The 56494-nt window shown below is 67.9% G+C and carries 54 protein-coding genes (2 of these 54 running past the window's edge); 33 read left to right on the forward strand and 21 right to left on the reverse strand.

Features of this window, described 5'->3' with window-relative positions:
* The 3 genes in view from HWX36_RS06000 to HWX36_RS06010 are tightly spaced (each overlapping or abutting the next) and all read left to right on the forward strand, a layout consistent with a single transcriptional unit that may run on beyond the window.
* Positions 1–941, forward strand: partial view of an ABC transporter ATP-binding protein gene (locus HWX36_RS06000; RefSeq protein WP_175951294.1) — the 3' portion only. 55 nt of this gene lie to the left of the window's left edge; the window shows 941 of its 996 coding nt (coding positions 56–996); its start codon lies beyond the left edge, outside the window; it ends in the stop codon at positions 939–941.
* A complete protein-coding gene (locus HWX36_RS06005; protein WP_175951295.1) occupies positions 938–1954 on the forward strand; it encodes a peptide ABC transporter ATP-binding protein in 1017 nt (338 codons plus the stop codon). The genes HWX36_RS06000 and HWX36_RS06005 overlap by 4 nt, the downstream gene beginning before the upstream one ends.
* The gene (locus HWX36_RS06010; RefSeq protein ID WP_175951296.1) at positions 1947–3092 is read left to right on the forward strand and encodes a TraB/GumN family protein; all 1146 of its coding nucleotides are present in this window, start codon (positions 1947–1949) and stop codon (positions 3090–3092) included. The genes HWX36_RS06005 and HWX36_RS06010 overlap by 8 nt, the downstream gene beginning before the upstream one ends.
* A gap of 560 nt (positions 3093–3652) precedes the next feature.
* Here HWX36_RS06010 and pxpA read toward each other — a convergent pair.
* From pxpA to pxpB, 3 genes are all read right to left on the reverse strand, one after another.
* Positions 3653–4417: a 5-oxoprolinase subunit PxpA gene (gene pxpA, locus HWX36_RS06015; protein WP_175951297.1), complete on the reverse strand. Its 765-nt coding sequence runs from the start codon at positions 4415–4417 to the stop codon at positions 3653–3655.
* Positions 4418–4490: 73 nt separating this feature from the next.
* Positions 4491–5564: a biotin-dependent carboxyltransferase family protein gene (locus HWX36_RS06020; RefSeq protein WP_175951298.1), complete on the reverse strand. Its 1074-nt coding sequence runs from the start codon at positions 5562–5564 to the stop codon at positions 4491–4493.
* Positions 5561–6217, reverse strand: coding sequence for a 5-oxoprolinase subunit PxpB (pxpB, locus tag HWX36_RS06025; RefSeq protein WP_175951299.1), 657 nt, complete (start codon positions 6215–6217; stop codon positions 5561–5563). The genes HWX36_RS06020 and pxpB overlap by 4 nt, the downstream gene beginning before the upstream one ends.
* 148 nt (positions 6218–6365) lie before the next feature.
* Here pxpB and HWX36_RS06030 point away from each other — a divergent pair, with 148 nt between their 5' ends.
* Positions 6366–6878, forward strand: a complete 513-nt coding sequence (locus HWX36_RS06030; protein ID WP_006483173.1) for a winged helix DNA-binding protein — start codon at positions 6366–6368, stop codon at positions 6876–6878.
* A gap of 75 nt (positions 6879–6953) precedes the next feature.
* Here the strand turns inward: HWX36_RS06030 and HWX36_RS06035 are convergent, their stop codons facing one another.
* Entirely contained in the window at positions 6954–7562 is a 609-nt protein-coding gene (locus HWX36_RS06035) for a 5-formyltetrahydrofolate cyclo-ligase (protein ID WP_175951300.1), read from the reverse strand.
* Positions 7563–7570: 8 nt separating this feature from the next.
* On the opposite strand from HWX36_RS06035, the gene HWX36_RS06040 reads away from it, so the two are divergent.
* From HWX36_RS06040 to HWX36_RS06055, 4 genes are read left to right on the forward strand one after another with little or no spacing between them, the layout of a single operon-like run.
* Positions 7571–9523 carry a lytic transglycosylase domain-containing protein gene (locus HWX36_RS06040; RefSeq protein ID WP_175951301.1) on the forward strand — a complete coding sequence of 651 codons (1953 nt, stop codon included), beginning with the start codon at positions 7571–7573 and terminating at the stop codon, positions 9521–9523.
* Between the two features lie 56 nt (positions 9524–9579).
* Positions 9580–10539, forward strand: coding sequence for a complex I NDUFA9 subunit family protein (locus HWX36_RS06045; RefSeq protein WP_175951302.1), 960 nt, complete (start codon positions 9580–9582; stop codon positions 10537–10539).
* A gap of 47 nt (positions 10540–10586) precedes the next feature.
* On the forward strand, positions 10587–11234 hold the full coding sequence (locus HWX36_RS06050; RefSeq protein WP_175951303.1) for a glutathione S-transferase family protein: 648 nt from the start codon (positions 10587–10589) through the stop codon (positions 11232–11234).
* Positions 11231–12472 carry a multifunctional CCA addition/repair protein gene (locus tag HWX36_RS06055; RefSeq protein WP_175951304.1) on the forward strand — a complete coding sequence of 414 codons (1242 nt, stop codon included), beginning with the start codon at positions 11231–11233 and terminating at the stop codon, positions 12470–12472. The genes HWX36_RS06050 and HWX36_RS06055 overlap by 4 nt, the downstream gene beginning before the upstream one ends.
* 34 nt (positions 12473–12506) lie before the next feature.
* Here HWX36_RS06055 and HWX36_RS06060 read toward each other — a convergent pair whose 3' ends face one another.
* The gene (locus tag HWX36_RS06060) at positions 12507–13304 is read right to left on the reverse strand and encodes an XRE family transcriptional regulator (protein WP_175951305.1); all 798 of its coding nucleotides are present in this window, start codon (positions 13302–13304) and stop codon (positions 12507–12509) included.
* A 426-nt stretch (positions 13305–13730) separates the two neighbouring features.
* Here HWX36_RS06060 and HWX36_RS06065 point away from each other — a divergent pair, with 426 nt between their 5' ends.
* Positions 13731–15581, forward strand: a complete 1851-nt coding sequence (locus tag HWX36_RS06065; protein ID WP_175951306.1) for a M24 family metallopeptidase — start codon at positions 13731–13733, stop codon at positions 15579–15581.
* 19 nt (positions 15582–15600) lie between these two features.
* On the opposite strand, the gene HWX36_RS06070 is transcribed toward HWX36_RS06065, so the two are convergent.
* The 4 genes from HWX36_RS06070 to flgA all read right to left on the reverse strand — a co-directional run bounded on the left by HWX36_RS06070 (position 15601) and on the right by flgA (position 19341).
* A complete protein-coding gene (locus tag HWX36_RS06070) occupies positions 15601–16956 on the reverse strand; it encodes an SGNH/GDSL hydrolase family protein (RefSeq protein ID WP_175951307.1) in 1356 nt (451 codons plus the stop codon).
* A 171-nt stretch (positions 16957–17127) separates the two neighbouring features.
* Entirely contained in the window at positions 17128–17568 is a 441-nt protein-coding gene (locus tag HWX36_RS06075; RefSeq protein WP_175951308.1) for a flagellar protein FlgN, read from the reverse strand.
* A gap of 68 nt (positions 17569–17636) precedes the next feature.
* On the reverse strand, positions 17637–17966 hold the full coding sequence (gene flgM, locus HWX36_RS06080; RefSeq protein WP_175951309.1) for a flagellar biosynthesis anti-sigma factor FlgM: 330 nt from the start codon (positions 17964–17966) through the stop codon (positions 17637–17639).
* A 118-nt stretch (positions 17967–18084) separates the two neighbouring features.
* Positions 18085–19341: a flagellar basal body P-ring formation chaperone FlgA gene (gene flgA, locus HWX36_RS06085; RefSeq protein ID WP_175951310.1), complete on the reverse strand. Its 1257-nt coding sequence runs from the start codon at positions 19339–19341 to the stop codon at positions 18085–18087.
* A gap of 204 nt (positions 19342–19545) precedes the next feature.
* Between flgA and HWX36_RS06090 the strand changes: the two genes are divergently transcribed.
* From HWX36_RS06090 to HWX36_RS06150, 13 genes are all read left to right on the forward strand, one after another.
* A complete protein-coding gene (locus tag HWX36_RS06090; protein ID WP_175951311.1) occupies positions 19546–20034 on the forward strand; it encodes a flagellar basal body rod protein FlgB in 489 nt (162 codons plus the stop codon).
* 40 nt (positions 20035–20074) lie between these two features.
* Positions 20075–20500, forward strand: a complete 426-nt coding sequence (gene flgC, locus HWX36_RS06095; protein WP_021164156.1) for a flagellar basal body rod protein FlgC — start codon at positions 20075–20077, stop codon at positions 20498–20500.
* A 55-nt stretch (positions 20501–20555) separates the two neighbouring features.
* Complete coding sequence (locus HWX36_RS06100) at positions 20556–21314, forward strand: flagellar hook assembly protein FlgD (RefSeq protein WP_175951312.1); 759 nt, start codon at positions 20556–20558, stop codon at positions 21312–21314.
* Between the two features lie 33 nt (positions 21315–21347).
* Positions 21348–22595, forward strand: coding sequence for a flagellar hook protein FlgE (gene flgE / locus HWX36_RS06105; RefSeq protein ID WP_175951313.1), 1248 nt, complete (start codon positions 21348–21350; stop codon positions 22593–22595).
* A 19-nt stretch (positions 22596–22614) separates the two neighbouring features.
* Entirely contained in the window at positions 22615–23373 is a 759-nt protein-coding gene (gene flgF / locus HWX36_RS06110) for a flagellar basal-body rod protein FlgF (protein WP_175951314.1), read from the forward strand.
* A gap of 34 nt (positions 23374–23407) precedes the next feature.
* Positions 23408–24196 (forward strand): flagellar basal-body rod protein FlgG, encoded by a 789-nt coding sequence (gene flgG / locus HWX36_RS06115; protein ID WP_175951315.1) that lies wholly within the window; start codon positions 23408–23410, stop codon positions 24194–24196.
* Positions 24197–24216: 20 nt separating this feature from the next.
* Entirely contained in the window at positions 24217–24909 is a 693-nt protein-coding gene (gene flgH / locus HWX36_RS06120) for a flagellar basal body L-ring protein FlgH (protein ID WP_175951316.1), read from the forward strand.
* Positions 24909–26093 (forward strand): flagellar basal body P-ring protein FlgI, encoded by a 1185-nt coding sequence (locus HWX36_RS06125; RefSeq protein ID WP_175951317.1) that lies wholly within the window; start codon positions 24909–24911, stop codon positions 26091–26093. The genes flgH and HWX36_RS06125 overlap by 1 nt, the downstream gene beginning before the upstream one ends.
* The gene (gene flgJ, locus HWX36_RS06130; RefSeq protein WP_175951318.1) at positions 26094–27077 is read left to right on the forward strand and encodes a flagellar assembly peptidoglycan hydrolase FlgJ; all 984 of its coding nucleotides are present in this window, start codon (positions 26094–26096) and stop codon (positions 27075–27077) included.
* A gap of 217 nt (positions 27078–27294) precedes the next feature.
* Positions 27295–28050 carry a flagellar brake protein gene (locus HWX36_RS06135; RefSeq protein ID WP_175951319.1) on the forward strand — a complete coding sequence of 252 codons (756 nt, stop codon included), beginning with the start codon at positions 27295–27297 and terminating at the stop codon, positions 28048–28050.
* Positions 28051–28246: 196 nt separating this feature from the next.
* On the forward strand, positions 28247–30178 hold the full coding sequence (gene flgK / locus HWX36_RS06140) for a flagellar hook-associated protein FlgK (RefSeq protein WP_175951320.1): 1932 nt from the start codon (positions 28247–28249) through the stop codon (positions 30176–30178).
* A 17-nt stretch (positions 30179–30195) separates the two neighbouring features.
* A complete protein-coding gene (gene flgL, locus HWX36_RS06145; RefSeq protein WP_175951321.1) occupies positions 30196–31431 on the forward strand; it encodes a flagellar hook-associated protein FlgL in 1236 nt (411 codons plus the stop codon).
* A 305-nt stretch (positions 31432–31736) separates the two neighbouring features.
* A complete protein-coding gene (locus HWX36_RS06150; protein WP_175951322.1) occupies positions 31737–33044 on the forward strand; it encodes a solute carrier family 23 protein in 1308 nt (435 codons plus the stop codon).
* A 58-nt stretch (positions 33045–33102) separates the two neighbouring features.
* Here the strand turns inward: HWX36_RS06150 and HWX36_RS06155 are convergent, their stop codons facing one another.
* A complete protein-coding gene (locus HWX36_RS06155) occupies positions 33103–33987 on the reverse strand; it encodes a transcriptional regulator GcvA (protein WP_089457063.1) in 885 nt (294 codons plus the stop codon).
* 96 nt (positions 33988–34083) lie between these two features.
* On the opposite strand from HWX36_RS06155, the gene HWX36_RS06160 reads away from it, so the two are divergent.
* The 9 genes from HWX36_RS06160 (at position 34084) to HWX36_RS06200 (ending at position 42148) form a co-directional block, all read left to right on the forward strand.
* A complete protein-coding gene (locus HWX36_RS06160) occupies positions 34084–34722 on the forward strand; it encodes a chromate transporter (RefSeq protein ID WP_175951323.1) in 639 nt (212 codons plus the stop codon).
* Complete coding sequence (locus HWX36_RS06165) at positions 34719–35246, forward strand: chromate transporter (RefSeq protein WP_059863543.1); 528 nt, start codon at positions 34719–34721, stop codon at positions 35244–35246. The genes HWX36_RS06160 and HWX36_RS06165 overlap by 4 nt, the downstream gene beginning before the upstream one ends.
* A 57-nt stretch (positions 35247–35303) precedes the next feature.
* A complete protein-coding gene (locus tag HWX36_RS06170) occupies positions 35304–36002 on the forward strand; it encodes a YoaK family protein (protein ID WP_175951324.1) in 699 nt (232 codons plus the stop codon).
* 330 nt (positions 36003–36332) lie between these two features.
* Entirely contained in the window at positions 36333–37454 is a 1122-nt protein-coding gene (locus tag HWX36_RS06175) for a porin (RefSeq protein ID WP_175951325.1), read from the forward strand.
* A 374-nt stretch (positions 37455–37828) separates the two neighbouring features.
* On the forward strand, positions 37829–38053 hold the full coding sequence (locus HWX36_RS06180; protein ID WP_175951326.1) for a hypothetical protein: 225 nt from the start codon (positions 37829–37831) through the stop codon (positions 38051–38053).
* 242 nt (positions 38054–38295) lie between these two features.
* The gene (gene gor, locus HWX36_RS06185) at positions 38296–39654 is read left to right on the forward strand and encodes a glutathione-disulfide reductase (protein WP_175951327.1); all 1359 of its coding nucleotides are present in this window, start codon (positions 38296–38298) and stop codon (positions 39652–39654) included.
* 642 nt (positions 39655–40296) lie between these two features.
* Positions 40297–40974: a CsgG/HfaB family protein gene (locus HWX36_RS06190; RefSeq protein WP_175951328.1), complete on the forward strand. Its 678-nt coding sequence runs from the start codon at positions 40297–40299 to the stop codon at positions 40972–40974.
* A 57-nt stretch (positions 40975–41031) separates the two neighbouring features.
* Positions 41032–41463 carry a DUF4810 domain-containing protein gene (locus tag HWX36_RS06195; protein ID WP_175951329.1) on the forward strand — a complete coding sequence of 144 codons (432 nt, stop codon included), beginning with the start codon at positions 41032–41034 and terminating at the stop codon, positions 41461–41463.
* Between the two features lie 10 nt (positions 41464–41473).
* Positions 41474–42148 carry a DUF799 domain-containing protein gene (locus HWX36_RS06200; protein WP_175951330.1) on the forward strand — a complete coding sequence of 225 codons (675 nt, stop codon included), beginning with the start codon at positions 41474–41476 and terminating at the stop codon, positions 42146–42148.
* Positions 42149–42249: 101 nt separating this feature from the next.
* Here HWX36_RS06200 and HWX36_RS06205 read toward each other — a convergent pair whose 3' ends face one another.
* The 11 genes from HWX36_RS06205 to HWX36_RS37025 form a co-directional block, all read right to left on the reverse strand.
* Positions 42250–43551 carry an FAD-binding oxidoreductase gene (locus HWX36_RS06205; protein ID WP_175951331.1) on the reverse strand — a complete coding sequence of 434 codons (1302 nt, stop codon included), beginning with the start codon at positions 43549–43551 and terminating at the stop codon, positions 42250–42252.
* 25 nt (positions 43552–43576) lie between these two features.
* On the reverse strand, positions 43577–44881 hold the full coding sequence (locus tag HWX36_RS06210; RefSeq protein WP_175951332.1) for an FAD-binding oxidoreductase: 1305 nt from the start codon (positions 44879–44881) through the stop codon (positions 43577–43579).
* 111 nt (positions 44882–44992) lie between these two features.
* Positions 44993–46594 (reverse strand): DUF3138 family protein, encoded by a 1602-nt coding sequence (locus HWX36_RS06215; RefSeq protein ID WP_175951333.1) that lies wholly within the window; start codon positions 46592–46594, stop codon positions 44993–44995.
* A gap of 115 nt (positions 46595–46709) precedes the next feature.
* On the reverse strand, positions 46710–47549 hold the full coding sequence (locus tag HWX36_RS06220) for an ABC transporter permease subunit (protein ID WP_175951334.1): 840 nt from the start codon (positions 47547–47549) through the stop codon (positions 46710–46712).
* Positions 47546–48532: an ABC transporter permease subunit gene (locus tag HWX36_RS06225; RefSeq protein ID WP_175951497.1), complete on the reverse strand. Its 987-nt coding sequence runs from the start codon at positions 48530–48532 to the stop codon at positions 47546–47548. Before HWX36_RS06225 ends, HWX36_RS06220 begins: the two co-directional genes overlap by 4 nt.
* A gap of 10 nt (positions 48533–48542) precedes the next feature.
* Positions 48543–49697, reverse strand: coding sequence for a polyamine ABC transporter ATP-binding protein (gene potA, locus HWX36_RS06230; protein WP_175951335.1), 1155 nt, complete (start codon positions 49695–49697; stop codon positions 48543–48545).
* Positions 49698–49884: 187 nt separating this feature from the next.
* Complete coding sequence (locus HWX36_RS06235; protein WP_175951336.1) at positions 49885–51000, reverse strand: polyamine ABC transporter substrate-binding protein; 1116 nt, start codon at positions 50998–51000, stop codon at positions 49885–49887.
* 61 nt (positions 51001–51061) lie between these two features.
* A complete protein-coding gene (locus tag HWX36_RS06240; RefSeq protein WP_175951337.1) occupies positions 51062–52504 on the reverse strand; it encodes an aspartate aminotransferase family protein in 1443 nt (480 codons plus the stop codon).
* Between the two features lie 37 nt (positions 52505–52541).
* Complete coding sequence (locus HWX36_RS06245; RefSeq protein WP_175951338.1) at positions 52542–53879, reverse strand: glutamine synthetase family protein; 1338 nt, start codon at positions 53877–53879, stop codon at positions 52542–52544.
* A 29-nt stretch (positions 53880–53908) separates the two neighbouring features.
* Positions 53909–54697 carry a gamma-glutamyl-gamma-aminobutyrate hydrolase family protein gene (locus HWX36_RS06250; RefSeq protein ID WP_175951339.1) on the reverse strand — a complete coding sequence of 263 codons (789 nt, stop codon included), beginning with the start codon at positions 54695–54697 and terminating at the stop codon, positions 53909–53911.
* Between the two features lie 283 nt (positions 54698–54980).
* Positions 54981–55166: a hypothetical protein gene (locus tag HWX36_RS37025; RefSeq protein WP_039355339.1), complete on the reverse strand. Its 186-nt coding sequence runs from the start codon at positions 55164–55166 to the stop codon at positions 54981–54983.
* A 455-nt stretch (positions 55167–55621) separates the two neighbouring features.
* Between HWX36_RS37025 and HWX36_RS06255 the strand changes: the two genes are divergently transcribed.
* Both HWX36_RS06255 and HWX36_RS06260 read left to right on the forward strand, forming a co-directional pair.
* Complete coding sequence (locus tag HWX36_RS06255) at positions 55622–56173, forward strand: cupin domain-containing protein (protein ID WP_175951340.1); 552 nt, start codon at positions 55622–55624, stop codon at positions 56171–56173.
* A 97-nt stretch (positions 56174–56270) separates the two neighbouring features.
* On the forward strand, positions 56271–56494 hold the 5' end (the start) of the coding sequence (locus tag HWX36_RS06260; protein WP_175951341.1) for an aldehyde dehydrogenase. The gene runs 1267 nt beyond the window's last position; only the first 224 of its 1491 coding nucleotides appear in the window; its start codon is at positions 56271–56273; its stop codon lies off the right edge, out of view.

Genomic DNA, 56494 nt, shown 5'->3' on the forward strand with positions numbered 1-56494 from the left:
CGGTCGACCGGATCAACCTGTCGATCGCGCCGGGCGAGGTGGTGGGCGTCGTCGGCGAATCGGGCTCGGGCAAGAGCGTGACGATGATGGCGCTGATGGGCCTGATCGACGCGCCGGGCAAGGTGACGGCCGACGAGGTCACGTTCAACGGTGTCGACCTGCTGAAGGCGTCGCCGAAAGCGCGCCGCAAGATCGTCGGCAAGGACATCGCGATGGTGTTCCAGGACGCGCTGACGAGCCTGAACCCGAGCTATACGGTCGGCTACCAGATCAAGGAAGTGCTGAAGCTGCACGAGGGCCTGCGCGGCGACGCGCTGCACCGGCGCGCGCTCGAGCTGCTCGACCAGGTCGGCATTCCCGATGCGAAGAACCGCATCGCGTCGTTCCCGCACCAGATGTCGGGCGGGATGAACCAGCGCGTGATGATCGCGATGGCGGTGGCGTGCAACCCGAAGCTCCTGATCGCCGACGAGCCGACCACCGCGCTCGACGTGACGATCCAGGCGCAGATCATGGACCTGCTCGTGAAGCTGCAGAAGGAGCGCGGGATGGCGCTCGTGCTGATCTCGCACGACCTGGCCGTGGTGTCGGAGGTCGCGCAGCGCGTGGCGGTAATGTACGCGGGCGAGGTGATCGAAACCAACCGCGTGCCCGACATCTTCCGCGCGCCGCATCATCCGTACACCGAAGCGCTGCTCGCGGCGATTCCCGAGCACAATAAGGGGGCGCGTCGCCTTGCCGCATTGCCCGGCATGGTGCCGGGCCGCGATGATCGCCCGTCCGGGTGCCTGTTCGCGCCGCGCTGCAAGTACGTCGTCGACGACTGCCGCAAGGCGCGGCCGGCGCTCGACACGCTGGTGTCCGGCAACGATGCGATGCGCGTACGCTGCATCAAGCCGCTCAACGTTTCCAACCTCGACCTGACGGGAGGCGCACGATGAATGCAGTCAATCAAACGCGTGCCACGCCGCACGACGAGGAAGCCGTGCTGGTGGCCGACGGACTCGCGAAACACTATTCGGTGAAGCGCGGGATGTTCGGGCAGGGCACGGTGAAGGCGCTGAACGGCGTGTCGTTCTCGCTCAAGCGCGGCAAGACGCTCGCCGTCGTCGGCGAATCGGGCTGCGGGAAGTCGACGCTCGCCCGCCAGCTGACGATGATCGAAACGCCGACGTCGGGCAGCCTGACGATCGACGGCAAGAACGTGGCCGGCGCAAGCCGCGAGACGGTCGCCGACCTGCGCCGCCGCGTGCAGATGGTGTTCCAGAACCCGTTCGCGTCGCTCAACCCGCGCAAGACCGTCGAACAGACGCTTTCCGAGCCGCTCGAGATCAACGCGAACCTGACGGCCGCCGAACGCGCGCAGCGCATCGCGCAGATCATGCGCACGGTCGGCCTGCGGCCCGAGCACGCGAAGCGTTATCCGCACATGTTCTCGGGCGGCCAGCGCCAGCGTGTCGCGATCGCGCGCGCGATGATCCTCGATCCGCGCATCGTCGTCGCCGACGAGCCGGTGTCCGCGCTCGACGTATCGATCCAGGCGCAGATCCTGAACCTGTTCATGGATCTGCAGGAGCAGTTCAAGACGAGCTACGTGTTCATCTCGCACAACCTGTCGGTGGTCGAGCACGTTGCGGACGACGTGATGGTGATGTACTTCGGCAGCGTCGCGGAGCTGGGCGACAAGGCAACGATCTACGCCCGGCCGCGTCATCCGTACACGCGCGCGCTGATGTCGGCGACGCCGGCGATCTTCGAGGAAGACCGCCGCGTGCAGATCAAGCTGCAGGGCGAACTGCCGTCGCCGCTCAATCCGCCGTCAGGCTGCGCGTTCCACCAGCGCTGCCCGTATGCGGTCGAGCGCTGCCGTGCGGAGGAGCCGCAGTTGCGCGAGGTCGACGGCCGGTGCGTAGCCTGCCATCGGGCCGAGGAGGTAGGGGAGGCGAATGCCTGAAGCGTTGGCGGCGCGCGCGTCCGGCGTGCGCCGTGCGGGGGCAAGCAGCGCACGCGTGATGCGCGCGTACCGCTACGCGCGGCGCTGGAGCGTGCGTACCGTCACGGGCGCGGCGCTGGCCGGCGCGTGCGTGGCGGCCAGCGTCGTGGTTCCCGTCGAATCCGCGCGCGCCGAAGGGCGCGCGCCGGCCACTTCACCGATCCATCCGTCGCAAGTCCCGCCGCCCGGCATGAGCCTGCCGGGCTTCCACGCGCCCGCCGTGTCGGACGGCACGGTGTCGCGCGGCACCGTGCGCGTGCAGCCCGCGCGCATGCCGTTTTACGTGGCGACCAAGGGCAAGGTCACGCTCTACGTGCTCGGCACGCTGCACACGGGCGACCCGTCCGATTACCCGAGCGCGCAGCCGTTCCGGCCGCGCATCCTCGCCGCGCTCGCCGCGTCGCCGACGCTCGCGCTCGAGCTGTCGCCCGACGACCTGCTCGAATCGCAGGACGACGTGTCGAAGTACGGCGTATGCCGCTACCCGTGCCTGCAGCGCCTGCTGCCCGAGCCGCTGTGGCAGCGGCTCGCGGCGCGCCTGCGCGGCAATCCGGCCGCGCTCGCCGAGATCCGCAAGATGCGGCCATGGCTCGCGGCGCTCGTCGTCGAGACCTACGATTCGCTGTCGGCCGGCCTGCAGACCGAGTACGGCACCGAGTCGCAGTTGCAGAACGTGTTCCTGAAGAAGAAGGGCGGCCGCGTGATCGGGCTCGAGACGCTCGCCGAACAGATGCGCGCGTTCACCGGCCTGACGCTTGCCGAGCAGCGCGAGATGCTCGCGCAGGACATGGTGCAGACGCCCGCGCAGAACGCCGACGACATCAAGGCGCTGCACCGACTGTGGCGAATTGGCGACGCCGACGCGATCTCGGCGTGGGCGGTCGCGAAGAGCGAACGGCTCGCGCGTTCGAAGGCGTTGTCGGCGTCGATCGACAACAAGATCGTGTACGAGCGCAACCGCCGCTTCGTTGCACGCATGACGGCAATCGCCGCACCGAACCGGCCGCTGTTCGTCGCGATCGGCGCGCTGCACCTGGGCGGCCCGCGCGGCGTGCTCGAATTGTTGCGTCAACAAGGTTACAGCGTCGACGCGAACTGAGCGCCGCCGCCGCGCCCGAACCGATCCTCCCCTGTTTGATCGACATCGTGCGCACGGCTTAAACGCCTGTATGGGCACGCCGTTCGATAAGGAAAACCCTCAAATCATCAGAAAATAGCGTTTCAAACGATTGACATCCCGATCTGCCAATATCTATCCTTCGATCCACAAGTTGAAAAAATGAAAAGAATAGAAAAAGTTCTACGGGGTAGCAGAAAATAAAGCGCGGGGTTAGCGCGTTGCCGGCACGTGATGCACGTGCCGGCCGCGGAAGTGTCTGCATGTACGGCGGGGCCAATCATCGTCGGACAACAACAAGGCATGCAGGCCGACTTGCGGGATAATCGACGTTCCGTCGTCCCACCGGGGAAAGGCAGTAATCGGGCGGCGGCGGACGTTTTCCGATCCGGAATATTTATCCGGTCACCGTCGCAAGACGGTTTCGGGGGGCGAATCGACAGACGGCGAAGCCGCAGCGATTGCGCCAACGGAAAAGCGCCACGAGGGCGCTTTTTTCTTTTGTACGACGGATGGTGCGCCCGCTTGCGCGACCGGCCGGATCACGCGCGTTCGTCGGCCTGCAGCATGCTGGGCGCGACCACGTCGACACCCATTGCCTCGAGTGCGGCGCGAATCCGTTTCGCAAATGCCAGCGCATGCGGCCCGTCGCCGTGCAGGCAGACGGTCTGCGCATTGAGCATCACCCATTCGCCGCCGATCGCACGCACCTGCCGGCTGCGCACCATGTCCAGCGTGCGCGCGATCATCGTGTCCTCGTCGTCGATCAGTGCGCCGGGCTGGCTGCGCGGCACGAGCGAGCCGTCCGCGCGGTAGCCGCGATCGGCGAACACTTCCTCCACCGCGGCAAGCCCAGCGTGCCGCGCGGCCGCGATGAACACGCTGTTCGCGAGCCCGAACACCGCGAGCGACGGATCGAAATCGCGGATCGCGGACACCACCGCGTCGGCGATCATCGGGTCGCGCGCGGCCTGGTTGTACAGCGCGCCGTGCGGTTTCACGTGCGCGATGCGCCCGCCTTCGGCCTGCGCGATCGCCGACAGCGCGCCGAGCTGGTACAGCACGCCCGCGTAGATGTCGCTGGCCGGCAGCTGCATTTCCTTGCGGCCGAAATTCTCCGGATCGTGAAAGCTCGGGTGCGCGCCGATCGCCACGCCTTTCTGCACGGCCCAGCGCACGCAATCGCGCATCGCGTTCGCACCGCCCGCATGCCACCCGCATGCGATGTTCGCGGACGTCACGAGGTCGAGCAGCGCCTCGTCCGAACCGCATCCTTCGCCGAGATCGGCATTCAGATCGATTTCCATGATGTTCCTCGTCCACGGATTGCGTGGCCCGTCCTCTCTACTGCTACTGCGTTCGGTATTGCTACCGCTATTGTCACGCCGCACGCGACTGGGCGCGGCGGCGCGCTTCCTCGCGCATGTCGATCGCGACGTCGATCTGCCGCAGATAGGCACGTTCCGCGACCAGCGCGGCGCGCGCGGCGTCGGGTGTCGTGCGCACGAAGCGGATCGGCAGGTTGAGCCGCGCCTGCGCGAGTTTCCACAGGTCCGCACGGATCACCGTGCCGATCTTCGGGTAGCCGCCGGTGGTCTGCGCATCGTGCATCAGCACGATCGGCTGGCCGTTCGGCGGCACCTGGATCGTGCCGGGCAGCACCGCGTGCGACAGCAGCTCGGCCGGCCGCTCGCGTGCGAGTTCGACGCCGGCAAGCCGATAGCCCATGCGGTTGCTGTTGGCCGTGACAAGCCATTCCTCGTCCCAGAACGCCTGCTGCGAATCGGCGTCGAACGACGCGTAGTCGGGGCCCGGCAACACGCGCACCGGCATCGCCCACGGCGCATGCGCATGCGCAGGGCGGTGGCGGCGCGGCGGCTCGTCGACGCGCACGAACGCGCACCACGCCGGCGCCTTGACGCCGAATTCGGGTGCGTCGGCCGCGAGGCAACCCATCCCGGCCGGAAGCACGCCGACCGGGAGGCGATCGCCGTCGCGCAGCGCGCGGCCGCCGAGGCCCCCGAAGCGCGATGCGAGATCGGTGCTGCGCGAGCCGAGCATCGGCAGCACGTCGATGCCGCCGGCGATGCACAGGTAGCCGCGCATCCCGCGTTTCGCGGCGGGCAGCACGAGCGTCTGCCCGGCCTCGACCGGCAGGCTCCACCATGAATATACGCGTCGGCCGTCGAGCGTTGCACCGAACTCGGTGCCGGTGATCGCGACGCGGGTCGCGCGCGTGAAGCGGAAGGCGGCCGGACCGATCGTGATCTCGATGGCCGCCGCGTCGGGGCGGTTGCCGACCAGCCGGTTGCCGACTTCGAGCGCGAGGCCGTCGAGCGCGCCGCCCTGCGCGACGCCGAGATGGCGCGCGCCGCGGCGCCCGAGATCCTGCACGGTGCTCAGCGGGCCGGCTCGCACCACCTCGATGGTGCCCGGTGCGTTGCTCTGGGTCATCGTGCGTCGACTCCCGCAATGGTGAAGCGGACCCGGTCGCCGGGCAGCAGCAGCGTCGGCTGCGGCCGAGCCGGATCGAACAGCACGTGCGACGTGCGGCCGATCAGTTGCCAGCCGCCGGGCGACGTGGCCGGGTAGATGCCCGTCTGCGCACCGCCGATGCCGACCGAGCCGGCCGGCACCTCGAGGCGCGGCGCCGCGCGGCGCGGCGTGTGCAGCGCGGCGTCGAGCCCGCCGAGATACGCGAAGCCCGGCTGGAAGCCGACGAAGAACACGACGTAGGCGCCGGCTGCGTGGCGCGCGACGACCTCGTCGGCCGACAGGCCGGTATGGGCGGCGACGACCGGCAGATCGGGGCCGGCGGCGCCGCCGTACTCGACCGGGATCTCGATCTCGCGGCCGTCCGCGTGTTCGACGTCGGCGGTCTCCCACGCGTCGCGCAGCGCCGGCGTGAGCGACCCGGCCGTCGTGGCGAGCGGGTCGAATACGATCGTCAGGTTGTTCATGCCGGGCACGACGTCGATCACGTCGGGCCACGCGCGCGCGGCCTCCGCAACGGCCCAGACGCGGCGCTGGCAATCGAGTGTGGCGGGCGGCGGCACCTCGCAGACGAGGGCGGCATCGCCGAGCGGATAAATGCGGGGTTGCGTCATCGGACTGGCACGGTTCGGACGGCAATGTTAGCGCACATTGTCAATAAAATATCGACAACTTCCCAATAAGCGTTTTCGCCTAGCCCGTATGCCGGGGCTTCTGGCGTACACTCGGCACACCCTGTCAACCGGCTTGCTCCGCCTTTCCATGAAGCGTCCTGCGACCAAGATCGTGTCATCCGAACACCTCGTTTCCGATTCGAGCGCGGAGCTGTCGGAGCTCGAATACGGGCTCATCATGGCAGGCAACGCGTTCAACCGGTGGATGGTGCGCTGCATGTCGGCGGCCGGCGCGAAGGACATGACGGCGGTCGAGGTGTCGCTGCTGCATCACGTCAGCCATCGCGAACGCAAGAAGAAGCTCGCCGACATTTGCTTCGTGCTCAACATCGAGGATACGCACGTCGCGACCTATGCGCTGAAAAAACTGATCGCCCGCGGCTATGTGAAGAGCGAGAAGAACGGCAAGGAAGTGTTCTTCTTCGCGACCGACGCGGGCCGCGACCTGTGCCTGAAGTACCGCGAGGTGCGCGAGCACTGCCTGATCGAGACGCTGAAGGACAGCGGGCTCACCAACGAGCAGATCGGCGACGCGGCGCAGTTGCTGCGCCACGCGTCGGGCCTGTACGACACGGCCGCGCGCGCGGCGGCGTCGCTGTAAACGGTTGCGCCGGGGGCGGCGCGCGGCGGTGCGCTGACGGGCGGGGCGACGACCGATGCGGCGCCGCCCGCCGTATCATCCGGCGGCCGGGTACAGCGCGCCGTCGGTCACGATCCAGCGCAGCGCGAGATCGTGCGCTTCGGCCGGCAGCGCATCGACCCGGCACGCTTCATAGGCGATGCCGACCGTCACGGGCGGCTCGCTGCCCGGCCATGCGGCGAGCGTGCGGTCGTAGTAGCCGCCGCCATAGCCGAGCCGGTAGCGCTGCAGATCGAATCCCACGCAGGGAATCAGCAAAAGGTCGGGCACGACGACGATTCCCGACGCCGGTTCCGGAATCCGGTGATGACCTTCGCGCATCGGCGTGTGCGCGTCCCACGCATGGAACTCGAGCGGCGTGTGCCGCCCATCGATCACGGGCAGCGCGGCCAGCCTGCCGGCACCGGCCGCGCACCAGGCGAGCACCGCATCGCGCGCATCGAATTCGCCCGGCAGCGGCCAGTAGAACCCGACCGTGCGCGGCGCGAGCCGTTCGAGCAGCGTGCGCAGCCGCCCGTCGAGCGCGGCGTTCGCGGCGGGTTGCGATGCGGCGTCGCGCCGCGCGCCGGACAGCGTTTTGCGTAGCGCAACCTTCGGGTTTGGCACAGGGTTGCGTGCTATGCTTTCGCTCACTTCGTGCTCCATTCAAATCGATGTCGAACAGCCTTTTCCGAGTATATCGCGCGGTCGCGCTGACGCTTTCGGCCGCCGCGCTCGTCGCGGGCACGGCCGCGTGCGCCGCGCCGAACGACGATACGGTCGCCGGGGACGACCAGACCTTTGTGCAGCTTCGTGAAGCCGCGCGTCGCAACGACGCTGCGAAAGCCGCGCAGCTCGCGTCGATGATCCCGAACTATCCGGTACCGTCCTACGTCGAGTATTTCCAGATCAAGCCGCAGCTGTTCGATTCGACGGGCCGCGCGCGCGTGGACGCGCCGGACGCGCCCGTGCAGTCGTTCCTGCAGCGCTACGACGGCCAGGCGATCGCCGACCGCCTGCGCAACGACTACCTGCTCGTGCTCGGCGCGCGCCACGACTGGCGCAACTTCGACGAGCAATACAAGCGCTTCGTGCTCGACGACGACACGCAGGTCAAGTGCTATGCGCTCGAATCGCGCGCGGCGCGCGGCGAGAACGTCGCCGATGCGGCACGCGCGCTGCTCGTCGAGCCGAAGAATTACGGCGACGCGTGCGTCGACCTGATCACCGCGCTGACGGTCAACCAGCAGTTCACGAGCGACGACGTGTGGCAGCAGGCGCGCCTCGCGTACGAGCAGAACTACACGACGCTCGGCGGCAAGATCGTCGATGCGCTCGGCCCGCGCCCGGTCGGCTTCGACCAGGCGACGAGCGCGCCGCCGCTGTACCTCGCGCGCGGCGTCGGCCCCGACGCGGCCTCGCACCAGCTCGCGCTGATCGCGCTCGGCCGCATGGCGCGCAACGATCCGGACGCGGCAGCCGGGATGCTGACGTCGGTCGCCGCGTCGCTGACCAAGCAGGAGCAGGCGATCGCGTGGGGCGCGATCGGCTACCAGGGCGCGATCAAGCGCTCGCCGCTCGCATCGGTCTGGTATGCGAAATCCGCGAATGCGCCGCTGTCGAACCCGGGCTACGAATGGCGCACGCGCGCCGCGCTGCTCGCCGGCAACTGGCCGATGGTGCGCTGGTCGATCGAGCAGATGCCGCCGTCGCTGCGCGACGATCCGGCCTGGATCTACTGGCATGCGCGCGCGCTCAAGCAGAGCGGCGACACGCTGCAGGCGAACCAGGAATTCGAGCAGGTGGCGGGCCAGTTCAACTTCTACGGGCAGCTCGCCGGCGAAGAGCTCGGCCAGCGCACGACGATCCCGCCGCGCACGAAGGTGAGCGACGCCGAGATCGACGCGATGAGCAAGATTCCGGGCTTCGCGCTTGCGCAGCGTTTCTATGCGCTGAACCTGCGCCTCGAAGGCAACCGCGAATGGAACTGGCCGCTGCGCGGGATGACCGATCGCCAGCTGCTGGCCGCGGCCGAATACGGCAAGCGCGTCGACCTGCTCGACCGCACGGTCAACACGGCCGACCGCACGAAAGCCGAGCACGACTTCACGCTGCGCTACCCGTCGCCGTACCGCAATATCGTCGAACGCTACGCGCAGTCGACGGGCCTCGACACCGAATGGGCGTACGGGCTGATCCGCCAGGAGTCGCGCTTCATCACGAGCGCGCGTTCGTCGGTGGGCGCGGGCGGCCTGATGCAGCTGATGCCGGCCACCGCGCAGATGGTCGCGAAAAAGCTCGGCCTGGGCACGATCTCGCGCACGCAGATGCACGACATCGATACCAACATCCAGCTCGGCACCTGGTATCTGGCGGACATCTACAACAACTTCGACAGCTCGCCGGTGCTCGCCACGGCCGGCTACAACGCGGGCCCGGGCCGGCCGCGCCAGTGGCGCCAGGTGTTGACGCAGCCGGTCGAAGGCGCGATCTTCGCAGAAACGATTCCGTTCAACGAGACGCGCGACTACGTGAAGAACGTGCTGTCGAACACCGTCTACTACGCGGCGCTCTTCGAGGGCAAGCCGCAGTCGTTGAAGAAACGTCTAGGCATGATCTCGCCCTGATACGCAACTTCACACTGCCGCGCGAGACGCGGCAGTGTTCTTTCGAGGCCTCGAACATGGATCGCCAGACCGTCGCGCTGCTGGGCGGCACCGGCTTCATCGGCAGCCGGCTCGTCAATGCGCTGATCGAATCCGGCAAGCAGGTACGGATCGGCACGCGCCGGCGGGACCACGCGCGCCACCTGCAGATGCTGCCGGTCGAAATCGTCGAACTCGAAGCGCTCGACACGCGCACGCTCGCGCGCTTCGTCGCCGGTGCGCACGCGGCGATCAACCTGGTCGGCGTGCTGCACGGCGGCCGCGGCACGCCGTACGGTCCCGGCTTCGAGCGCGCGCACGTCACGCTGCCGGCCGCGCTCGCGACCGCCTGCACCGAGGTAGGCGTGCAGCGCGTGCTGCACATGAGCGCGCTCGGCGCCGATTCGTGCGGCGCGAGCATGTACCAGCGCTCGAAGGGCGACGGCGAGGCCGCGCTGCATGCGATCGCGGCGACCGATTCGCTCGCGCTGACGATCTTCCGCCCGTCGGTCGTGTTCGGCCCCGGCGATGCGTTCCTCAACACGTTCGCGAACCTGCAGCGCACCGTGCCCGTGCTGCCGCTCGCGATGCCCGACGCGCGCTTCCAGCCCGTCTTCGTCGGCGATGTCGTGCGCGCGTTCGTCAACACGCTCGATCTCGCGGCCGCATACGGCAAGACCTACGAACTCGGCGGCCCGACCGTCTACACGCTCGAGCAACTGGTGCGCTATTGCGGCACGCTGGTCGGCCGGCAGGCACGCATCGTACGGCTGCCCGACGCGCTCGCGCGGCTGCAGGCGAGCGTGTTCGAATGCCTGCCCGGCGAGCCGGTGCTCACGCGCGACAATCTCGCGACGATGTCGGTGCCGAACGTGCTGTCGGGGCCGCTCGCGCCGGAGCTCGGGATCTCGCCCGCGAGTCTCGAAAGCATCGCGCCCGCGTATCTCGGGCAGGCCGCACAGCGCTCCCGGTTCGACTGGTTCCGCTCGCGCCGCTAGGCCGGCAGCGTCTTCCTTTCCACCTTCGCGTTTTCCGGAACACCGTCATGAAACTCGTCATTGGAGACAAGAACTATTCGTCGTGGTCGATGCGCCCGTGGCTGCTGCTTGCGCATTTCGGCATCCCGTTCGACGAGATCGCGATCGAGCTGCGCCGCGATGACACGGCCGCACGCATCCGCGAGTATTCGCCGTCCGGCAAGGTGCCGTGCCTGGTCGACGACCACGGCGTCGCGATCTGGGATTCGCTCGCGATCGCCGAGACGCTCGCCGAACGCTATCCGCAGTTTCCGATGTGGCCGGCCGACCCGCTCGAGCGCGCGCATGCGCGCTGCGTCGCGGCCGAGATGCATTCGGGTTTCGCGGCGCTGCGCACGCAGATGGGCATGAACGTGCGCGCGTCGATGCCGGGGCGCGGTGCGACGCCCGAGGCGCTCGCCGATGTCGCACGCATCGATGCGCTGTGGAGCGCGTGTCTCGAGGCGTCGGGCGGGCCGTTCCTGTTCGGCGAATTCGGGATCGCCGATGCCATGTACGCGCCCGTCGTGATGCGCTTCAATACGTATGCGCCGGGCCTGTCGCCGGAAGCGGCCGGTTATGCGGCCCGCGTGACGGCGCTGCCGGCCGTCCAGCGCTGGATCGACGCCGCGCGCCGCGAAACGAACGTGATTGCCGAGTACGAGCCGACGCCATGAATATCTACGCTGTAGGCGGCGCCATCCGCGACGCATTGCTCGGCATGCCCGTGCAGGACCGCGACTACGTGGTGGTGGGCGCGACCCCCGAGCAGATGGCCGCGCAGGGTTTCCGGCCGGTCGGCAAGGATTTCCCGGTATTCCTGCATCCGCGGACGCAGGAGGAGTACGCGCTCGCGCGTACCGAGCGCAAGACGGCGGCCGGCTATCACGGCTTCCAGTTTCACTACGCGCCGGACGTGACGCTCGACGAGGATCTCGCGCGGCGCGACCTGACGATCAACGCGATGGCGCGCGAGGTGAGCCCGGAGGGCGAACTGGTCGGGCCGGTGATCGATCCGTTCGACGGGCAGGCCGACCTGCGCGCGCGCGTGTTCCGGCATGTGAGCGATGCGTTCGTCGAGGATCCGGTGCGGATCCTGCGCATCGCGCGCTTCGCCGCGCGGTTCGCGGATTTCACGGTCGCGGATGAAACGCTCGCGCTGATGCGGCGGATGGTCGAAGCGGGCGAGGTCGACGCGCTCGTGCCCGAGCGCGTGTGGCAGGAAATCGCGCGCGGGCTGATGGAGGCGAAGCCGTCGCGGATGTTCGCGGTGCTGCGCGCATGCGGCGCGCTCGCGCGCGTGCTGCCCGAAGTCGATGCGTTGTGGGGCGTGCCGCAGCGCGCCGACTACCACCCGGAGGTCGACACCGGCGTGCACGTGATGATGGTGGTGGACCATGCGGCGAAGCAGGGTTATTCGCTGCCGGTGCGCTTCGCGGCGCTCACGCACGATCTCGGCAAGGCGACGACGCCCGCCGACGTGCTGCCGCGCCACATCGGCCACGAGGGCCGCAGCGTCGACCTGCTCAAGCCGTTGTGCGAGCGGCTGCGCGTGCCGAACGAATGCCGCGATCTCGCGCTCGTGGTCGCGCGCGAGCACGGCAACCTGCATCGCGTGATGGAGATGGGCGCGGCCGCGCTGGTGCGGCTGTTCGAGCGCAGCGACGCACTGCGCAAGCCGGCGCGTTTCGCCGAGATGCTGCAGGCATGCGAATCGGATGCGCGCGGGCGGCTCGGGCTCGAAGCCCAGCCGTATCCGCAGGCCGAGCGGCTGCGCGTCGCGCTCGCGGCCGCGCGCAGCGTCGATGCCGGCGCAATCGCGCGCGGCATCGGCAATGACACGGAGAAGATCCGGGACGCCGTGCATCGCGCGCGGATCGAGGCCGTCGCGCAGGCGCTCGAGATCGGCGAATAGGGGTGACGGGAAGGGGGCGCATCGCGCGCCTTCCTCACGCCGACCGTTTCGACTTCTTCTTGCTCGCCGGCTTGGCGGCCGCCGGACGTTTGCCGGCGGATGCGCGCGGCTTGGCCGCCGCCTTCTTGTCTTTTCCTGCCGCGCCGGCGTCACGATCGCGCTCCGCCCGCTTGGGCGCCGGCACGCGGCGGCTCGCGCGCGGCTCGCCCGGCGTCGCGCGCGCGACGGGCGCCGGTTTCCCGAGGTCCATCGTCGCGGACACGAACCCGGCGCCACGGTCGTCGAACAGCGGCAGCGTGCCGACCGCGATCACCTCGGCCGGCCCGTCGCCCACGTTGGCGACCCGGTGCCGCTTGCGCGCGTCGAAGTGCAGCGAGTCGCCGGGCGACAGCGGGTAATCCTTCTTTCCGACCGTGTAGCAGATCCGGCCGGCCAGCACGTACACGAATTCGTCGCCGGCGTGCGCGACCCATTCCGATCGGTAGCCTTCCATCATCTGCACCTTGAGCGCGTTGATCTGGCTGCCGTCGAACGTGGTGGAGAGGCGTTCGTACCACTGCGACGAGGCGTCGAGCGCGTACGGCCTGCGGCGGCCTTCGTGCGAATCGGGCTGGGCCTGGCGCGGCTGGTCGATCAGCGCGCCGAGCGGCACGTCAAGTGCCTTCGCGACGTTGACGAGCGACGTCAGCGAGATGCCCGTAAGGTGGCGCTCGACCTGGGACAGGAACCCGACCGAGAGTTTCGCTTCGGTCGCGACTTCCAGCAGCGTCTTCTTCGCTTCCCGGCGCAGGCGGCGAATGCGCTGGCCGATACGCATGATGTCTGAATCCATGAATCTCTTTCGTGACAACGAGTCGGGAGGCGGGCGGACGGGCGGTGCAGTCGCCGGACGGTGATTTCCGCGCATCGCACGAAGCACGGCCGTCGGGACGGCGATGCCGACGAATTGTACCGCGCAGTGTCGCCGGAAGAAGGCTCGTTGTGCCGGGATGCGCAGGCGCCGCGCCGATTTTAGCCCTACGAAAATTTTAGCTTGACCTCAATTTCGGCGTGCTCTAGATTCTGTCGCGAATGTCAAAAAAAGTTAAGTGAGACGAAATTTTTTTCAGGGGCCTGCTGCCGGAACGGCACGGCGGCACGGCACCGTGCCGGGCCGAGCGTCCATCCGCAGCGGCGCCGTGCCGCGTCAGGCCTGCCTCGGGCCTGCTCCCCGCCGCGTCACCGCCGGCCGCCGACAACAATGCATAACGGGCTTCCGATGATCGATCGACTGAAATACAGCTTCTCCGGCCTGCCACCGTACGACGCATCCGTCGCCGACACGCAGGCGGGCCTGTCGCGCCTGCTCGATGCCGCGCGGCTCGACGCGGTGCTGGTCACGTCGCAGGACGAATACGTGACCGAGTACCTGCCGCTCGCCAACAATCCGCGCTACGCGGTATCGGGGTTCGACGGCTCGGCCGGTTGCGGGATCTTCCTGAGCACGGCGACCGCGCAGGCGCTCGATCTGCCCCCGTTCGTGCTGTTCGTCGACGGCCGCTATCACCTGCAGGCCGAACAGCAGTGCGATCCGGCGCGGGTGCGTATCGAGAAGCTCGGGATGAACGTGACGATCTGGCAGGCGATGGCCGACTGGCTGCTCGCGCACGGCAGCCGGCTCGCCCGGGTCGGCTACGACGCGCGGCGGATCAGCGTCGCGCAGCGCGATCGCCTGTTCGAACGGACGCAGGCCGCGTCGCTCGACTGGACGAGCCTCGCCGACCGGGAAATCGATCGTGCGATCGCGTTGCCGGGCTGGGTCGTCGAGCGGCCGATCTTCGAAGTGCCGGAAGCGGCGACCGGCCTGAGCGTCGCGCAGAACCTCGACACGCTGAACCGCAAGCTCGCCGCGCATACCGGCGCGCCGGACGGCAAGACCGCGTTCTTCACCTGCGCGTCGGACGATCTTGCGTATCTGCTGAACAGCCGCGGCTATCACATCCCGAATGCGTCGTCGCACCTCGGCTTCCTGTTCGCGGTGGGCGCTCAGGTGGCGTTGTTCCTGCCGGAAGGCTGCGACCGCTGCGAGGTCACGCTCGAGTCGTATCCGGCGCTCCACGTGATCCGGCGCGATGTCGCGGCGCTCGAGCGCTTCCTTGCCCGGTTCGACGTCGAGCACGTGTGCTACGGCTTCGAATCGGTGAACTGCGCGCTCGTCGACGCGGTGAGGCGGGTGTGGCCGCAGGCGCGGCATGCCGACTTCAACCCGGTCGAGGCGATGCGGGCCGGCAAGACGCCGGCGGTGCTCGACCGGTTCCGCGACGCGTTCGCGCGCAGTTCCGCGGCGATCGCCGAGACGATGCGCTGGGCGAAGACCGGCGAGCCGGGCACGCGCCACACCGAATACGATCTGGCGCGCACGATCAACGATGCGTACGGCGCGCGTTCGGCGGTTGCGCTGACGTTTCCGTCGATCGCGGCGAACGGCGCGAACAGCGCGTTCGCGCATTACACGGCGGCGAGCGCCGACGTCGAGCTGACGGAAGGCGAACTCGTGCTGCTCGACAGCGGCGCCTACTACGAAGCCGGCTTCGCGACGGACTGCACGCGCGTGGTGCTGCGCCGGACCCGGCCGGATACGGTCGCGCAGCCGTGGCAGCGCGAGATCTACACGGTCGCGCTGAAGGCCTGCATCAAGGGGCTCGTCACGCGCTTCCCGAGCACCGCCAAGGGCGGCGACGTCGATGCGCTCGTGCGGCAGGTATGCCGCGACCACGGCCACGACTTCGGCCACGGCACCGGGCACGGCGTCGGGATTCACGTGCACGAGGGCGGCGTGCGGTTCGCGCCGGGTGCGAAGTACGGGCTCGTGCCGAATGCGGTGATTTCGATCGAGCCGGGCATCTACGTGCCGGGCAAGGGCGGCGTGCGGATCGAGAACATCGTGATCATCCGCCAGGACGACGCGCAGCCGGATACCGTCACGTTCGAGAACATCGTGACGGTCGGCTACGACTGGGACCTGATCGATCTCGACCTGCTCGACGACGACGAGCGCGCGTACCTGCGCGACTACGAGCGGCTGTGCGTGGCGCGCGGCACGCAGGTCACCGCGTGTCCGCTGCTGTAAGCGCCGCCGCCCGCGCCGGTCAGTTCAGCAGGCGTGCACGCACGAACGGCGCGATCCGCTCGGCGAGCCACGCGTGCGTGCGCGTGGTCGGGTGCAGCGTGTCCCAGAACACGAAGCGCGCCGGATCGCGGCAGTCCGCACGCGGTGTCTGGGCGCTCAGGTAGGTGAGCGACGACGGCTTCGGGATGTCGAGGCACGAACGCTTCGCGTCGTCGAAGCCGTACTGGGCCGGATGGCTCAGCAGGTCGTCGAACAGCGCGGACGCATCGAAGACCTCGAGCCGCAGCGTCGCGCCGTAGCGGGCGCGCAGCGCGGCGGCCGCGTCGGCGAGGCGCCGGTTGTAGTCCTTGACCTGCGCGGCGACGCTCGCGGTGTCGGTGCGGGTCGCGAACACCGGCGCGCGCGACACGTCCGGCAGCGTGACGAGCATGATCCGCGTCGCGCCGGCCGCGGCGAGCCGCTCGAGGCTGTCGCGCACCGCATTCGCCGCCTGCTCGGGGGAGCGCCCGTAGTTCACCAGGTCGTTGCCGCCCGCGAACACCGCGAACAGCGTGTTGGCGGGCCGGTAGTCCGGCGCGCGATCCATGTATTCGCGCCACGAATCGACCTGCTGCACGAGGCCCGGCACGACGAGGTACTGGTCGGTCGCCGCGCCGCCGATCGCCCAGTTGTAGAACGGCAGCCGCAGCGCGTTCGCGAGATATTCGGCCCACACCGGGCCGTTGCTGAAGCGTCCCGCCTGCCAGCTCGTGCCGTTCGGCAGCTTCCACTGGCTCGCGTTGAACATGTTCTGCGTGTCGGACAGGCTGTCGCCGAACACGATCAGCTTGTTGACGCGCGGGTCCTGCTGCGCGGCGTCGATGGTCCACACCGTGTAGTTGAACGACAGCGCGTTGTTGGCCGCGACCGCCTGCACGAGGTCGGTCCTGATGCCTTTCGCGGTGAGCGTCTTGCGGCACACGTCGGCGAGCGTGTCCTGCGTCGTCGTGCTGTAGAACATGTTCTTCCACTGCGTGATGCCGTCCGCCCACCAGTAGCCGGACACGCGATACCAGTCGCCGCCGGCGGGGTTGCGCGCCCATTCGTAGGTCGCGGCCGGCTTCAGCGGATCGGCGTCGATCCGGTACCAGCAGCGCAAGTACGTGTAGGTGTCGGAGCCGCGGCGCGAGGCGCGCGGCGCGGCGTCCGGCGGGGTCGATGCGGCCGGCGGCACGATGTCGGGGCCGGCCGGCGACAGCGACATGTCGCCCGTCGGCGTGGGCAGCGGCGCGGGGCCGGCGGCCTGCGCGACGGGGAGCGTCAATGCGGCGCCGAGCGCCGCGGCAGCGGCAGCGGCGGTGACGCGGGATGAAAACGGAATGCGGAAAACTGGCATGCGGCCCTCTTCTGATTGTCGTGACGGGACGGCGGCGCGGCTGCGCGGCCGTGTATCGGAAGGGACCGTGAGTGCCGGGTTCGGGCCCGGTCTGTCGAAACGTGAGGTGCCGCGCATGGCGGCGAGAGGCGGAACGTACGGTGGCGGCGCTGCCGCCGGTCAGTCAGTGCTTCAGCGCGTGAGTGCCGACACGCGCCCGTCGGGGCCGTAGACGCCGGCCGGTGCGGGGGCCGAGCGCAGTACCGCGAGCGCGCGCTCGTTGTAGTCCATCCGGATCCGGATCAGCATCCCGTTGTTCGCATTGGCCTGGCGCGCGCGTTCGGCGGACTGCTGCAGCAACTGCCAGCGGCCGGCGAGGCGGGCATCGCGCTCGGCGGCCTGGTCCATCCCCTTCTTGCCGGCCGGAAAGCCGAGTGCGGAAAGCTGCGTGTCGCGCGTGCGTTCGAGCTGCGCGAGCCGGTCGATCAGCTCGCTTTTCCTTTCGACGATCCCGGGCAGCATCTCGAGCGGCTGGGCCATCGTGAGCGCCTTTTCCTCGTAGGCGAGCAGGGACGCGAACGCCTCGACCGTCGCGTGTTCGTCGTTGACCGTGGCCAGCAGCTCTTCTCTCATCGCGTCATGCTCGTCGCGCCGGCGCGGGTGGACGCGCCGGCAAACCGGGGGACCGGCCTGGGCCGGCTTCAGCTGCCCGGGCGCTGCTGCTGCAGCAGCTCGCGGGCGGTATTCAGTACGCCGTCGGCGATCTTGTTCGCATCGATCGTCAGCGTGCCGTTGTTCAGCGCGTCCTTGATCGACTGGACCAGGCCCGTGTCGATATCGCCGTTGGCGGACGCGGAGACCGAACGCAACTGGCCGGACAGACCCGACAGGTTCACGGTCGTGTCGCCGCCGGTCGACCCCGCGTCGGCCGCCTGCGCGGACGAGGACGAGGCCGCGCCGGATTGCGCACGGGTCGCGCCGTTGCCGGTCGGCGCCAGGGGGCTCGGGTTCGGAGTGGAATCGATCTTCACGATGGGTTTCCTGTTCGGTTTGACCCAGATAACGGCCGGGTCGGCCCGAACTTTAGCATCGCGAGCCCGAAATGCTCCGAATAAACAATTCTTTACATTCTTGCCGAGAGAGCCGGCCCTACAGCGGAATCTCCACGGTCCCGGCGTCCTTGACGATCGCCGTGACGATCTGGCCCGCCGCCATCCGCACCCGCACCGACTGGCCGGGCGCCGCATTCGCCAGCGCGCTGCCCTCGGCCGAAATCGTGAAGCCGGCCCCGGCCGCGACCACCCGCACCGTCTGGCCGGCCGACACCGATGCCGCGCTCTTCAGCATGTCCTGCCGCAGCGGCAGCCCGGCCGAGATGCGCGCGAGCGCGGTCGCGCCGATCGCCTGCGCCGGATCGGTGACCGCCGCGAGCGGCAGCACCGTCAGGTCGCCGTCGCGGGCGACCAGGTCGGCCGCGGAGAGCGGCTCGCCGGGCGCGATCTGGCGCGCGGCGACGTAATAGGTGGCCTGCACGGTGACTTTCGCCTGCAGGTAGACGGTCCACGGGCGCTCGCCTGCGCAGCGCACGCCGACCGTCGTGCGGCCCCACAGGCGCGCGCCCGTCGGCAGGAACGGTTCGAGCGTCGTGCACGCGGCGAGCCCGCGCGGAAACGCGGTCGTGACCGTGGCGGTGGTCTTGCCGGGGAGCCCCGCGATCTGCTGCTGCAGGAACGCGAGGGCCGTGCGGCGGATCGACTCGGGATCCTGCTGGCCGGGCGGCGTCACGGGCTGGGCCGCGTTGGCGGCATTGACCGCGGCCGGGTTCGCGGAAACCGGTGCGGCGCGCGGCGCCGGCGCGGCGGACGCGGCGCGGGCCGCCGCCAGGCGCGCGGCCATGGCCGGCTGCGGGCTCGGCCTTACGGGATTTGACGCGGGTTCGGCCGTGCCGGCGACGACCGTTGCGATCGCGTTCGGATCGGCCGCGCGCGGCGCGCCATATCCGGTTCCGGCGTTCGTGCGGGCGGCTGCGTAGACGGGGCGAGGCGCGGGGGCCGGGGCGGGAGCCGGCGGCGGGACGGTCGTCACGACCATCGTGCCCGCCGGTTGCGCCGCGTAGCCGGTGCCGGGCACGCCGGCGGCGGCGCCCGTGCTGCTCGCTGCGCGCCCCGTGTCCGGCGCCAGGCCCGAACCCGGCGCCATCGCCGCCTGCCCGCCGAACTGCCCGCCGCTTGCCGCATTGGCATGCGCGAGCGCGGTTTCGGCCGTCTCGCCGCGTCCCGGAATCACGATCATTCCGTCGTCCGCGTGCGCGGCCGGGGCGGCGATCCACAGCGCCGCGGCGAGCGCAAACGCACGCCGGACGTGCGTGAGCCGCCCGTTCCTTCCGCGAAGTGCGCTGCCAGTCATCGCCGTATCCCCGATCCGTTGCCCCGCTTTGCATTCTAGGGAGCCGGGCCGTCGCGCAAACGATGAATAGAGGGGGCCTTTGCCGCGTTATTCGCCCGATTGCCGGTTGCGTCCGACGCCTACCATCGCTGTCATGGAAAAAAGCCTCTCGGGTCGCCATCCGGCGCGAGGGGCGTGCAGCGCTTCATACGGAGAGACGCACACATGCTGGACAAACTCGATGCGGAATTCGCGTTCGGCCGCCAGGCGCTGGACGTGCGCGCCTACCGGCAGGAACTGCTGTCGTCGAACATCGCGAACTCCGACACGCCCGGCTACCAGGCCCGCGACGTCGATTTCGCGTCGACGCTCGCACGCTCGCTGAAGCAGGCGGGCGGCGGCCTCGCGCCGAGCAACGCGGCGCAACTGCCGATGACGCAGCCGGCCGGCGTGACGAGCGGGATGTCGATGGTGTCGACGGCGGCGGGCCACATGGCCGGCACCGCGAAGCTGATCCCGACGGGCGGCCCGTCGGACGACTACGGCCGTGCGCAATACCGGATGCCGCTGCAGCCGGCGCTCGACGGCAACACGGTCGATCTCGACGTCGAGCGCGTGCAGTTCGCGGACAACGCGCTGCACTACCAGACCGGGATGACCGTGATGACCCAGCAGATCAAGGCGATGATCGCCGCGATCACGACGAACCAGTGACGGCGCGCGCCGCCTCCGAATCCGAGCAAAAGGAGCTTCCATGCCTTCGTTGATGAACATCTTCGGCGTCGCCGGTTCGGCGCTGTCCGCGCAGTCGCAGCGCCTGAACGTCACCGCGTCGAACCTCGCGAACGCCGACAGCGCGACCGGCCCCGACGGCAAGCCGTACAAGGCCAAGCAGGTCGTGTTCGCGACCGACCCGATCGGCGGTGCGCGCACCGCGTCCGGCCAGGGCGTGGGCGGCGTGCGCGTGACGAAGGTGATGGACGATCCGTCACCGATGAAGTCGACCTACGATCCGTCGAACCCGGCCGCCGACGCGAACGGCTACGTGCAGATGCCGAACGTCGATCCGGTGCAGGAGATGGTGAACATGATCTCGGCGTCGCGCTCGTACCAGGCCAACGTCGAGACGCTGAACACCGCGAAGACGCTGATGCTCAAGACGCTGACGATCGGCTCGTGAGCCGCGCGCCGACCGACCTTACAGACCCGACAGTTCCGACAGAAGGCCACCCAGGATGACTTCCTCCAGCACGACGATCGGCAGCAACGGCACGACCGTGTCGAACCTGCCCACCGACACGATGAACACCAACAACGTGTCGAACACCAACGGCACGTCGGCGAGCGACCTGCAGGCGACGTTCCTGAAGCTGCTTGTCACGCAGTTGCAGAACCAGGATCCGACCAGCCCGGTCGACAGCTCGCAGATGACGTCGCAGCTCGCGCAGATCAACACGGTGAGCGGCATCGCGCAGCTGAACACGTCGCTCACGTCGCTGTCGACGCAGCTCACGGCCGGCCAGCAGACGCAGGCCGCGATGCTGATCGGCTCGAACGTGCTCGCGCCGGGCAACGCGGTCGCGGTGAAGGGCGGCGCGGCGTCGCCGTTCGGCGTGTCGCTGACGAGCGCGGTGTCGAACCTGACGATCACCGTGAAGAACTCGGCGGGCACCGTCGTGAACACGATCAACGCGGGCGCGCAGTCGGCCGGCACCGTGCCGTTCAACTGGACGCCGACCGACTCGGCGGGCAACACGCTGCCGGACGGCACGTACACCGTCACCGCGTCGTACACCGACAGCACCGGCACGCCGCAGCCCGCCACGACGCTCGCGGCGTCGACGGTGCAGAGCGTGATCAAGCAGGCGGACGGCACGGCAGGGCTCGTGCTGTCGAACGGCACGACGGTGGGGCTCACTCAGGTCGCGTCGATTTTCCCGAACACGACGTCGACCGCGTCGTCTTCGTCCGGCAGCGGCACCACCTCCAACTGATACTGATCGAGCAATTTCGAAACGGAGACCGAAATGGGTTATCAACAGGGTCTGAGCGGCCTCGCCGGCGCATCGAACGCGCTGGACGTGATCGGCAACAACATCGCGAACGCGAATACGGTCGGCTTCAAGTCGAGCACCGCGCAGTTCGCCGACATGTACGCGAACTCGGTCGCGACGTCGACCAACACGCAGATCGGCATCGGCACCGCGCTGAACGCGGTTGAGCAGAACTTCGGGCAGGGCATGATCAACGCGACGAGCTCGTCGCTCGACGTCGCGATCAACGGCAACGGCTTCTTCCAGATGTCGAACAACGGCGTGACGACGTATTCGCGCGACGGCACGTTCCAGCGCGACAAGAACGGCTACATCGTCGACTCGCAAGGCCGCAACCTGATGGGCTACGCAGCCAACGCGGGCGGCGTGATCAACACCGCGCAGACCGTGCCGCTGCAGGCGCCGACGACCAACATCGCGCCGAGCGCGACGACCAAGATCTCGGCCCAGTTCAACCTGAACTCGCAGGACACGGCGCCGGCCACGACGCCGTTCAGCGCGACCGACAACACGACCTACAACTACTCGACGTCGATCCAGGTGTACGACTCGCTCGGCGGTTCGCAGGCGGTCAACATGTACTTCGTGAAGTCGGCGACCGCGTCCGGCACGTGGGAAGCGTATGCGGGCGTGCAGGGCGGCGCCACGACCGATCTCGGCACGGTCACGTTCAACACGTCGGGCGGAATCCAGAGCACGACGACGGGCACGCCGGCGACACCGACCGCGTCGCTCGGCCAGTTCCAGTTCACCGTGCCGAACACCGACGGCTCGGCGACGCCGCAGACCCTCACGCTCGACCTGACCGGCACCACGCAGTACGGCGGCAAGGACGGCGTGAACAACCTCGCGCAGGACGGCTTCGCGAGCGGCACGCTGACGACCTACACGATCGGCACCGACGGCAAGCTGACCGGCAACTACTCGAACGGCCAGACCGCCGTGCTCGGCCAGATCGCGCTCGCGAACTTCAACAACCCGAACGGGCTGGTGAACCTCGGCGGCAACCAGTATGCGGAAAGCTCCGCGTCGGGCGTGCCGCAGATCTCGGCGCCGGGCAGCACGAACCACGGCACGCTGCAGGGCAGCGCGCTGGAAAACTCGAACGTCGACCTCACGTCGGAGCTCGTGAACCTGATCACCGCGCAGCGCAACTACCAGGCGAACGCGCAGACGATCAAGACGCAGCAGACCGTCGACCAGACGCTCATCAACCTGTAAGCGCGGATAACGGGCAGCCATGGACCGACTGATCTACACGGCGATGACGGGTGCGTCGCAGTCGCTCGACCAGCAGGCGATCGTCGCGAACAACCTCGCGAACGCGTCGACGACCGGCTTTCGCGCGCAACTCGCGACGTATCGCGCGGTGCCGATGAATTTCGGCGACGGCAGCACGATCGACCCGACGACGACGCGCACCTACGTGCTCGCGTCGACGCCCGGCGCCGATTACGCGCCGGGTCCGATCACGCGCACCGGCAACCCGCTCGACGTCGCCGTGCAGGGCGCCGGCTGGCTGTCCGTACAGGCGGCCGACGGCAGCGAGGCGTACACGCGCGCCGGCAACCTGCACGTCGACGAGAACGGCCAGCTCGTCAACGCGAGCAACCTGCCGGTGGTCGGCAATGGCGGCCCGATCTCGGTGCCGCCGAACGCGGAAGTGACGATCGGCAAGGACGGCACGATTTCCGCGCTGATGCCGGGCGACCCGCCGACGGCGGTCGCGATCGTCGACCAGATGAAGCTCGTCAATCCCGATCCGGCCACGCTCACGCGCGGCAACGACGGGTTGTTCCGTACCGCCGACGGCAATCCGGCCGATGCCGACCCGAACGTGGTCGTCACGCCGAATTCGCTCGAAGGCAGCAACGTCAACCCGGTGACCGCGATGGTCGCGATGATCGACAACGCGCGCGCGTTCCAGCTTCAGTCGAAGCTGATCCAGACGGCCGACCAGAACGAGCAGTCGGCGAACCAGCTGCTCAATTTCAGCTGAGCGCCCGCGCCAGCCCACGCAGGAGACCTTACAAGTGAACCGTTCGCTCTACATCGCCGCCACCGGCATGAATGCGCAGCAGGCGCAGATGGACGTGATTTCGAACAACCTCGCGAACACCAGCACGAACGGCTTCAAGGCGTCGCGCGCGGTGTTCGAGGATCTGCTGTACCAGACCATCCGCCAGCCCGGCGCGAACTCGACGCAGCAGACCGAGCTGCCGTCGGGCCTGCAGCTCGGCACCGGCGTGCAGCAGGTCGCCACCGAGCGCCTGTACACGCAGGGCGGCCTCACGCAGACCGGTAACTCGAAGGACGTCGCGATCAACGGCGCGGGCTTTTTCCAGGTGCTGATGCCGGACGGCACGAATGCCTATACGCGCGACGGCTCGTTCCAGACCAACGCGCAGGGCCAGCTCGTCACGTCGAGCGGCTACCAGGTGATCCCGGCGATCACGATCCCGGCGACCGCGACGTCGCTGACGATCGGCAAGGACGGCGTCGTCACGGTCACCCAGCCGGGTTCGTCGAATTCGGTGCAGATCGGCGCGCTGCAGGTTGCGACCTTCATCAACCCGGCCGGCCTCGAGGCGAAGGGCGAGAACCTGTTCGCGGAGACGACCTCGTCGGGCGCGCCGAACGTGTCGCAGCCGGGCCTGAACGGCGCGGGCACGCTCAGCCAGAACTACGTCGAATCGTCGAACGTGAACGTCGTGCAGGAGCTCGTCAACATGATCCAGACGCAGCGTGCCTACGAGATCAACAGCAAGGCCGTGACGACGTCCGACCAGATGCTGCAGACCGTCACGCAGATGAAGAGCTAACCGGAACACCCGTCGTCGCCATGAAGCAGGTTCGCCTCCTCCCGTCAGCCACCGTCCGCGCCGCATGCGCGGTCGCGGTGGCGGCGTTCGCCGCCGGTTGCGCGCAGATTCCGCGCGATCCGATCATCCAGCAGCCGATGACGGCGCAGCCGCCGATGCCGATGTCGATGCAGGCGCCCGGCTCGATCTACAACCCCGGCTTCGCGGGGCGGCCGCTCTTCGAGGATCAGCGGCCGCGCAACATCGGCGACATCCTGACGATCATGATCGCGGAGAACATCAACGCGACCAAGTCGTCGGGCGCGAACACGAACCGGCAGGGCAACACCGACTTCAACGTGCCGACGGCCGGCTTCCTCGGCGGGCTGTTCGCGAAGGCGAACCTGTCGGCGACCGGCGACAACAAGTTCGCCGCGACCGGCGGCGCGAGCGCGGCGAACACGTTCAACGGCACGATCACGGTGACGGTCACCAACGTGCTGCCGAACGGCAATCTCGTGGTCAGCGGCGAGAAGCAGATGCTGATCAACCAGGGCAACGAATTCGTGCGCTTCTCGGGCGTGGTCAACCCGAACACGATCTCGGGCGCGAACTCCGTCTACTCGACGCAGGTCGCCGACGCGAAGATCGAATACTCGGCGAAGGGCTACATCAACGAAGCCGAGACGATGGGCTGGCTGCAGCGCTTCTTCCTCAACATCGCGCCGTGGTGATGACGATGCAGAAGACGCTTCTCGACCGCCTGTCGGCCCGCGCGCATGCCGTCGCGCGGCTCGCCGTCACGTTCATGGCCTTGGCCTGCGTGCTCGGCGCGGCGCCCGCGCACGCGGAACGCCTGAAGGATCTCGCGCAGATCCAGGGCGTGCGCGACAACCCGCTGATCGGCTATGGCCTCGTCGTCGGCCTCGACGGCACGGGCGACCAGACGATGCAGACCCCGTTCACGACGCAGACGCTCGCGAACATGCTCGCGAACCTCGGCATCTCGATCAACAACGGCTCGGCCAACGGCGGCGCGTCGCAGCTGAGCAACATGCAGCTGAAGAACGTCGCGGCCGTGATGGTGACCGCCACGCTGCCGCCGTTCGCGCGGCCGGGCGAGGCGCTCGACGTCACCGTGTCGTCGCTCGGCAACGCGAAGAGCCTGCGCGGCGGCACGCTGCTGCTGACGCCGCTGAAAGGCGCGGACGGCCAGGTCTATGCGCTCGCGCAGGGCAACATGGCGGTCGGCGGCGCCGGCGCCAGCGCGAACGGCAGCCGCGTGCAGGTGAACCAGCTCGCGGCCGGCCGGATCGTCGGTGGTGCGATCGTCGAGCGTTCGGTGCCGAACGCGATCGCGCAGATGAACGGCGTGCTGCAGCTGCAACTGAACGACATGGACTACGGCACCGCGCAGCGGATCGTGTCCGCGGTCAATTCGAGCTTCGGCCCGGGCACCGCGACGGCGCTCGACGGCCGCACGATCCAGCTTGCCGCGCCGGCCGATTCGGCGCAGCAGGTCGCGTTCATGGCGCGCCTGCAGAACCTCGACGTCAGCCCCGACAAGGCCGCGGCGAAGGTGATCCTGAACGCGCGCACCGGCTCGATCGTGATGAACCAGATGGTGACGCTGCAGAGCTGCGCGGTCGCGCACGGCAACCTGTCGGTCGTCGTCAACACGCAGCCGGTCGTGTCGCAGCCGGGCCCGTTCTCGAACGGGCAGACGGTGGTGGCGCAGCAGTCGCAGATCCAGCTGAAGCAGGACAACGGCGCGCTGAAGATGGTGACGGCCGGCGCGAATCTCGCCGACGTCGTGAAGGCGCTGAACACGCTCGGCGCAACGCCCGCGGACCTGATGTCGATCCTGCAGGCGATGAAGGCCGCCGGCGCGCTGCGCGCCGACCTGGAGATCATCTAAATGACAGCCAGTCTCCCGAACGCGAACGACCTCACGCAGCGCTTTGCGCTCGACGTGCAGGGTTTCGACGCACTGCGCGCGCAGGCGAGGCAGTCGCCGCAGGCCGGCGCGAAGGCGGTCGCCGGCCAGTTCGACGCGATGTTCACGCAGATGATGCTCAAGAGCATGCGCGACGCGTCGCCCGACGGCGGGCTGTTCGATTCGCATACGTCGAAGATGTACACGTCGATGCTCGACCAGCAGCTCGCGCAGCAGATGTCGAAGCGCGGGATCGGCGTCGCCGACGCACTGATGAAGCAGCTGCTGCGCAACGCGGGGCAGGGCGCGGGCAGCGACACGGCGGCCGACGTCGGCGCGGCCGGGCTGGGCGCGGACGGCTTCGGCGCGTCCGGCAACGAAGGCGGCCTCGCCGCGATGAACGCGATGGCGAAGGCCTACGCGAACGCGGCGAACAACGGCGGGCTTGCCGGCACGCGCGGCTATTCGGCCGGCAGCGCGCTGACGCCGCCGCTGAAGGGCGCGAGCGGCGTGCAGGACGCCGACGCGTTCGTCGACCGGCTCGCGGGCCCCGCGCAGGCGGCCAGCGCGTCGACCGGCATCCCGGCGCGCTTCATCGTCGGCCAGGCCGCGCTCGAATCGGGCTGGGGCAAGCGCGAGATCCGCGCGGGCGACGGCTCGACGAGCTACAACGTGTTCGGCATCAAGGCGACCAAGGGCTGGACCGGCCGCACGGTGTCCGCGCTGACGACGGAATACGTGAACGGCACGCCGCGCCGCGTGGTCGCGAAGTTCCGCGCGTACGATTCGTACGAGCACGCGATGACCGATTACGCGAACCTGCTGAAGAACAATCCGCGCTACGCGGGCGTGCTGAGCGCGAGCCGCAGCGTCGAAGGCTTCGCGCACGGGATGCAGAAGGCCGGCTACGCGACCGACCCGAACTACGCGAAGAAGCTGATTTCGATCATGCAGCAGATCGGCTGACCGACCCGTCGGCTACCGCTGTCGTACCCTCTGGACCGCGCCCGGCAGCCCGCCGCGCGCGGTTTCAACGTTTGCGCGAAAAAAATCCCCGATTCGATCTAAACTTTCGGTCAGCACTGCCGCTAAGTGTGAGAGACCTGCGACCGGGCCCCGTTCTGGCCCGGTTTTATTGCGCACCGGTTGCCCGGGCGCCCATGAGAAGAATGACCGGCTAGCCATGAATATCGAAACGTCGACGGACCCCAGCCTGGATGCAGGCCACTCCGGGCCCGACTATGCCCGCCGCAATCCGTTGGAAATCGGCGTGCAGCTGCGCAACCTCGTCAATCGCGGCGATTTCCTGACCGTCCAGTATCCGGGTGGCCAGCTCGTCACGCGCCTGCTGGAGGTGGATGTGGGTGCGCGGACGTTCACGTTCGACTGGGGTGCGCTGGCCGAGCAGAACGCGGGCATCCTCGGCGCGTCGCACTGCACGTTCGCGGCCGCGCCGGAGGGCGTGCGCGTCGAATTCACCACGGGCACGCCGCGCGAGACGCGCTTCGAGGGGCTGCCCGCGTTCGTCGCCGATTTCCCCGACGTGCTGATGTGCATCCAGCGCCGGGAGTATTTCCGCGTCGATGCGCCGATCGTCGATCCGTTCCTGTGCCGCGGCAAGCTGCCGGACGGCGAGAGCTTCCTGTTCGAGGTGCACAACCTGTCGCTCGGCGGCGTGGGGCTGCGCACGGCCGACGAACGCGTCGAGGCGCTCGAGGTCGGCACGCTGCTGCCCGACGTCGAGCTCGACCTGACCGGCCACGGCAAGCTGTCGCTCGACCTGCAGCTCGTGTCGCAGCGTTCGACGCAGATGCCGAACGGGTCGCGGCGCTACCAGCTCGGCTTCCGCTACATGTCGCTGCCGGGCAGCGCGGAGAACACGCTGCAGCGGCTGATCACGCAGCTCGAAATGAAGCGCCGCTCGCTCGCGCGGGCCTGACGCGCAAGCGGCGGCCGGCCCCGCCCGGGGCGGCCCGCGCGGCGTTTGCGGCACCCCTCGGCCGCACGCTCGAACCGGCGGCGCGCGAGTGCGCGTCGCGCATGCATTTTTTCCTCAATTTTCTGAAATCGCGGCCGATATACCGGGAGTCACGCAACCCGGCGGCCGCAGCGCGGCCGGCTCATCAGGATCGCGCATGTCCAACACACTCATGAACCTCGGCGTCAGCGGCCTGAATGCCGCGCTCTGGGGCCTCACGACGACCGGCAACAACATCAGCAACTCGGCGACGCCCGGCTATTCGGTCGAACGCCCCGTCTATGCCGAGGCGAGCGGCCAGTACACGGCCAGCGGCTACATGCCGCAAGGCGTGAACACCGTCACCGTGCAGCGGCAGTACAGCCAGTACCTGAGCGACCAGCTGAACGGCGCGCAGACGCAGAGCGGCGCGCTGTCGACGTGGTATTCGCTCGTCACGCAGCTGAACAACTACGTCGGCAGCCCGACGTCCGGCATCTCGAGCGCGATCACGAGCTACTTCACCGGGCTGCAGAACGTCGCGAACAGCGCGGCCGACTCGTCGGTGCGGCAGACCGCGATGAGCAATGCGCAGACGCTCGCGAACCAGATCACGGCGGCCGGCCAGCAATACGACGCGCTGCGCCAGAGCGTCAATACGCAGCTCACGAGCACCGTCACGCAGATCAACGCCTACACCACGCAGATCGCGCAGCTGAACCAGCAGATCGCCGCCGCGAGCGGCCAGGGCCAGCCGCCGAACCAGCTGATGGACCAGCGCGACCTCGCGGTGTCGAACCTGTCGAACCTCGTGGGCGTGCAGGTCGTCAGCAACAGCGACGGCTACAGCGTGTTTCTCGCGGGCGGCACGCCGCTCGTCGTCTCGAACGCCAGCTACCAGCTCGCGGCAGTCACGTCGCCGTCCGATCCGAGCGAGCTCACCGTCGTGTCGCAGGGCATCGCCGGCGCGAACCCGCAGGGGCCGAACCAGTCCCTGTCCAGCGCGTCGCTGCAGGGCGGCACGCTTGGCGGCCTGCTCGCGTTCCGCAGCCAGACGCTCGACCCGGCCGAAGCGCAGCTCGGCGCGATCGCGACCAGCTTCGCCGCGCAGGTCAACGCGCAGAACGCGCTCGGCATCGACCTGTCGGGCAACGTCGGCGGCAACCTGTTTACGACCGGCGCGCCGGTCACGTACGCGAACGCGGGCAACACCGGCACCGCGACGCTGTCCGTGTCGTTCGCGAACGCGTCGCAGCCGACCACGAGCGACTACACGCTGTCGTTCGACGGCACGAACTACACGCTGACCGACAGCGCCAGCGGCGCGGTGGTTGGCCAGTCGACCTCGATGCCGGCCACGATCGGCGGCCTGAACTTCTCGTTCTCGTCCGGCGCGATGAACGCCGGCGACAAGTTCACCGTGCAGCCGACCCGCGGTGCGCTGAACGGCTTCGGCCTCGCGACGTCGAACGGCTCGGCGATCGCGGCGGCGGCGCCGTTCGTGCCGTCGGCGACCACGACGAACACGGGCACCGGCACGATCGGCGGGCTGTCGGTCACGAGCGCGACGGCCGCGGCCAACCCGCACAACTACACGATCACGATGAGCAGCACGGGCGGTACTCTGCAGTACACGGTTACCGACAACGCCGCCAACCCGGTGACCACGAGCGCGCCGCAGAATTACCAGTCCGGCTCGCCGATCACGCTGACGGCCGGCGTCACGGTCACGGTGTCGGGCGCGCCGTCAGCGGGCGACACGTTCACGGTCGCGCCGAACACGGGCGGCACGAACGACGGCAGCAACGCGCTCGCGTTGGCGCAGCTCGTCAACGCGAAAGCGTTCGGCAACGGTTCGACCACGCTGACGGGCGCCTATGCGAACTACGTGAACGGCATCGGCAACACGACGAGCCAGCTGAAGTCGTCGAGCGCCGCGCAGACCTCGCTGGTCGGCCAGATCACGCAAGCGCAGCAGTCGGTGTCGGGCGTGAACCAGAACGAGGAAGCGGCCAACCTGATGCAGTACCAGCAGCTCTACCAGGCGAACGCGAAGGTCATCCAGACCGCGTCGACGCTGTTCCAGACCGTGCTGGGCCTGTTCAACTGATTTCGGGGATCGAAGCGATGCGGATTTCCACCACGCAGTTCTACCAGATGAACGTCGCGCAGATGAACGATCAGCAGGCGCAGCTCTCGCAGCTGTACCAGCAGATCTCGAGCGGCGTGAGCCTGTCGACCCCGGCCGACAACCCGCTCGGCGCCGCGCAGGCGGTGCAGCTGTCGATGACGTCGGCCACGCTGTCGCAGTATTCGTCGAACCAGAACACCGCGCTGTCGTCGCTGCAGGCGGAGGACCAGACGCTCATCAGCGTCAACAACCTGCTGAACAGCATTCATACGGTCGTGATCCAGGCCGGCGACGGCTCGCTGTCCGACAGCGACCGCTCGGCGCTGTCGACGCAGCTGCAGGGCTATCGCAACCAGCTGCTGACGCTCGCGAACTCGACGGACGGCGCGGGCAACTACCTGTTCGCGGGTTTCCAGACGGCCACGGCGCCGTTCTCGAACGCGCCGGGGGGCGGCGTGACCTACAGCGGCGACACGGGGTCGCGGCAGGTGCAGATCGCCGACACGCGCTCGATCTCGCAGGGCGACAACGGCGTGAGCGTGTTCCTGTCGGTGCCGATGCTCGGCAGCCAGCCGGTGCCGGTCGCCGGCGCGGGCAACACGGGAACGGGCACGATCGGCTCGGTGTCGATCACGAGCCCGTCGGCCGCGACCAACACGCACCAGTTCACGATCACGTTCGGCGGCACGGCCGCCGCGCCGACCTATACCGTTACCGACAACACCGTCGTGCCGCCGACCACGACCGCCGCGCAGCCGTATTCGGCCGGCGCCGGGATCGCGCTCGGCAACGGCCTGTCGGTGCCGGTGTCGGGAACGCCGGCCGCTGGTGACACGTTCACGGTCACGCCGGCGCCGCAGGCCGGCACCGACGTGTTCGCCGCGCTCGACTCGATGATCGCCGCGCTGAAGGTGCCGGTCAGCAGCAACACGTCTGCCGCCGCCGCGCTCCAGAACGCGATGACCACCGGCACGACGAAGCTGAACAACATGATGACGAACGTCCTCACCGTGCAGGCGTCGGTCGGCGGCCGCGAGCAGGAAATCAAGGCGATGCAGACGGTGAACCAGACCAATACGCTGCAGGTCAGCAGCAACCTGGCCGACCTGACGAGCACCAACATGGTGTCGACGATCAGCCAGTTCCTGCAGATGCAGAACGCGCTGACGGGCTCGCAGAAGGCTTACGCGCAGTTGCAGAACCTGTCGCTGTTCCAGTACATCAATCCCTGATGCACGACGCGCCGGCCGCGACGTGAGCGCACGCTCGGCGTCGCGGCCGGTGTCGATCACCGCCCGCGCATGTCCCCGCGCGGACGGGCGCTGCACCGGGTCGCGCCATCGCGCCCCATTCATCCAGCCCCGTTCCACCCACGCGGCAAGCCGCGCTTCGGCCTTGCCGGCCCCGCTCGCCGGCCCGCATCGGCCCGCTCGCCAGTCCGCTTGCCAGCCCCATTTCCGCTCCGTAAACTCGCGCCAGATTCCAGACCGGCGCATCCTCCGCAGCCGGCGACCGACCGACAGGAGCCCTTTTCCCCATGTCCGATTCCTACTTCCCGCGCTGGCGGGTGCAATCGACCGGCGCGGCGTCGCGCGTGGTCGGCCCCGACGAGCGCCTCGCGTGGCCGCAGATGGTCGCGATGGGCGTGCAGCACGTCGTCGCGATGTTCGGCTCGACCGTGCTCGCGCCGCTGCTGATGGGCTTCGACCCGAACCTGTGCATCTTCATGTCGGGCATCGGCACGCTGCTGTTCTTCGTGCTGGTCGGCGGCCGCGTGCCGAGCTACCTCGGCTCGAGCTTCGCGTTCATCGGCCTCGTGATCGCGGTGACCGGCTACGGCGGCAGCGGCCCGAACCCGAACATCCCGGTCGCGCTCGGCGGGATCGTCACGTGCGGCGTCGTCTACGTCGCGATCGGCGCGCTGGTGCAGGCGATCGGCACGAACTGGATCGAGACGCTGATGCCGCCCGTCGTGACCGGCGCGGTGGTCGCGGTGATCGGGCTGAACCTGGCGCCGATCGCGGTCAAGGGCGTGTCCGGGTCGACCTTCGAATCGGTGATGGCGCTCGTCACGGTGCTGTGCGTCGGCGGCGTCGCGGTGTTCTCGCGCGGGATGGTGCAGCGCTTGCTGATCCTGGTCGGGCTGGTGATCGCCTACGCGATCTACGCGGTCGCGACCAACGGGATGGGGCTCGGCAAGCCGATCGATTTCTCGATCGTCGGGCAGGCGGCCTGGTTCGGGGTGCCGGGCTTCCGCGCGCCGGTGTTCGATCCGCACGCGATGCTGATGCTGGCGCCGATCGCGGTGATCCTGGTTGCGGAAAACCTCGGCCACGTCAAGGCCGTCAGCGCGATGACGGGCGCGAGCCTCGATCGCTACGTGGGCCGCGCGTTCATCGGCGACGGGCTCGCGACGATCGTGTCGGGCAGCGTCGGCGGCACGGGCGTGACGACCTACGCGGAGAACATCGGCGTGATGGCCGTCACGCGGATCTACTCGACGCTCGTGTTCGCGGTCGCCGCGCTGATCGCGATCGTGCTCGGCTTCTCGCCGAAGTTCGGCGCGGTGATCCAGACGATTCCGGGCCCCGTGCTCGGCGGCGTGTCGATCGTCGTGTTCGGGCTGATCGCGGTGACGGGCGCGCGGATCTGGGTCGTCAACAAGGTCGACTTCTCCGACAACCGCAACCTGATCGTCGCGGCCGTCACGCTGGTGCTCGGCGCCGGCGACTTCTCGCTGAAGATCGGCGGCTTCGGGCTCGGCGGGATCGGCACCGCGACGTTCGGCGCGATCATCCTGTACGCGATCCTGCGCAAGGAGAAGGAACCGGGCCCGGTGGTCTGAAGCCCCGGCGGGCAGTGTGTTGCCGCCCGCGTCATCCTTCGCGTCGAACGTCGACGCGCTACGCGCCGACGTTCGACTGAGTTTGCAGCCACGCGCAGAACTGCGCGACGAGCGGATCGTCGGCCGGTGCGCGCGGCGCGATCCACCAGTAGCTGCGCGTCGCGATGCGCGGCCCCTCCAGCGGCATCACGAGCCGGCCGCTCGCGAGCTCGTCGTCGATCAGCGGCAACGGGCCGAGTGCGACGCCGAGCCCGTCGACGGCCGCCTGCAGCGCCAGGTAGAAGTGGTCGAACGACTGCCGCTTGCGCCCCTTCATCGCCACGCCGGCCGCCGCGAACCAGTCGCGCCAGCCTTCCGGCCGCGTATCCGAATGCAGCAGCACATGGCGCGCGAGATCGTCCGCGCGCGCGATCGGCACGCGCTTGAGCAGCGCGGGGCTGCAGACGGGAATCACGCTTTCGTCGAGGAAGTGGCCGCTCGTGCAGTTCGGCCAGTGGCCGGGGCCACGGCGGATCGCGACATCGAAGCCGTCGAGCGTGTCGAGCGGCGCATTCGACGTCGACAGCTTCAGCTCGACGTTCGGCACGTCGCGCTGGAATCGCGACAGGCGCGGCAGCAGCCATTTCATCGCGAAGGTCGGCAGCGCATTGATGCGCAGCACGCGCGCCGCGCCGGTGTTGCGCAGCTGCTCGGTCGCGAGCGCGATGCTGTCGAACGCCGCGCGCACGGTGTCCAGGTAGCGGCGGCCTTCGTCGGTGAGCTTCACGCGCTTGCCGTAGCGGTGGAACACCGGCTTGCCGAGCCAGGCCTCGAACCCGGCAATCTGCCGGCTGATGGCACCGTGAGTCACATGCAGCTCGTCGCCGGCTGCGCTGAAGCTTTCATGTCGTGCCGCAGCTTCAAAGGCCCGAAGCGCGGAAAAGGGCGGGAGATCGCGTGCCATGCTTGTGATTCTAGATCACAAAGGCGCGCCGATAAAATCGTTTTGCCGGCATGCCGAACGGCGGTAACCTCGGGTCACCGTTTGATAAGGAACCCCATGCAATCCGCTTCTCCGCCTGCCGCACCGCCGCCGGCCGCATCATCCCGCAGCGTCGGCCTTGCCGAGCTGTTCACCGGTTTCCTGTCGCTTGGCCTCATGTCGTTCGGCGGCGCGCTGCCGTTCGCGCGGCGCACCATCGTGGAAGAGCGCAAGTGGCTTTCCTCCGACGAATTCACCGATCTGCTCGGGCTGTGCCAGTTCCTGCCGGGCGGCAACGTGATCAACCTGTCGGTGGCCGTCGGCATGCGCTTTCGCGGTGTCGCCGGCGCGTTCGCCGGCATTCTCGGGCTGATCGCGGGCCCGACGCTCGTCGTCGTCGCGCTCGGCGTGCTGTACGCGAAGACGCAGAACGATCCGCGCGTGCAGCACCTGTTCGCGGGGCTCGCCGCGGCGGCGGCCGGGCTGCTCGTCGCGATGGCCGTGAAGGTCTTGAAGCCGCTGCGGCACGCGCGTGCGGCGGCCGGCATCGCGGCGCTCGCGTTCGTCGCGATCGCGGTGCTGCGCATCCCGCTGCTGACCGCGATGCTCGTGCTGACGCCGCTCAGCATCTGGCTCGCGTCGCGGCGCCGCGGCGCGGACTCGCCGCAGCCGGCGCCGGCCGCGGCGCGCGACGCGCAGCCAGGGGGCCGGCCATGAACGACACGCTGATCGCCATCGCGACGATCTTCAGCCAGTTGTCGCTGCTCGCGTTCGGCGGCGGCAACACGATCCTGCCGGAGATGCAGCGGCAGGTCGTCGACGTCCATCGCTGGATGAGCGCGCACGAGTTCACCGCGCTGTTCGCGCTGGCCCAGGCGGCGCCCGGGCCGAACATGATGATCGTGTCGCTGGTCGGCTGGCATGTGGCCGGCTGGAGCGGGCTGCTGGTCGCGTCGCTCGCGAAGTTCGGGCCGTCGTCGATCGTCACCGTGCTCGCGCTGCATGCGTGGGAGCGCTTTCGTGACCGGCCGTGGCGCCGCTACGTGCAGCAGGGGATGATGCCCGTCACCGCCGGGCTCGTTGCGGCAAGCGCGGTGCTGATCTCCGAGGCGTCGAACCGCACGGCGATCCAGTGGGGCATCACGGCCGCGTGCGCGGTGCTCGCGTGGCGCACGCGCATCCATCCGCTGTGGCTGCTCGCGGGCGGCGCGCTGATCGGGCTCACGGGCATCGGGCAGTGACCCGCGCACACTGACCGCCCGTGCGCCATACTGGCGCGAATCTTCACGGGAGGCTCGATGGATCTCGACGGCGCCAGCCGCAATCTCACTGTCGCCGCGTTGCTGACGCTGTCCGGCGGCTACCTCGACGCGTACACGTATGTCGGCCACGGCCACGTGTTCGCGAACACGATGACCGGCAACGTCGCGCTGCTCGGCATCAACCTGTCCGCCGGCGAATGGGCCGCCGCGCTGCATCACGTGCCGCCGCTCGTCGGCTTCGTGATCGCGGTATTCGTCGCGCACCTGCTCGGCCTCGCCGCGCAGCGCGGCTGGATGAAGCACACGGCGTTCGCGTGCCTGCTCGTCGAGATCGCCTTTCTCGGCGTCGCCGCGAGCGGCCTCGTCGGCGCGTCGAGCGCCTGGCTGATTCCGGGCATTTCGTTCGTCGCGACGCTGCAGACGCTGTCGTTCACCCATCTCGAGGAACTGTCGTACACGTCGGTGATGACCACCGGCAACCTGCGGCGCGCCGCGCAGAAGCTGTTCGTCGGGCTGATCCCGCGCTACGACGCGGGCGCGCTGCACGACTCGGCGCTGCTCGCGACGATCAGCTTCTGCTTCCTGGCCGGCGCGGTGGGGGGCGGCCTCGTGACTCGGCTCGTGCCGGAAGGCGCGCTGTGGGGCGCCGTGCTGCTGCTCGTCGGCGCGTTCGCGGAAATCGTGCGGCGCGCATGGCGCCGGCACACGGCCGACGGCGGGCCGGCGGCGGCATAGCCGCGCATCCCGCGGACGCACCGCCGCGTGCGCCCCGGGCCTGCGTCCGATCCGCGGCGCCTGCCGCGCGATCCTTACAGATCCGACATGCCGTAAGCCGCGCGAGCGATCGCTGCCGTGCGGCGCCCGACGCCCGCCGGGCAAGCCTCGCGCGCGCGGCGTTGTGCGCGGGCGACAGTTCCGCCGTTACCGCGCATTTCAATTTCTTTCAGCGATTGCACTCGTCATATGATTCAGCCCACATCGCGCGCGCCAGGAGCGTGAGCGATCGCCACCCGGCTGCGCACGCGGCCGGCCATGAACGGAGACACCTACAAAAAAGGAAAGCTCGTGAAGCAGACCACCCGACTCGCAGCCATCGCAGGGGGCGCCGCGCTCGCATTTGCCAGCCAGTACGCGGCCGCACAAAGTTCCGTGACGCTCTGGGGCGTCGCTGACGCCAGCATCCGCTACCTGACCAACGCCAACGCCAAGAACGACGGCCTGCTGTCGATGACCAACGGCGCGATCACGAACAGCCGCTTCGGCATCTACGGCACGGAAGACCTCGGCGGCGGCCTGAAGGCCGTGTTCAACCTCGAGAGCGGCGTGAACCTGCAGAACGGCGCATTCGCCGACAGCGGCCGCCTGTTCAACCGCGCAGCGTACGTCGGCCTGCAGAGCCCGTACGGCACGGTGACCCTCGGCCGCCAGAAGACGCCGCTGTTCGACCTGCTGTCGGACACCTACGATCCGCTGACGGTCGGCAACTACCTCGAAAACGCGTGGCTGCCGGTCGCACTCGGCGGCGGCCTGTATGCGGACAACCAGATCAAGTACACGGGCAAGTTCGACGGGCTGACCGCGAAGGCGATGTACTCGACCGGCACCAACTACGAATCGACCGGCGCCGGCGGCTTCTCGGGCCAGATCCCGGGTTCGCTCGGCAAGGGCAATGCGTGGGGCGTGTCGCTGTCGTATGTGATGGGTCCGCTCAGCATCGCGGCCGGCGCGCAGCAGAACAGCGACAACTCGGCGCGCAAGCAGACGATCTACCACGCGAACGTCGTGTATGCGTTCAGCAAGGCGAAGATCTACGCGGGCTACCTGCGCTCGAAGGACGATACGGGCTTCGTCGACAGCCTGCTCGCGCAGCAGACGATTCCGGTCGCGAAGGGCACCGGCCGGATCGATGACGGTCCGTTCGCGGGCGTGAGCTGGCAGGTCAGCGCGCCGCTGACGCTGACGGGCGCGTTCTACTACGACCACATGCGCAATGCGATGACCGCGAACGGCACGCTCGCGAGCGGCAACCGCTACGCGGTCGTCGGCATCGCCGAGTACGCACTCAGCAAGCGCACGGAAGTCTACGGCACCGTCGACTTCAACAAGACGAACGGCGCGGCGAACGTCGAGCTGCCGGGCCGCAGCAACCAGACCGGCATCGCGATCGGCCTGCGCAATATCTTCTGACGAACGTCGGAACGCATGCGCCGGCAGTCGTCCGGCAGGCATCGAAGGGGCGCCGCCAGGCGCCTCTTTTTTTCGTCACGCGACCTTCATACGCGCGCACGACTATTCGGCGAATGCTTCATCACGAGACCCCCGCGCCGTAAGGGTTCCGTCGGCAATCCAGAACATACTTTTACAGTACGCGCGAAGCGTTTCCGCTACGCTGCGTGCATCGCCCGTTGCGTGCCGTCAGGCGCGCGCGTGCGTCGTTCCGGTTGCGCTCGTCGAGTGCGGCCGGCCTGGGGCGTAACTTGTGTATCCGGTGATGACAATCGCGGTCCGCCGGCTTTTTTCGTGGGACGATGCGCTCACGATTTTCTTGAAAGGGGATGACGATGGGTATCCTGAACACCGTGGGTGAAATCGCTGGCGCAGTCGCGGCTGTCGAAGGCGCGGAAAAGCTGGATCCGGATGCGGGCCTGCTGACCAAGGCGGCAGCCGCCGTCGCCGGCTTCAAGGGTGCGGAAGCGGTCGAAGGCATGCTCGAGAAGAAGGAAGAGCAGCCGCAGCAGGCAGACGACACGCAGGCGACGGACGGCAGCGACACGTCGCAGGCATGAGCATGGCGGCTGGTCCGGCCGTGGGCGCGCCCTTCGCGCGCCCGGGCGGACCGGTGCCGCGCGGCCGGCAGGTCGGGCATGCGGTCGATCGGTGACGCATGGCACACCCGGCAACCGGTTTGACCGGCGAGAGGCGACGTCTCTCGCCGTTTTTTATTGGGCGCGCGTGGCGGCGCCGTGCGCCGCAGGAATTCCGGAATCTTGCTATCGTGCCTTCATCCGAACCGCGATGAGGGGATGCGATGGATTTCGATTACGACCTGTTCGTCATCGGCGCCGGCTCGGGCGGCGTGCGGCTTGCGCGCATGTCCGCGTCTTACGGCGCGCGCGTCGGCATAGCGGAACAAGAGCAGATCGGCGGCACCTGCGTGCTGCGCGGCTGCATTCCGAAGAAGCTGCTCGTCTACGCATCGCACTACCCGCATGAAGTCGAGGACGCGAAGGGCTTCGGCTGGACCTTCGGCGCCGGCGCGCTCGACTGGCCCGCGCTGATCGCCGCGAAGGATCGCGAGATCAACCGGCTCAGCGACATCTACATCAACCTGCTGCGGCAATCGGGCGTCGAGATGCACGCGGGGCGCGCGACGCTCGTCGATGCGCACACGGTCGCGATCGGCGAACGCACGATCCGCGCGCGCCACATCGCGATCGCGACCGGTTCGCGCCCGTCGCTGCCGGCGCGGCCCGGCATCGAGCATGCGATCACGTCGCGCGAGGCGCTGTCGCTTGCCGCGTTGCCCGAACGCATCGCGGTGGTCGGCGGCGGTTATATCGCGGTCGAGTTCGCGGGCATCTTCAACGGCTTCGGCAGCCACGTCGACCTGTTCTATCGCGGCGAAAAGATCCTGCGCGGCTTCGACGACGACGTGCGCCAGTTCCTGACCGACGAGATGACGAAGCAGGGCGTCACGATCCATGCGCGCGCGGTGGTCGAGTCGATCGAGCGCGCGGATGACGGCACGCTGAGCGTGCGCGTCGGCGCTGCGCGGCACGGGCCGTACGACGCAGTGCTTTATGCGACCGGCCGCGTGCCGAACGTCGACGGGCTCGGGCTCGAACAGGCGGGGGTGGCGCTCGACGCGCGCGGCGCGATTGCTGTCGATGCGTATTCGGCGACGTCGGTGCCTTCGATCCATGCGATCGGCGACGTCACGTCGCGGCCGCAGCTCACGCCTGTCGCGACGCGCGACGGCGGGTTGCTCGCGCGCACGTTGTTCGGCGGGTCGCGCGTCGCGGCCGATCACGAATGGGTGCCGTCGGCGGTGTTCAGCCAGCCCGAGGTTGCGACGGTCGGCCTCTCCGAGTCGACCGCGCGCGACCTGTACGATGGCGACGTCGACATCTACCGCACGTCGTTCATGGCGCTGCGCCATACGCTGTCGGGCCGCGACGAGCGCACGCTGATGAAGCTCGTCGTCGCGCGCGACAGCCAGCGCGTGGTCGGCGCGCACATGGTCGGCCGCGACGCGGGCGAGATCATCCAGGGGATCGCGATCGCGATTCGCGCGGGTGCGACGAAGGCGCAGTTCGACGACACGATCGGCATTCACCCGACCGCGGCCGAGGAGTTTGTGACGATGCGGCAGAAGGTGGCCGGCTAGCAGGAGCGGGCACGCGCGGGTTTGCGCGCGCGTGCGCGGGATTGCCGGATCGGGAATGCGCCGACGAGCCCTTTGCTGGCGCGATAAAGCCGGATCATTCTCGACGATTGTTTTCAATGCATTCGCAATTCGGACGAGCGTCGCCGGCAATATGCGTCGATATCGTCGGGCCGGCGCGCGATGCGCCGTGGCGAAAGCGAGCAGTCAGGGTGCTCCGTTCCGATGTCGGAAAGGCATTGTCCGGCAAGGTTTCAGGGCGGAGCTGCAGGCGTTATTCATATAAATGCAAGAAAATCGTCAATTATTATCAAGACACCTCGTCTCGATAACAAGGCTTGATATGATCGCGAAAAATCATATCCGGGGCCGGCCATGCGCGATCAACAGCGCAGTAACCAGAATCAAGACATGGCGCACGTACGCGAATCAGTCGCGTATCGCGTCGCCCATCCGCTTGGTGCCGCAACACGTCCGTTGCACGCACCTGCCTGTCACCTGACACGATCGCCAGCCCGGCGATGAATGCGCGCGCGTCGCACCGATGCGCGCATCCCCGTTCGCACCGTAGCCGTTTCGACCGCCGGATCGTCCGCGAGCCGGCGCGCCCGCTCAGGGCCATCTTTCCATGCAAGGAGACCAGCAGTGAACATTCAGACACGACGCACCGTTCTCGTGGCGGCAGCGGTCGTCGCAGCGCTGTCCGGCTGCGCGACCGAATCATCGCGCACGCTCGACGTGCCGCCCGTCAGCAGCGCGCAGAAGCCGTATGCGGGCAAGCCTGTCGCGATCGCCGTCGGCAAGTTCGACAACCGCTCGAGCTACATGCGCGGCATCTTCTCGGACGGCATCGACCGCCTGGGCGGGCAGGCGAAGACGATCCTCGTCACGCGCCTGCAGCAGAGCCGGCGCTTCAACGTGCTCGATCGCGAGAATCTCGACGAGATCAAGCAGGAAGCCGGCTTCATGAAGAAGGCGCAGGCCGTGAAGGGCGCGAACTACGTGGTGACGGGCGACGTGACCGAGTTCGGCCGCAAGGACGTCGGCGATCACCAGCTGTTCGGCATTCTCGGCCGCGGCAAGACGCAGGTCGCATACGCGAAGGTCAACCTGAACATCGTCGACACGACGACGTCGGAAGTCATCGCATCGAGCCAGGGCGCGGGCGAATTCAGCCTGTCGAACCGCGAGGTGATCGGTTTCGGCGGCACGGCCGGCTACGACTCGACGCTGAACGGCAAGGTGCTGGACCTCGCGATCCAGGAAGCCGTGAACCATCTCGTCGACCAGGTCGACGCCGGTGCGCTGAAGGCGGCGCAGTAACGGGCGCGTGCAGTACGGCCCGAACTCATCATCACATCAACCAGAAGAGACAAGACCATGAAACGGGGAATCTGGCTGCCGGCGACGGCGGCCGTCATGCTGTTCGCGGGCTGCGCGGCGCCGACCACGCCGCCGCTGTATCAATGGACCGGCTATCAGCCGCAGGTGTACGAATACTTCAAGGGGCAGAAGTCGCCGCAGGAGCAGATCGACGCACTCGAAAAGGCGCTGCAGGAGATTCGCGCGAAGGGCCATACGCCGCCGCCGGGGTTCCATGCGCATCTCGGGATGCTGTATGCGAGCGTCGGCAACATGCAGCAGGCGGGACAGGAGCTGCAGGCCGAGAAGCAACTGTTCCCGGAATCCGCGCCGTACATGGATTTCCTGCTGAAGAACAAGGCCGGTGACTCCAAAGCTGCGAATCCGACGGCCGCCGGCCAGACGGTCGCCGCCCGGAAGAACGCCGATTCGAACCCCGCCAAACAGTGACGCGCCCGCCATGTTCAAGACACTTTCATTCAAGCTGTTGTCCGTGCTGTCGATTGCCGCACTGTTGAGCGCGTGCGCGCAACCGGTGAAGCGCCCCGATTACACGGCGTTCAAGAAGAGCCAGCCGCGCTCGATTCTCGTGCTGCCGCCCGTGAACGAGACCACCGACGTCGGCGCGACCTACGGCGTGCTGTCGCAAATGACGCAGCCGCTTGCGGAGTCGGGCTATTACGTCGTGCCGGTCGCGGTGATGGACGAGACGTTCAAGCAGAACGGCCTGACGAATGCGACCGATATCCAGAGCACGTCGCCCGCGAAGCTGCGCGAAATCTTCGGCGCGGACGCCGCGCTGTATTCGAAGGTCACGCAGTATGGCTCCGTCTATCAGCTGGTCGACAGTACGACGATCGTCTCCGCATCGGCGAAGCTCGTCGACCTGAAGACCGGCGACGTCCTGTGGCAAGGCGACGGTCGCGCGACCGGCAAGGAAGTCGGCAACAACATGAGCGTCAATGCGTTCGGGGTCGTCGGGGCGCTGGTGCAGGCGGCCGTCAAGCAGGTCGCGCATTCGCTGACCGATGAAGCGCATGACGTGGCCGGGCTGACAAGCAGCCGGTTGTTGTCGGCCGGGCCGCCGAACGGGTTGCTGTACGGGCCCCGCTCACCGAAGTACGGCACCGACTGATACGCGGCCGACGCGTCGAAGTCCAGCCATCGGCTCGAACAGCCGCGCAAATGCGCGGCTGTTTTGCATTTGCGCATCGACGTATCGACGTGTCGTCATGCTCAATGCACGCCGAACGCGTCGAGGAGCCGGTACCAGCTCATCGCGAGCACGAGCGCCGGCGTGCGCAATGCCTCGCCGCCCGGGAAGTCGCGATGGCGGATCTTGTCGAACAGGTCGAAGCGGCTCGCCTGTCCGTCGATCGCCTCGGCGATCAGCTTGCCGGCGAGCGCGGTCGTGTTCACGCCGTGCCCCGAGAACCCCTGCGCGAAATACGTCGTCGGCGCGATGCGGCCGAAGTGCGGCGCGCGATTCATCGTGATGTCGACGAAGCCGCCCCATGCGTAGTCGACCTTCACGTCCGCGAGCTGCGGGAACGTCTTCAGCATGTCCGCGCGCATCGCCGCCGCGAGATCGCGCGGCTCCCGCGTCGAATAGCTGACCTTGCCGCCCCACACGAGCCGCGTGTCGGGCGCCGGCCGGAAATAGTCGAGCACGAAGCGGCTGTCGCAGATCGCCGCGCGTGCGGGCATCAGCGCGGCGGCGCGCGCGTCGCCGAGCGGCTCGGTCGCGATCACATACGTGCCGACCGGCATGATCTTCTTCGACAGCGCGGGCGCAAGCGCGCCGACGAAGGTATTGCAGGCGAGCACGACGAAGCGGGCGCGCACGTTGCCGCCGCTCGTCTCGACGACATGGCCGCCCGCGACGTCGCGCACGCGCGTCACGCAGCTGTCCTCGTGAATGCGCACGCCCGCCTCGACCGCCGCGCGGGCGAGGCCGAGCGTGTAGTTGAGCGGATGGAGGTGGCCGCTGTCCGGGTCGTACAGGCCGCCGCAATAGCGCTCGGACTGCACGTAGTCGCCGAGTTCGTCGGCTTCGACGAAGCGGAAGCGGTCGTAGCCGAAGCGCTTCGCGGCTTCGTCGCGCCAGCGTTTCAGCGCGTCGGCATCGCGTTCGGTGTTCGCGGCGGTCAGGTAGCCGGGCACCAGCGCGCAGTCGATGTGGTGCCGTGCGATGCGCGACTTCACGAGCGACAGCGTTTCGAGCCCCATGTCCCAGATCCGCTTCACGTCGGCTTCCGGCATGAATTGCCCGAACGTGTCGATGTCGCATGCAAACCCGCCGATCAACTGGCCGCCGTTGCGGCCGCTCGCCGCCCATCCGACCCGCGACGCTTCGAGCACGGTCACCGAATGGCCGCGCTCGGCGAGGTTGAGCGCGGCGGACAGGCCCGTGAGGCCCGCGCCGATCACGCACACGTCGGCATCGATCGTGCCGGCGAGCGGCGCGTGGCGGGTCGTATCGTTGGCGGTCGCCGCGTAGTAGGACGCGACGTGCGGCTGGTTGGCGAATGTCTGCATGATCAGGAGAACGGAGAAAGTGGGCTCAGAACAGCTCGCGCACGCGGTGGTACAGCATCCCGAGTTCGAGCGCGGGTTGCCGCCATGCGGCGCCGCCGGGGAAGCGCCGGTGACGGATGCGCGCGAACAGGTCGAACGCGCGCGTGTCGCCCGCGATCGCGCCGGCGACCGCGCGTCCGGCGATACCGGTGAGCGCGACGCCGTGGCCGCTGAAGCCCTGGACGTAGAAGACGTTCGGGTCGAGGGCGCCGAAATCCGGCGCGCGATTGCGTGTGACGTCGACGAAGCCGCCCCACGCGTGGTCGACGCGCACGTCGCCGAGCTGCGGAAACACGCCGACCATGCGCCGCCGGATCGTTTCGGCGAGCGTGGCGGGCGATGCACCGGCCGAATTCGCGCGGCCGCCGAACAGCATCCGGTGGTCGGCCGACAGCCGGAAATAGTCGAGGAAGAAGTTGTTGTCGCACACGGCTTCGCGCCGCGCGATCAGCGCATCGGCGCGCGCCTGGCCGAGCGGTTCGGTCGCGATGATGGTCGACGCGACCGGCGCGATGCGCGCGGCCGTCGCGGCCGGCAGCACACCGCCGGGGCCCGCGTTGCAGCACGACACGACGAAGCGGCAGCGCACCTCGCCCGACGGCGTGCGCACGACGGGCCGCGCGCCGCGCACGATGTCGAGCGCGGGCGTATGCGCATGCAGCGCGACGCCTTCGCGCCGGGCGGCGTCGGCGAGGCCGAGGCAGTACTTGAGCGGATGCAGGTGGCCCGACAGCGGATCGTAGACCCCTGCGAGATAGCGGGTCGACGCGATGCGCGCGCGGATTTCGCCGGTGTCGAGCCATGACAGCGACGGATGGCCCCAGCGCCGGGTCGCGGCGTCCATCCAGGCGTGCAGGTCGTCGACGCGGCGCGGCTTCGTCGCGACCGTCAGGTAGCCGCGCGTGAAATCGCAGTCGATCCCGTAGCGCGCGATCCGCTCGGCGATCAGTGCGACACCGTCGAGCGACAGCGACCACGCGGCACGCGCGCCGTCGGCGCCGAGCTGCCGCTCGATCTCCTCGTCCTTCGCGAAGCCGGTGATCGCCTGGCCGCCATTGCGGCCCGATGCGCCCCAGCCGGGCCGGTGCGCGTCGATCACCGCGACGGACAGCCCGCGAGCGCGGCAGTCGAGCGCGGTCGACAGGCCCGCGAAGCCGGCGCCGATCACGCAGACGTCGACGTCGATCGTGGCGTCGAGCCCGGGATCGTCATCCACGGGGCGCACGGCCGTCGCTTCGTAGTACGAGTCGCGCGCGAGCGCATCGGCGCGGCGGCTGAAAGACTGCGTCATGAATCCGACTCCCTCGTTGCAGCCGGCGGCGGCGCGTCGCGCACCGTCATCCGGCCGGTCAAAACGGCGCGGGACGCCATGCGTGCGGCACGGCGTCCCGCGTGCGCTGCGTCAGAACGAATAGATGAACTGCGTCGCGAGCAGGTCGTTGGACTTGCCGTACGACCCGTCGTTGCGCAGGAACACCCGATTGTTCGCCCAGTCGTGGCGGTATTCGACCTTCACGGTGATCTGCTGGGTCGGATAGAACAGCAGGTCGAGCGCGACGTCCTGACGGATCGCGCCCTTGCAGTCGAAGCCGAGGCCGCCGTTCGCCTGCGACGTCGCGACGCAGTTCGCGTCCACGCCGAAGCCGTTGTTCGGATCCATCCCGTTGCCGTTCAGCGCGATGCCGCCGCCGCCGCCGCCGTTCTTGCTGTTCACGAGCGCATCGTAGCGCAGCGTCACGCCCATGCGGCCGACCACCGGCGCGTTGAACTTGCGGTGCGCGAGCAGCGACAGGCCGTACCACTGCGCGAGGCCGCCGTTGAATGCCGCGTGCTGCTGCTGGCCGTAGTCGACTTCGGCGTTGTACTGGATGTCGGCGAGCGTGTAGGTCGCATCGGCTTCCGCGAAGAAGAACGTGCCGTAGCCGCTCGGCGACGCGCCGCCCGGACCGTAATGCACGACGCCGTTCTTGTCGATCGCGCTGGAGAGCGTCTGCCGCCCGATGTTGAACGATCCGCCGATGTCGAGCGCGCTCGACCACGTGTAGTCGGCGCGCGCGGTGAAGGTCGGCACCTTGTTGCTGGTCGTGATCGGATCGCCGAGCGCATTGGTGCCCGTCTGCGTGACCGAACCGTACGTGCGGTACTGCTCGTTGCCGACGAAGAACTTCCACGCCCAGTTGCCCTTCGTGTAGTTCGCTCCGGCGCCGACATAGCTGCCCGGGTCGGAGAAGTCGTACAGCAGGTTGTGCGTGAGCGTGAGCATCTGGTTCGACTGCTGCACCTCGTAGCCGCCGAAGCTCGGGATCAGGCCGGCGACCAGCGTCGTCTCGGCGGTGATCGGCACGTTGACGACCGCGGTGTTCAGCAGGTTGTCGGTGATCGAGCCGCGCGAGTTCTGCAGCAGCGTGATGCCGTTGCCGCGGTTCGGCATCAGCGTGATTTCCGCCGACGGCGCCATCGGGCCGACGCCGAACGTCTTCTTGATGTCGAGGTACAGGTCGCCGAACGTGCTGTTGAAGTAGTTGTACGCGTTCTCGTGGTTCGCGAACAGGAACGACGACGTGCCGGCCGCCCGGTTGTAGATGTAGGTCGGGTCGATGTAGCCCGTCACAGAGAGGCCGGCGAGCGGGCCCGTATTGGCCGCGTCCGTCAGCGAGTCGACCTTCAGCTGCTGGTTCGCGATCTGCTGCTTCATCTCGCCGACCTCGTCGTTGGTCAGCGTGGCCTGCGCCTTGCCGTAGTCCGGCGAGCTCGGATCGACGGCCACGGCGACCGGCGCCGCACCGGCGCCGGCCCCCGCCTTCGTGCCGGCCCCCGCCTTCGTGCCGGCCTGGAGGGGCGCGGCGCCGCCCTTCGCCGACAGCTGCGCCTGCATCGCCTTCATCTGTTTCTGCAACGCCGCGACCTGCGCCTGCAGCGCCTTGATCTCGGCGGATGTGGAACCGGCCAGCGCGATGCCCGGCAACGCGCCGGCCACCAGCAGGCAGATCAGTTTCTTCTTCATTGCGGATTCTCCTTGTCGTGGGCCTGTCAAATCGGGATCGAATCGCGCGCCCCCCCTGGGGCAACGCATCGTGCTTGTCTGCAGTGCTTGTTATCCTTGAAGCAGGCGGGGGGCGTCACGCCACCGCGAACGCGGCTTTCATGTCGGCGATGCGGCGCCGTTCGCGCGCGATCATCATCCGGTTCACCACGATCACGCCGATCGTCACCGCCGTGATGAACAGCGTCGCCAGTGCGTTCATCTCCGGGTTCAGCCCCAGCCGCACGCGCGAGAACACCACCAGCGGCAGCGTCGTCGAGCCCGGCCCCGACAGGAACGCCGACAGCACGAGGTCGTCGATCGACAGCGTGAACGACAGCAGCCAGCCGGACAGCAGCGCCTGCGAGATCAGCGGCAGCGTCACCACGAAGAACACCTTCAGCGGCGTCGCACCCAGATCCAGCGCCGCCTCTTCCAGCGACTTGTTCATCTCCTTCACGCGCGACTGCACGATGATCGCCACGTACGACACGCACAGCATCACGTGACCGATCCAGATCGTCACCATCCCGCGCCCCTTCGGCCAGCCGAACATCTGCTCCAGCGCAACGAACAGCAACAGCAGCGAGATGCCCTGGATCACCTCCGGAATCACCAGCGGCGCGTTGATCATCCCCGTATACAGCGTGAAGCCCCTGAAGCGGCCGAAGCGCGCGAGCACGAAGCCCGCCCACGTGCCGATCACGACCGACGCGGTGGCCGTCAGCAGGCCGATCTTCAGCGACAGCCACGCGGCGCTCAGCAGCTCGTCGTCGTCCAGCAGCGCCGCGTACCACTTCAGCGAGAAGCCCGACCACACCGTCACCAGCTTCGACTCGTTGAACGAGTACACGACCAGGCTGATGATCGGGATGTACAGGAACAGGAAGCCGAAGGCGAGGACGCCCGTCGACAGCGGTTTGCTCGGCTTGATCATTTCGCGTCCTCCAGTTCCTTGACCTGGTAGTACTGGAACAGCGCCATCGGCACCAGCAGCAGCATCACCATCGCGACCGTCACCGCGGACGCCATCGGCCAGTCCATGTTGTTGAAGAATTCATCCCACATCACGCGGCCGATCATCAGCGTGTCGGCGCCGCCGAGCAGCTCCGGAATCACGTACTCGCCCACCGCCGGGATGAACACCAGCAGGCTGCCGGCGATGATCCCGTTCTTCGACAGCGGCAGCGTGATGCGCGTGAACGCGACCCACGGTTTCGCGCCGAGGTCGTACGCGGCTTCGAGCAGCGTCAGGTCCATCTTCACCAGGTGCGCGTACAGCGGCATCACCATGAACGGCAGGTACGAATAGACCATCCCGATGTAGACGCCCGCGTCGCTGTGATACAACCGCAGCGGCGTGTGGATGATGCCGAGCGCGATCAGCGTGTGGTTCAGCAGGCCGTCATCCTTCAGGATGCCGATCCATGCGTACACGCGGATCAGGAACGACGTCCAGAACGGCAGCATCACGGCCATCATCAGCACGTTGCGGCGGTTCGGTTCCGAGCGCGCGATGTAGTACGCCATCGGATAGCCGATCAGCAGGCACAGCACCGTCGACACGGCGGCCATCTTCAGCGAGCTGAGGTAGGTCGCGATGTACAGGTCGTCCTGCAGCAGGAACGCGTAGTGCGACAGCTGCAGCGCGAAGTGCACGACGCCGTCCTTGAACTCGACGAGCGACGTGTAGGGCGGAATGCCCATCACCTGGTCGGCGAAGCTGATCTTCAGCACCAGCACGAACGGCAGCGCGAAGAATACGGCGAGCCACAGGAACGGCACGCCGATCGCGACGCTGCGACCCGACGGCAACAAGCGCGACAGCGCGGCGAAGCGGCCCGGGCGGGCGCGGCCGGCGCCGGCGCCCGCGGCGCCTGCAGACACCGGCGCGGAAGGCGTGGAAGCGGAGGTTCTCATCATGGTGTCCTCACTGCGTCAGCACGACGCCGCTGGCCGGCGACCACGACACGAACACGTCGTCGTTCCACGCCGGCGCGCCGTCGTTCATCAGGTGCGAACTCGACAGGTTCGACACCACCGTCTTGCCGCTCGGCAGGCGCACGTGATACAGCGAGTAGCTGCCCATGTACGCGATGTCGGTGACGACGCCGCGCGCCCAGTTGTGTTTCGAGCCCGGCTTCTCGCGCGACACGTGCACGCGTTCCGGGCGCACCGAGATGCCGACCGGCATCCCGAGCGGGCCCGTCACGCCGTGGCTCACGTACATGCGCGCCTCGAGGTCGTCGCTTTCGACGAAGATGTGATCGGGCTCGTCCTCGACCACGCGGCCTTCGAACAGGTTCGTCGAGCCGATGAATTCGGCCGAGAAGCGGCTGTTCGGGTATTCGTAGACTTCGCCCGGCGAGCCGATCTGCACGATCTTGCCTTCGCTCATCACCGCGAGGCGGCTGGCCATCGTCATCGCTTCTTCCTGGTCGTGCGTGACCATCACGCAGGTCACGTCGACCTTCTCGATGATGTTCACGAGTTCGAGCTGGGTCTTCTGGCGAATCTTCTTGTCGAGCGCGGACATCGGCTCGTCGAGCAGCAGCAGCTTCGGGCGCTTGACCAGCGAGCGGGCCAGCGCGACGCGCTGCTGCTGGCCGCCGGAGAGCTGGTGCGGCTTGCGCTTCGCGTACTTGCTCATCTGCACGAGCGCGAGCGCATCGGCCACGCGCTCCTTGATCTCGTTTTTCGGCGTGCCTTCCTGCTTCAGGCCGAACGCGACGTTCGATTCGACCGTCATGTGCGGGAACAGCGCGTACGACTGGAACATCATGTTCACCGGGCGGCGGTACGGCGGCAGCGCGGCGAGATCCTCGCCGTCGACGAAGATCCTGCCGGAGGTGGCCGTCTCGAGCCCGGCGAGCATGCGCAGCAGCGTCGACTTGCCGCAGCCCGAGCTGCCGAGCAGCGCGAACAGTTCGTTTTTCGCGATCGTCAGGTTCACGTTGTCGACGGCCGTGCTGTCGCCGAATTTCTTCACGACGTTTTCGATGCGCACGAAAGCATCGTTTTGCGTACGGGCCGCGGGGGCCGGTTGGGTCTGTCGTGCAGCAGCGGAAGAGGGTATCGATTGCATGGGATTCACCATTCGTTCTTCACGGATTGCAGGCGTGAGCGTCCCCGCGCGAGGCGCGCGATGCGACTCACGGACGACGGCTCGTGCCGGATGGAACAGTGCGCGCGGCGCGCGCGGGCGGACGGAGGTCCGCGGATCTCAGGCGGGCAGGCGTCGAGCGACGCCTGCCCGCCGGAATGCAGGGCGATCAGTGGCCGGTCTTCAATTGGGCCCACAGGCGGTTCTGGAGGCGCAGGATGTCGGCCGGCATCGGCTTCATCAGCACCATCTTCTTCAGCACGTCTTCAGGCGGGTAGACGGTCGGATCCTGCGCGACGGCCGGCATGACGAACTGGCGCGCGGCCTTGTTCGCGGTCGGGTAGAACACCGTGTTGGTGATCGCCGCGTTGACCTTCGGATCGGAAATGTAGTTGATCCACTTCAGCGCGGCCTCGGGGTGCGGTGCATCCTTCGGGATCACCATCACGTCAAACCACAGCAGGCCGCCTTCCTTCGGGTTCGAGAACTTGATGTCGTACGAACGCTTCGCTTCGGCCGAGCGGCGGTGCGCGATGCCGACGTCGCCCGACCAGCCGAGCGCGACGCACACGTCGTTGTTCGCGAGGTCGTTGATGTAGCCGGACGAGTTGAACTGGGTGATGTACGGGCGGACTTTCTTCAGGACTTCGAATGCAGCCTGGTAGTCGCCGGGGTTCTTGCTGTTCGGATCCTTGCCCATGTACTGCAGCGTGGCGGCGAACACGTCGACGGCCTGGTCGAGGAACGACACGCCGCAGCCCTTCAGCTTCTCCATGTTCGCCGGGTCGAATACCAGCGCCCAGCTGTCGACCGGCGCCTTGTCGCCGAGCGCCTTCTTCACCGCCTGCGCGTTGTAGCCGATGCCGTCCGTGCCGTAGGCCCAGGGCACGCCGTACTGGTTGCCCGGATCGGCATCCGAGATCATCTTCATCAGCAGCGGGTCGAGGTTCGCGAGGTTCGGCAGCTTCGACTTGTCGAGCTTCTGGTACACGCCGGCCTGGATCTGCTTGGCCATGTAGTTCGACGTCGGCACGACGATGTCGTAGCCCGAACTGCCGGCAAGCAGCTTCGCCTGAAGCGTGTCGTCGCTGTCGTAGTTGTCGTACTTGACGTGGATGCCCGTCTGCTTCTGGAAGTTCGGGATCGTGTCCGGTGCGATGTAGTCGGACCAGTTGTAGACATTCAGCTCTTCGGCATGCGCCGACGGGCTGGCGACCGACGTGAATGCTGCCGCGGCGGCAAGGGCGGCAACGGAGCAGGCTTGGCGAAGAAAGCAGGCACGCATGGTGGAGTTCCCCTGGTTATGGCGACGTGCGGCGCCCGCCGCACGCCTGTAGGCAAAACCGTTACGAAATACCCAGTTGCTGGGCGGTTGCATCGACTGCTTTTTTCGCCTTCGATACGAGTTCATCGATTTCCGGACGCGAGATCACGAGCGGCGGCGACAGCAGCATCCGGTCGCCGGTCGCACGCATGATCAGGTTGCCGTTGAAGCAGAAGTCGCGGCAGATCGTGCCGACGTCGCCGCCGTTCGCGAAGCGGCGGCGTTCGGCCGGCGCCTCGGCGAGCTGCAGGCTCGCGACGAGGCCGTGGCCGTGCACTTCGCCGACGATCGGGTGACGCGCGAAGGTTTCGCGCATCAGCGCCTGGAAGTACGGGCCCGTGTCGCTCTTCACGCGCTCGACGATCCCTTCGTCGCGCAGCAGCTTCAGGTTCGCGACCGCGACGGCCGCTGCAACCGGGTGGCCCGAGTACGTGAGGCCGTGGTTGAATTCGCCGTTGTCGATGATCGGCCGCGCCACGCGCTCGTGAATGCCGACGGCGCCCATCGGCACGTAGCCCGACGTGAGCCCCTTCGCCATCGTGATCAGATCGGGCTCGAAGCCGAAATGCTGGTGTGCGAACCATTCGCCGGTGCGGCCGAAGCCGCCGATCACTTCGTCGGCCACCAGCAGGATGTCGTACTTGCGGCAGATCCGCTGGATTTCCGGCCAGTACGTCGATGGCGGGAAGATCACGCCGCCCGCGCCCTGGAACGGCTCGCCGATGAACGCCGCGACGTTCTCCGCGCCGAGTTCGAGGATCTTCGCTTCGAGCTGCTGCGCGCGGGCCAGGCCGAACGCTTCCGGCGTTTCACCGGCCGCTGCCTCGCCGAAGAAATACGGCTGGTCGATATGCACGATGTGCTCAACCTTCGACGGCATCTGCTCGTGCATGTAGCCCATCCCGCCGAGCGTGCCGCCGGCGATCGTCGAGCCGTGATAGCCGTTCTTGCGTGAGATCACATATTTCTTCTGCGGCTGGCCCTGCACGCGCCAGTACTGGTGCACGAGGCGCAGCACGGTGTCGTTGCCTTCCGAGCCGCTGTTGCAATAGAAGAAGTGGTTGAAGCCGGCGGGCGTGACTTCCGCGAGCATCGCGGAGAGTTCGATCACCGGCGGGTGCGTGGTCTTGAAGAACGTGTTGTAGAACGGCAGTTCCTGGATCTGGCGATACGCGGCGTCGGCGAGTTCCTTGCGGCCGTAGCCGACGTTCACGCACCAGAGGCCGGCCATCCCGTCGATGATCTTGTTGCCGTCCGAGTCCCACAGGTAGACGCCGTCGGCCTTCACGATCACGCGGCTGCCCGCGCGGTTCAGCGCGCCCATGTCAGAGAACGGGTGAATGTGGTGCGCGGCATCGAGCGCGCGGTACTCGGCGGTCGTGCGCGCCGGCGTCGCGCGGGGCGCTGCGGCCGTGGCGCCCGGCGCGGCCGGCTGGATCCAGGCAGATTCGTTGCGGTATGTCATGTTTCCTCCGTGATTCCGTATTCGGTTGTGTGCACGCTCAGACGTGCAGCAGCAGATGGCGGCGTTCCCACGAGCTGATCACGCGGAAGAACGCTTCGTATTCGGTTTCCTTCAGCGCGAAATACGCCTTCAGGAACTTGTGGCCGAGGATCTCGCCGAGCGGCTCGCAGGCGGCCATCAGCGTCAGCCCTTCCTCGAGGTTGCGCGGCAGCTGGTACGGCAGTTCGTAGCCGTCGCTGACGAGCGGCTCGGTCGGCTCCAGGCGCTGCGTCATGCCGAGATAGCCGGCCGCGAGCGTCGCGGCGAGCGCGAGGTACGGGTTGCAGTCGACGCCCGGAATGCGGTTCTCGATCCGGCGCGCGGACGGGCCCGAGTGCGGGATGCGGAAGCCGACCGTGCGGTTGTCGTAGCCCCACTGCACGTTGATCGGCGCGGCCATGAAGCGCGACAGGCGGCGATACGAGTTGATGTACGGCGCGAAGATCGGCATCAGTGCCGGCGTGTACTTCTGCAGCCCCGCGAGGTAGTTGTAGAACATCGACGTCGCGCCGCCGGTTTCCGGCGACGTGAACAGGTTCTGGCCCGTTTCCTCGTCGACGATGCTCTGGTGCACGTGCATCGCCGAACCCGGCTCGTCTTCCATCGGCTTGGCCATGAACGTCGCGTACATGTTGTGACGCAGCGCGGCCTCGCGCACGGTGCGCTTGAACAGGAACACCTGGTCGGCCAGCGACAGCGCGTCGCCGTGCATGAAGTTGATCTCCATCTGCGCGGCGCCGACCTCATGGATCAGCGTGTCGATGTCGAGGTTCTGTGCTTCGCAGTACTCGTAGATGTCCTCGAACAGCGGATCGAACTCGTTGACGGCCTCGATCGAATACGACTGGCGGCCCGTTTCGGGGCGGCCCGTGCGGCCGACCGGCGGGCGCAGCGGCAGGTCGGGGTCCTTGTTCATGTCGACCAGGTAGAACTCGAGCTCCGGTGCGACGACGGGCTTCCAGCCCTTCGCCTTGTACAGCTCGAGCACGCGGCGCAGCACGTAGCGCGGCGAGATCTCGACCGGCGAGCCGTCGAAGTGCACGCAGTCGTGGATCACCTGAGCGGTCGGGTCGACGGCCCACGGGATCAGGCGGATCGTCGACTCGTCGGGCACGCACACCATGTCGGGGTCGGTCACGCCGGTCAGCGAGCCGTCTTCCGGATATTCGCCGGTGACGGTCTGCACCATCACGGCCTGCGGCAGCCGCATCGATTCGCCGGACGTGAACTTGTTGCGCGGCGTGATCTTGCCGCGCGCGATGCCGGCCATGTCGGGAATGATCGCCTCGACTTCGGTGATCCGGTGTTGCTTCAGAAAACTTTCGATGTCTTGCATGTCTGTTCTCGTTGGTTTGGTCGGCGCGCTCAGGCGAGCGCGGCGGCGGCCATGGCACGCGTGCGGGCAGCGCGGCGGGCGCGGCAGGCATCGCCGAAGGCGCGGAAGATCGCGCTCGACAGCGGGTCCTGCGCATGGCGCCATTCCGGATGCCACTGCACGGCGAGGGCGAAAGCCGGTGCATCGACGACGCTCACGGCTTCGATCAGCCCGTCCGGCGCGACGGCCTCGACGGCGAGGCCGGCGCCGAGCTGGGCGATGCCCTGCTTGTGCAGCGAGTTCACCTGCACGTCGTCGCGGCCGCCGGCGAGCGCGTGCAGCTTGCCGCCGGGCGTCAGGCGCACGACGTGCGCGGGGCCGTATTGCGTGTCCATCGGCGCATCGTCGTCCTCGCGGTGATCGGCGAGGCCCGGCACTTCGTGCACGTGCTGGTGCAGCGTGCCGCCGCAGGCGACGTTCAGCTCCTGGAAGCCGCGGCAGACGGCCAGCACGGGCGCCCCCGCGGCGATCGCCGCGCGCAGCAGCGGCAGCGTGGTCGCGTCGCGGGCCGGGTCGTGCTTCGTGCCCGGTGCGCTCGGTTCGCCGCCGTACAGGTGTGGCTCGACGTTCGAGTAGCTGCCGGTAAACAGCAGGCCGTCGACCGCGTCGAGTACGTCGTCGACCGACTGGCGCTCGCCGAGCGCGGGCAGCACCATGGCGAACGCCTGCGCGCCGTCGACGATCGCGGCGACGTACTTGTCGCCGACCGTGTGCGATGCGTGTGCGCCGATTTGCGTGTGGTCGGCGGTGAGGCCGACGAGGGGTTTCCTTCTATCCATGACGTCAATCAGTTATCCGGAGGGTTGTCGCGTCTTGCTTGCCGGATGGGGCGAAACGCCGGCGTGCAACAGCCCCGCAGCCTTGCGTGAGACGCAGGGCCGCTGGTGAATGGGCGCAACGGGATGGCGTGGCGATCCGCGCTGCGCGCGACGATCAGGCCGTCGTTCGTTTCATTGCGAGACGCGACGCGGCAACGAATGCGCGAACGCGTTCCGTCACCGCACGGACGATGCGGTTGACGAATCAGCAGGCGAAACGAACGACGTAAAGAAGGGAGAGGCGCTACGGCAACAGCGACGCCACTTCGTCCGTATCGACGGCGACGAATGCGCGTGCGGAAACGGCGTTGTGACGCCGAACGGAACGACGGGACAGGATGGTGTAGATCGACAGGTGAAGCAGGCGAGGACTATGCCAGCCGCAACTGCCGTCGTCGGAAGCGGACGACGCGCTGCGCAAACTTCGCACATCGCCTCGATCCCACCTCACCAGAGGGCCACGGACTCTCACGATTACACTCGACTGGGTTGTTGAAAGTATTGAACACCTGACCGTTTCGACGCGCTGGGCGTTTAAAATAATCGAGGCGCCGGTTACGCGTTATTTACATTGATGGGCATCAATTTTTGCGTTGCAATAACGTTTTTTGCTGCCCATGAAAGCGTGATGACGCTAACCTGAGAGCCAGCATATACGAGCCAAAAACGGCGTCAAATGTTTTTTAACGGTGCTGTATCAGGGCTTTCCCGAGCAGTGCGAACAAAAGATTCGCAAACGGAATGATGTGCGAGGTGTTCATTATTTCGAACGCCTTTCAGGGTTTTCCCCGCTGATGCTCGGCATAAAGTGATTAGAATATTCAACGGCTGTCCACCGCGTCGTTTCACTTTGCCATCGCACTTACCGTGTCCGAAACCGAATCGATGTCCACCGAAGTCGCCGAGCGCCTGCGTTTCGTGCGCAACAAGCAAGGCCTGTCGCAGCGCGAACTCGCGAAGCGGGCCGGCGTGACCAATGGCACGATCTCGCTGATCGAACAGGGCCGCGTGAGCCCGTCGGTCGGCTCGCTGAAGAAACTGCTCGAATGCATCCCGATGAGTCTCGCGGAGTTCTTCACGTTCGAGCTCGTCGAATCGCGTTCGGTCGTGTCGCGTCGCGACGAGATGCCGAACCTCGGCAACGACACGCTCGCGTTTCACCTGGTCGGCGCGAGCATGAAGGACCGCAACATGTGCATCCTGCGCGAGGTCTACCAGCCGCGGGCCGACACAGGGCCCGAGATGCTCGTGCACGCAGGGCACGAGGGCGGGGTCGTCGTGTCGGGCCGGCTCGAGCTGACCGTCGACGGCGCGACGTGGCTGCTCGACCCCGGAGACGGCTACTACTTCGAAAGCCGTTTGCCGCACCGTTTTCGCAATCCCAGCGCGGAACAGATCTGCGAGGTCGTCTCGGCCAATTCGCCGGCGACCTTCTGACCTTCCCACCGCGCGTCACTGCATTCGCTGCCGGCCGGCTGCGCGTCATGCGCAGCGGCGCGCCGCATCGCGAATGCCAAAAAACTGAGGCATCCTGATGAACAAGTTGACTTTGGCTGACTGGCAGGACAAGGCGGCGTCGCTCGAGATCGAAGGGCGCGCATTCATCGACGGCGCATCGCGCGACGCGCACGGCGGCAAGACGTTCGACTGCGTGAGCCCGATCGACGGCCGCGTGCTCGCGAAGGTCGCCGATTGCGGCGAAGCCGACGTGAACGCGGCCGTCGCCGCCGCGCGCCGCGCGTTCGACGCGGGCGTGTG

The sequence above is a fragment of the Burkholderia sp. BCC0405 genome, from assembly GCF_902833075.1.
Lineage (GTDB): Bacteria > Pseudomonadota > Gammaproteobacteria > Burkholderiales > Burkholderiaceae > Burkholderia.

Bases quoted from the DNA above. Each gene is read 5' to 3' on its own strand.
- HWX36_RS06005 (WP_175951295.1), top strand. From the start codon at position 938: ATGAATGCAGTCAATCAAACGCGTGCCACGCCGCACGACGAGGAAGCC.
- HWX36_RS06010 (WP_175951296.1), top strand. From the start codon at position 1,947: ATGCCTGAAGCGTTGGCGGCGCGCGCGTCCGGCGTGCGCCGTGCGGGG.
- pxpA (WP_175951297.1), bottom strand. From the start codon at position 4,417: ATGGAAATCGATCTGAATGCCGATCTCGGCGAAGGATGCGGTTCGGAC.
- HWX36_RS06020 (WP_175951298.1), bottom strand. From the start codon at position 5,564: ATGACCCAGAGCAACGCACCGGGCACCATCGAGGTGGTGCGAGCCGGC.
- pxpB (WP_175951299.1), bottom strand. From the start codon at position 6,217: ATGACGCAACCCCGCATTTATCCGCTCGGCGATGCCGCCCTCGTCTGC.
- HWX36_RS06030 (WP_006483173.1), top strand. From the start codon at position 6,366: ATGAAGCGTCCTGCGACCAAGATCGTGTCATCCGAACACCTCGTTTCC.
- HWX36_RS06035 (WP_175951300.1), bottom strand. From the start codon at position 7,562: ATGGAGCACGAAGTGAGCGAAAGCATAGCACGCAACCCTGTGCCAAAC.
- HWX36_RS06040 (WP_175951301.1), top strand. From the start codon at position 7,571: ATGTCGAACAGCCTTTTCCGAGTATATCGCGCGGTCGCGCTGACGCTT.
- HWX36_RS06045 (WP_175951302.1), top strand. From the start codon at position 9,580: ATGGATCGCCAGACCGTCGCGCTGCTGGGCGGCACCGGCTTCATCGGC.
- HWX36_RS06050 (WP_175951303.1), top strand. From the start codon at position 10,587: ATGAAACTCGTCATTGGAGACAAGAACTATTCGTCGTGGTCGATGCGC.
- HWX36_RS06055 (WP_175951304.1), top strand. From the start codon at position 11,231: ATGAATATCTACGCTGTAGGCGGCGCCATCCGCGACGCATTGCTCGGC.
- HWX36_RS06060 (WP_175951305.1), bottom strand. From the start codon at position 13,304: ATGGATTCAGACATCATGCGTATCGGCCAGCGCATTCGCCGCCTGCGC.
- HWX36_RS06065 (WP_175951306.1), top strand. From the start codon at position 13,731: ATGATCGATCGACTGAAATACAGCTTCTCCGGCCTGCCACCGTACGAC.
- HWX36_RS06070 (WP_175951307.1), bottom strand. From the start codon at position 16,956: ATGCCAGTTTTCCGCATTCCGTTTTCATCCCGCGTCACCGCCGCTGCC.
- HWX36_RS06075 (WP_175951308.1), bottom strand. From the start codon at position 17,568: ATGAGAGAAGAGCTGCTGGCCACGGTCAACGACGAACACGCGACGGTC.
- flgA (WP_175951310.1), bottom strand. From the start codon at position 19,341: ATGACTGGCAGCGCACTTCGCGGAAGGAACGGGCGGCTCACGCACGTC.
- HWX36_RS06090 (WP_175951311.1), top strand. From the start codon at position 19,546: ATGCTGGACAAACTCGATGCGGAATTCGCGTTCGGCCGCCAGGCGCTG.
- flgC (WP_021164156.1), top strand. From the start codon at position 20,075: ATGCCTTCGTTGATGAACATCTTCGGCGTCGCCGGTTCGGCGCTGTCC.
- HWX36_RS06100 (WP_175951312.1), top strand. From the start codon at position 20,556: ATGACTTCCTCCAGCACGACGATCGGCAGCAACGGCACGACCGTGTCG.
- flgE (WP_175951313.1), top strand. From the start codon at position 21,348: ATGGGTTATCAACAGGGTCTGAGCGGCCTCGCCGGCGCATCGAACGCG.
- flgF (WP_175951314.1), top strand. From the start codon at position 22,615: ATGGACCGACTGATCTACACGGCGATGACGGGTGCGTCGCAGTCGCTC.
- flgH (WP_175951316.1), top strand. From the start codon at position 24,217: ATGAAGCAGGTTCGCCTCCTCCCGTCAGCCACCGTCCGCGCCGCATGC.
- HWX36_RS06125 (WP_175951317.1), top strand. From the start codon at position 24,909: ATGACGATGCAGAAGACGCTTCTCGACCGCCTGTCGGCCCGCGCGCAT.
- flgJ (WP_175951318.1), top strand. From the start codon at position 26,094: ATGACAGCCAGTCTCCCGAACGCGAACGACCTCACGCAGCGCTTTGCG.
- HWX36_RS06135 (WP_175951319.1), top strand. From the start codon at position 27,295: ATGAATATCGAAACGTCGACGGACCCCAGCCTGGATGCAGGCCACTCC.
- flgK (WP_175951320.1), top strand. From the start codon at position 28,247: ATGTCCAACACACTCATGAACCTCGGCGTCAGCGGCCTGAATGCCGCG.
- flgL (WP_175951321.1), top strand. From the start codon at position 30,196: ATGCGGATTTCCACCACGCAGTTCTACCAGATGAACGTCGCGCAGATG.
- HWX36_RS06150 (WP_175951322.1), top strand. From the start codon at position 31,737: ATGTCCGATTCCTACTTCCCGCGCTGGCGGGTGCAATCGACCGGCGCG.
- HWX36_RS06155 (WP_089457063.1), bottom strand. From the start codon at position 33,987: ATGGCACGCGATCTCCCGCCCTTTTCCGCGCTTCGGGCCTTTGAAGCT.
- HWX36_RS06160 (WP_175951323.1), top strand. From the start codon at position 34,084: ATGCAATCCGCTTCTCCGCCTGCCGCACCGCCGCCGGCCGCATCATCC.
- HWX36_RS06165 (WP_059863543.1), top strand. From the start codon at position 34,719: ATGAACGACACGCTGATCGCCATCGCGACGATCTTCAGCCAGTTGTCG.
- HWX36_RS06170 (WP_175951324.1), top strand. From the start codon at position 35,304: ATGGATCTCGACGGCGCCAGCCGCAATCTCACTGTCGCCGCGTTGCTG.
- HWX36_RS06180 (WP_175951326.1), top strand. From the start codon at position 37,829: ATGGGTATCCTGAACACCGTGGGTGAAATCGCTGGCGCAGTCGCGGCT.
- gor (WP_175951327.1), top strand. From the start codon at position 38,296: ATGGATTTCGATTACGACCTGTTCGTCATCGGCGCCGGCTCGGGCGGC.
- HWX36_RS06195 (WP_175951329.1), top strand. From the start codon at position 41,032: ATGAAACGGGGAATCTGGCTGCCGGCGACGGCGGCCGTCATGCTGTTC.
- HWX36_RS06200 (WP_175951330.1), top strand. From the start codon at position 41,474: ATGTTCAAGACACTTTCATTCAAGCTGTTGTCCGTGCTGTCGATTGCC.
- HWX36_RS06205 (WP_175951331.1), bottom strand. From the start codon at position 43,551: ATGCAGACATTCGCCAACCAGCCGCACGTCGCGTCCTACTACGCGGCG.
- HWX36_RS06210 (WP_175951332.1), bottom strand. From the start codon at position 44,881: ATGACGCAGTCTTTCAGCCGCCGCGCCGATGCGCTCGCGCGCGACTCG.
- HWX36_RS06215 (WP_175951333.1), bottom strand. From the start codon at position 46,594: ATGAAGAAGAAACTGATCTGCCTGCTGGTGGCCGGCGCGTTGCCGGGC.
- HWX36_RS06220 (WP_175951334.1), bottom strand. From the start codon at position 47,549: ATGATCAAGCCGAGCAAACCGCTGTCGACGGGCGTCCTCGCCTTCGGC.
- HWX36_RS06225 (WP_175951497.1), bottom strand. From the start codon at position 48,532: ATGAGAACCTCCGCTTCCACGCCTTCCGCGCCGGTGTCTGCAGGCGCC.
- potA (WP_175951335.1), bottom strand. From the start codon at position 49,697: ATGCAATCGATACCCTCTTCCGCTGCTGCACGACAGACCCAACCGGCC.
- HWX36_RS06235 (WP_175951336.1), bottom strand. From the start codon at position 51,000: ATGCGTGCCTGCTTTCTTCGCCAAGCCTGCTCCGTTGCCGCCCTTGCC.
- HWX36_RS06240 (WP_175951337.1), bottom strand. From the start codon at position 52,504: ATGACATACCGCAACGAATCTGCCTGGATCCAGCCGGCCGCGCCGGGC.
- HWX36_RS06245 (WP_175951338.1), bottom strand. From the start codon at position 53,879: ATGCAAGACATCGAAAGTTTTCTGAAGCAACACCGGATCACCGAAGTC.
- HWX36_RS06250 (WP_175951339.1), bottom strand. From the start codon at position 54,697: ATGGATAGAAGGAAACCCCTCGTCGGCCTCACCGCCGACCACACGCAA.
- HWX36_RS06255 (WP_175951340.1), top strand. From the start codon at position 55,622: ATGTCCACCGAAGTCGCCGAGCGCCTGCGTTTCGTGCGCAACAAGCAA.